Below are 57,671 nucleotides of genomic sequence, written 5' to 3' on the forward strand. Positions count from 1 at the left end.
TGCCGGTTTCAATAAAGCCCTTATCATTTTTTATTATTTCAATATCCAGCCAATCGGTAAAAGGCTTTGCACCAATAAAAATATACAAGGCTGCCGCATCTTCCGTATATACTTCACCGTTAGCAATATTTTTAATGGTTAACTGCTCTAATCTTTTATTTCCTTTAGCTTCAATCACTTCACGGCATACGCAGATTGCTATATTATTTACACCGTTTATCTGGTCAATTAAATAAGAAGACATGGTATAAGACAAGCTATCTTTCCTTATTAATATATTTACCAGTTTTGCAAATTTTGAAAGATACATTGCCGCTTGTCCTGCAGAATTTCCACCTCCAACTATATAGATAGCCTTGCCTTTACAGGCGGCAGCTTCTGTAGTGGCAGCGCCATAATAAATACCTGCACCGGTAAACTTTTCAATGCCCGGTGTTGTTAGCTGCCGGTAGTCAACTCCGGTTGTAATTACAATCGCTTTGGTCATTATTTCTTTACCATCATTCAAAATAATTTTTTTATAATTATCCTGCACTTCAATCCCTTTCACTGATTGAGGCGAGAGAAAATCAGTGCCAAATCTTACTGATTGGCTAATGGCCCTGCGTGTAAGGTCGGCGCCGCTTAAGCCTGTTGGAAAGCCCAGGTAATTTTCAATGCGTGAGCTGGTACCTGCCTGGCCGCCGGGCGCCTTTCTTTCAATCAATAATGTTTTTAAGCCTTCTGATGAGCCATACACGGAAGCCGCTAAGCCTGCAGGTCCCGCGCCGATTACCACCACGTCATATATCTCATTTTTCACTTCAGGATTTAATCCGATACGCTTTGCCACATCAATAATATGCGGGCTTAACAACATGGTTCCATCTTCAAAAAATATTACGGGCAAATCTTTTGCTTCCACATTATTTAACTGCAGCAATTGCTCCCCATCTTCACTATTTGCGTCTAGCCACTGATATGGAATTAAGTTACCCGATAAGAATTCTTTTATCTCATGGCTCTTTGGTGAAAACTGGTAGCCTGCTAATTTGATTCCTTTAAAATCAGGATGAAAATTGTTTTGCCAGTCTTCTAATAAATCATTGATAACGGGATATAATTTTTCTTCAGGCGGATCCCAGGGTTTGGTTAAATAATAATCAAGCTTAACTTCATTAATGGCTTTTATTGCGGCGTCTGTATCAGAATAAGCAGTGAGCAACACTTTTTTTGCATCATCATAAAACTGCATTGCCTGCGATAAAAAATCAACGCCTTCCATTTCGGGCATGCGCTGGTCTGATATGAACATGGCCACCGATTCTCCTTTATTTTTTAATTCAAGCAAACTATCCAATGCTTCTTTTGCTGAAGAAGTGCTGAGTACACGATAGTCCTGTCGGTATTTATTTTTTAAATCTCTTGTGATGGCACGAAGCACCTGCACATCATCGTCTATTACAAATATGATTGACTGATCCATAATATTTTATTTTAGCCTTTATTAAACGGGAAGGCAAATTTCAAATTCAGTAGCGCCCGGTGCTGATTTTACTTTTACTTCGCCGTTGTGTTGTACCATAATCCTGCTCACCACATCCAGCCCCAGGCCTGAGCCTTTACCCATTTCTTTTGTTGTAAAAAACGGCGTAAAGATATTTTGTTTTATATCTTCCGGGATGCCCGTACCATCGTCTTTAATATATATTTTCACAAATCTCCCGTCATGGGTTGATGTTATTTCAAGATTGCCTTTGCCGTTTACTTCCATCGCATCGATGGCATTATCAATAACGTTTGTCCAAACCTGGTTAAGCTCACCGGGAAACGCTTTTATTTTTGGAATAGAATCATCATAATGTTCTATTACATTAATATTTGCTTTTCTCAGCTTATAATTCAGCATGGTTAACGTGTTGCGGATGCCGCTATGAATATCTACCAGTTGCCGGTCTGCATTTTTGTCCATAAAAGTAAAATTCTTAACAGCGCCCACAAGATCAGAAATGCGTTCAGAAGAAGTCCTGATATCTTCTGCCATTTTATTGGTAACTAAATAATTGCTTACCCATTCAAGCAGTGCCGGCAATGCTTCGGGTGTAGCGCAGGCCTTAAATACATCCAGCTCACCGGTTGTAAAACCCCGTTCTACCAGGCCTTCCGGGTCGGTGTTCTTAAGGTCGTTATCATAAAGCCAGTCAGTAAGTTCATCTTCAAGTTTAGCTTTTTGCATCATGGTAAGTGAAACCGGTTCAGTGCCAGTTTTATGAGTAATAAGCGTACTGATCTTTTCAATTTTTTCCGGCGGAATATTAAGCGCCGCAATTGCTTTGAATAAACCCGGCAACTGGCTTACCTGCTTCTGCAATAACGCCGCGGCACGGGTTATGGCAGCAGCAGGGTTATTGAGTTCATGCGCAAGGCCGGCCGAAAGCTTTCCCAATGCAAACATTTTCTCATTCTGTTGTTGTATGGATGTGAATTCGCGTACGCGGCTTAGCATCATATGCACCATAGCTTCTATTAATTCATAATGGCCTGCAAAGCCTGCTTTAAGTTTTTCTTTTGAACATTTAAATACCCATGATTTCTTAAGCGCTTCGCAAAATGCAGGCGTAACGGTGGCCCTTGAATAAGGGAGATAGCCCGTAACCTGCCCTGTATCCAGTGTGCGTAATTCTTTTTCTTTGCCTGATTGTACAGTACAAAGCCTCATTTTACCATCGAGTATAATAAAACAATTTATGACTGGTTCGCCAACATTAAATAACCGCTCGCCTTGCTCTATGTTTATTGTTTCACCCTGGTTGATCAGCCATTGCAATTGCTCACCGGGAACATGCTGAAATTCCGTTACAACTTTCAGATGTTCGATAGTAAGTTCTTTCATAAATGAAATTAATTTCTTTAGCAAGTTATGTATTGCAGGGAATAAAAAACACTTTTAGTTCATGTCTCCGCACAAGTTGGTTGAGATTACTGAGCCGCCAAAGTTGTGCATGTATAACAAAACTCCTAATTCTTGTTCATAATTCTCAACCACCAAAAGATAGTTTAGCATCATCTAACGGGTAGGGGTATTCGTCAATTTCTCGGGTTAATCGGGATGGCGATAAAAATACTCGAAAGTGTGGTTTTGGATTCCGAAGGAAATCGTGTGCAATTACAGTACAAGAAATATTTGTTCCAGCTGACTCTCCCGCAGGTGACTTTGCGAGCATAAAGCCGTCTTAACTTTTATTGTGTACCTGCATTAACTGGTTGCATCCTTTTGAAATTTGTAACGCCTATGACTGTGTAATAAATGTTTAATGTTTTAAGAAAGGGCAGACATTATATTAAAGGCTTGCATTTTCCACAATCAATTATATGCTTTGATCAACTTTTTTAAGGTAGCAAAAATATAAATACTATTATTGGGAACCCGGAACGCTTTACGCCTGCCAGTCGGTAGTCATGAAACATGATTTTTTTGCATTCCGAAAACAAACAATGATATCAATTAGACACTCCCCAATGATAAAAATATCGAAAGTGCTGAAGCGACAATCCGCTGCCTCCTCTATTTTATTAAGTAACAATTTATCTTAATTGAAATCTATTTTATCTTCGGAGCCGCGCTTCAAAGTTTTTAACTATGTTATAAAAAGTTAAAGCTTCCGCATCTGAAAACCCTTTCCCGATAGTTGCCAGGGCACATTCCCTTCCGCCCACCGTAGGCGCGGCAGACACGCTCCCAATAAGGATAGGCAATCCTGTAAATCCAATAGCAGGAGAAGCCCCTTTTGACATTGTCATTATACCGTTTTCAAAGCGCTTAACATCGCCGGCAGTAGCAGAAAGCATAAACAGGCCCTTTGTACTAGCAGGAGTTATGCCAAATTGGTAATATCCATACCAGTTAGTTGCGTCTGAGCTGTGGTAAATTGCAAATTCATTATAAGGACTAACATTATCCGAACATCCCATGTCATAACCATCTGTCGTGTTCTGCGTTGCGGAAAAATAGGAAATGGAGTTATCATTATAAGCAAGCAGGGAATCACTGAAATGTGTGTCCGCAAAATCGCTAGTTGTAGGGAATAATACTCCAGAACTTGAAAATGTCGGCGTTCCCGTAAATGTTAGTCTATAAGCCGCATCCGAATTTACCGGATTTTTTAAATTCCATTTACTAGTATTTCCTGAGCCGCCCACCATCGGATAAATAGCTGTAAATTTTGCCCATAAAGAAGAGTCCTTTAATTGCTTTACAAAATCGCTTACCGCAGACATTTGTGATGTATCACCTATGGCGGAACTATCAAAGAATTTTTGAGCATCAGCATCATAGGCAATCACGGGTGGAGTAACAGGTTGGTCATGATGCTTTTTGCAAGATGCAAAAAATGTAAATACGGATAATACTGTTAATAATTGGAAAGCATTCTTCATTTGGGTGTTTTTAGAGTTAAGCATTAAGTTTACACATTAAATCGGGTAAACGTATTATTCTACAAACTTATTGTATTTTCATTGCTGTGAGTGCATGAATATCAAACCCTAAGCGATATTTTTTATTTAGTTGTTTATGTGAAAGTCGCCTACAGAACGGAAAAAAGGATCTTTTGCAACCCTGATTGCCACAAAATGTACGTCTCGATATCCGGGATTCCGTATAGGTCTATCTCTTTAATAAATAGGGTTCAGTAGTCCGCTTGCAAACGAGGAACTAATCGGCAGAGAAGCGCACTGGAGCCGGTGGGTTACAACAACAAGACGTTGCGTTAACTTAATTACTATTGATAGTTCTTCATAATTTTTACAAGCATATTTGCAATAATACTAAAGCCTTTATCAGACGGGTGCAAACCATCAAAAGTCATATTAACGGAATCTAACGGGTAGGGGTATTCGTCCGACACGGGATTAAATGGAATACCAATAAAATCAGGGTAAACATAATTTTTATAAGCGCCTGTCTGCGGGTCTTTTAATCGCTTGTAATTTACAAGATTTGTATAGTTCATACCGCTTTTATAGTATAGATCTACCAAATCAATATGTTCATACTTTGCAATGGCAATAACCGCATCTGCAAATTGCGAGAGCAGTTGCCCGTTCTTTGCTTTATAAGAGCCCCATGCATTATTTTTCATATCATTGATGTACACAAAATCCAGTCGCTGCATTGGTGTAATAAGAATGATCTTCGCATCTTTATTAAGACTACGTATTTTGTTGATGATGATGCGAAATGAACCATACACCGTATTGTTACCAGTGTTATTGTTATAATCGTCAATCGTTCCTAACTGCCGCCCTGCCCACCAGTCGTTCGTTCCAAGGAATACTGAATATACATCAGTTTTAGTGAGCCCCAGATTGTCTATCTCTTTTGCAATGCCACCGGATGTCCATCCGTTATGTCCCTGGTTGGTGTAATGGATATAGGGTAATTTTTCCGTAACCCTTGTCATGTAGCCTTTGGTAATGCGGTTGCCAGTTTCGTCCTGGTGTTCATTTAAATAAGTTATGGAATCCCCTATGGCCGTCCATGTAATTTCTTTTTTTGTAAAAGAAGTTGTTATAGCAGCAACTAAAATTATTAATAGCAATCGCTTCATGTAACTGATTTTATGTAATAGTAAAATTAATGGTTGAAACAACAAACGCAATATAAAAAAGCTGCGTGATCATTCGTTGCGGAAAACGGTAACGGGTATCTATAGTTATGCGAAGATCAGGATAATAGCGATGCCCACGATTCCTCCAATTGTTCCGGCCACTGCATCCAAAAGCTCATAATGTCCCTTCCCTGTAAATAAAGAGAACAGTTCAAAGCCGTAGCTTATTGCTACCACAAGGATGAAAGTGGTTACAACGCTTAAAACAAAATGCCCGGGCATCACATATCCACTAAAGATTTGCAAGGTTATTCCCATTAAGATGCCTACTGCAAAATGTTTCCATTTATCCCGTTCGATTTTAATCAATCCATTAAAGTTTAAGCTTGAAAAGATATAAAGTAAATATCAGGATAAATATAAAGCATACAAACAATGTAACTACAGCCGGGCAGGCTTATTATTTCTTCTTATTAATAAAATGGTAAACACAACCACCCACAGCATGTAAGCACCCATGTTAACCCGTTCCCAGACCCCTACATGCGGCGTGGGCAGACCGGCTTCAAGTCCAAAGCTTTCTTTTGTTGTCAATATGCCGAACACGATAAAGACCAAAACAATCCCAACTGAAAAGACCCGGAAAGCTTTTCCGAATGATGCCGCCCCAAAGCCAATCATCAGCAGCATCAAAACAAGATGAACAAAGGCCCATACAATATGGAGTGTGTCAGTAAGCGTTCCGCCTCCGGCAGCAAGCACCTCCCGTTTGTGCATAGGTGGCCAGAACAATCCAAAAACCGCATCGAAGATAATTACGGCTGCAACAATCCTAAGCTTCCGGTTGCCGTTTGCAGATAACCAGGTGCCAAACCCGAAAGCAATAAAGAGAAGAATATAAATTAAGCAGAGCTCAGACCAGAATGCACGGGTAGGTGCATGTATAGCCGAAAGTTCACTCACTGTTTGCGAAGCGATGTTATAGCCGGGATACTGCATTGGCACTATGATGTTTATAGCTACATACCATAGCATAGAAACAATGCCGCAGATGAGTAAAACTTTTCGTGTCATTTATTCATTTGTGCATACAAAGAAAAAAACACTCTTTGCGCCAAACAATGATAGCTATCATCAATTAACATGATAATCGGAATAACGAGACTCAAATTTGAAAACCCATTGCACGTTTAATTGTACAGCGACCTCGATAAGCCCCTTCAAAAGCTAGTTCCTTGAGAAAAAATAATTTTGTAGCTTAGTCATACTGATTTTACATTTGGCTTTGTTATAGCACATTAAATCATCGCGATGGCAACAGTAAAATTTACATCTGCTTTAGAAAGATTTTTTCCCGGCATTAAAGAGATACATACTAACGGCAATTCGTTGCGGGAAATCCTGGCCGAAGTAGAAGCAGGATATCCCAGGGTGTGTAGTTATTTGCTTGATGAACAGGGCAGCGTGCGCGGGCATGTAAATATATTTATCGATGGCAGCATCATCAACGACCGCGATGGCCTTAGCGATCCCCTTTCAAAGGACAGTGAGATTTATATTATACAAGCCCTGTCCGGAGGTTAATCCAAAAAGATATAAATTATGATACCGACTCTGCTACTCGGCACCCGGAAGGGCTTTATCTCTTATCGTTATAACAATAATCGTTGGGAGGTTGAAAATCTTTCGTTTGAAGGAGTACCTGTTTCGATCGCTTACGAAGACAGCCGTTCAGGCACCTGGTGGGCAGCCTTAGATCATGGTCACTGGGGCGTGAAGCTGCATCGCTCTAAGGACAGGGGAAAAACATGGGAGGAACTAACGGCTCCGGCGTACCCGCAAGGTGAAGAAGTAAAAGATGGGATGAAAGCGGTAACCCGCTACATTTGGGCCGTTGCAAATGGGGGTAAATCCTTTCCGTCAAGGATGTGGTTGGGCACCGATCCCGGTGGTTTATTTGTGAGCGATGATGGAGGAGATCATTTTAACCTGGTTAAATCTTTATGGGACCACCCGAGCCGCAAGCCATATTGGATGGGCGGCGGCCGCGACCTGCCGGGTATTCATTCTGTAGTTGTTGATCCGCGTGATGATAACCACGTTTACGTAGGCATTAGTTGTGCCGGGGTTTTTGAAACCAATGACTCGGGCAGTACGTGGGAGGTGCGTAACAAAGGGCTCTGGGCGGATTTCCTGCCGGACCCTCAAACAGATATCGGCCACGATCCTCATATTCTTGTTGCAGCGCCAACAGACCCGGATATACTCTGGCAACAAAATCATTGTGGCATCTTTCGTTCAACGGATGGCGCACGCAACTGGCAAGATATCAGCCAGCCCGGTGGCCCTGCCAGGTTTGGGTTCGCACTGGCTATAGCTGACGATGATGCAAGCCAGGCATGGGTTTGTCCCGCAAACAGCGATACAACACGTACCGCTATTAAAGGAGCTCTTTGTGTTTGTCGTACCGACGACGGGGGAAAGAATTGGAAAACGCTCACTAAAGGATTGCCGCAGGAGAATTGTTTTGACATTGTGTATCGCCATGCCCTGGCCGGTTCAGGCGATGCACTTGCTTTCGGAACTACTACAGGTAATTTGTTTTTTTCACCGGATAGAGGCGAGCACTGGCAAACGCTTAATAATTATTTGCCTATGGTGTATTCGGTTCAGTTTGCACATTGACCCAACTTCGTTTTACGAAACACTTTTTCACTGTATTTATTTTTCGAATACACGAATTATAAAGTCTTACGCCGGGTTAAACAAAATATATCCCCGGATATAAATCATTCGTGAGTGCCTTCCTTCACTAAAGCCCGAAGAAAAAAAAGTTAATTATGGGTTATTTAAAAAATTGCCGGATGATAATTTGGTGTACGTGTATGCGTTTCTAATTGTGGCTAGCGCGCCTGGTAAACGTGATCAGGAACTAAATGTAATGTGGAAGTTCCTGTGCAGGCCTTTTACAGCGGTTTAAAAAACAAACCCCGCAAAAAGCGGGGTTCATAGAATTGTACTTAAATTTATTAGTGACGACGGCCAATAACAATTTGGACGGAAGCCATGGGCCGGCCGTATCCGTAGGGATAGGCTATTACTTCCCTGTCGTGGTCATAATCCCGGTAATGCCTGTGGAATCTCCGGTCACCGTCGCCATCCCATCCATCCCTGTCACGATCCCAACGCTCTCTCCGCTCATGGTCCCATTCGTCCCGGTCGTGGCGATCATCACCACGGCGATCCTGCCATTGATGATTGTATCCATCGCCATCGCCGCGGTTGCCGTATGATGAATTTCTGTCGTTGTTATATTGATTGTCATATTGCCGGTGCCTTCCGCCGTCCTGCGCAAACGCAGCCGTGGTAAGAAAACCTGCAAAGAACAATAGCGTAAGAATCTTTTTCATAATAGGTTTTTTTATTTGTGAATAATGTATATAAGACGCTACATCTGTACCGAAGCTTAATAATAAAACGTTAATACAGATTTGCTACAGAATTGCTCGAGCAGACTTAAGCAATTGCGGGTATGTGACGCCGTTAGTAAGTAAGTTTCATAGAAGGCGTTTATAACCCAGGCCCGATATATTTCTTTCATTTTATTAATAATGCAGTTGATTGTTATACGGGTGGTATTAATCTTTGCAAATATTTTTAATTTAGCCGACAGATGACCAACAGGATGACCAGATAACCAAAAGGATAGACAGTAGCCGATATTGACGTAAATACACAAATTGGCGGTAATTATATTGGATACTCTCGGAATATAATCTTATATTCATCATCTACTAAAAAAAATGACACGCCTTTCGTTAACACTAATTTTTTCACTGTCGGTCCTAATTTCATTTTCGCAAAGTAAGGCCGATAAAGACAGCGTGCAGGTTAATATGCCTGGAATAAAAGTTACCCTACTTGGTACAGGTACTCCCCAACCGATCATGGAACGTTTTGGGGCCAGTATACTTGTGCAGGCTGGAAGTGAAACCTTACTTTTTGATGCCGGTCGCGGTTGTTTACAAAGGCTACGTCAAATAAATATATCTTATGACAAAATAAACGCGTTGTTTCTGACGCACCTTCATTCAGATCATATTGTCGGTATCCCGGACTTGTGGCTTACAGGATGGCTTGTTTCAAAGCGGGCAATACCGCTCAGTGTATTTGGGCCCACGGGCACTGGTGAAATGCTGAAAGACCTGCGAAAGGCATTTGCTTTTGACATCAGGATGCGAATAGAAGATGATAAAAGGGTAGAGGAAGGAAGTGAGTTTTTGGTGAAGGAGATACAACAAGGAGTTATTTATGAAAAGAATGGCGTGAAAGTAACTGCATTTGAGGTTGACCATGGTGTTATAAAACCTGCTTTCGGTTATCGAATAGACTACAAGGGACATTCTGTTGTATTGTCTGGCGATACAAAATATTCGGAAAACGTAATCAGGTTTGCAAAAGGAGCAGATTTGTTAATACATGAAGTAGCTGTTGCACCTGATACATTAAGTAAATCAGACCCTCAATATAATATACTAATGCATCATACAACGCCGGAACAGGCTGCACAGGTTTTTAATGCCGTGCAACCAAAACTTGCCGCGTATTCGCATATTGTAAAAATTCATGGTCTCACCGAAGAAGACATAATGAAAAAAACAAAAGCAACTTACCAGGGACCGTTAATTATGGGAGAAGATTTAATGAGCTTTTCAATTGGTGATACAATTTCTGTACATAAATGGCTGAAAAAATAATTACCGGATTCCACCATAAACGAAAATGAATATTACACTTTCATTTTGGACTTTACTATCAGGTCGAAAATTAGTCCGGCAGAAAACCGGATAAGACGCGTGTTAGGTATAAGTTTTTTATGCCGTTGTCTCTCCCGGGGAAAGGGCCTGAACCTGAATGCAAGAATTATTGCCCCACAACTGGCAACCTATCGCCAACGGCTATACGCAAAATTAAATTTATAGACTGGTGCTTTTGAATGTACCTGGACGCTGGGATTCAGATTAATGATTTGAATAAAAATCTTTGCTATCAATATTTCTCAAACCAGTCAAACTTTTCTTTGATGATGTGACTTTTTTCTTTCTTTACATAATTCAAAAACACTGATGCAACATTGGAATGTTTTTTTCCCTTCAGCCAAATCAGGTTCCAAACTGATTTAATCGGGAACCCTTTAACAGGTATTATTTGTAATTGCCCGTTCTGTAATTCGTTTCTAATTCCAATCAGTGGCATAATAGAACATCCAAGCCCTGCAATCACAGCCTGCTTTACAGCTTCATTAGAAGTAAGCTCCATTTTTTTTATAACCGGTAAATTATTTCTCTTAATAAATTTTTCCATTGTTTGACGCGTGCCGGAGCCCTGCTCCCTGTAGATCAAAGGTATTTTTTCAAAAATGCTTTTATCATACAGTTTAGATTTAAACTTTTGTTTATTATCGCTTACCACATACAATTTATTTTGCATTAGCTCGGTTTTTTCAATTTTCAAATTTTCGGGCAATACTGATACTAACGAAAAATCCACTTCATTTTTTTCAAGGCTCTCAAGTACTTTTAATTTGTTGGTCACATCCAGTAGCAATTCAACTCCGTCGTTCTGTTGCAGAAAATCGGCCAGGAAATAAGGCATCACATATTTACCGGTTGACACCACAGAAATTTTTAAGCGGCCTGCCAATTTTCCTTTATGAGCCAAGGTCTTGTAGTTAATAGCGTGTACCTGGTTGACAATCTGCTCTGCTGCAATGGCAATTTCTTTACCGAAATCGGTAATAAATATTTTTCTGCCAACTACTTCGGTCAATGGAATATCAAACTGATCCTGCAAATTTTTAAGCTGTATAGAAACTGCCGGTTGTGTTAAATGCAATTCTTCCGAAGCTTTGGTTATACTTAGGGTTTCTGTAATTTTTAAAAATATACGCAGTTGGTTGATCGTATAATTCATAAATTTTATTTATGCATATCATTACAAATATAAATGAAAACTTATAATTGTTTTATTGGATTTTTGCGCCATAAAAAACAAGAACATATGACAAAAATTACAGTAGCAAAGGGGGATGGAATAGGCCCCGAAATTATGGATGCAACCCTAAAGATTATTTTGGCAGCAGGAGCCCAAATAGAAATTGAAGAAATTGAAGTTGGAGAAAAAGTATACTTAGCTGGCAACACTTCGGGCATTGCCAAAGAATCGTGGGATATCATCCGGAAAAATAAAATATTTCTAAAAGCTCCTATTACAACACCCCAGGGAGGTGGTTACAAGAGTTTAAATGTTACAACCCGCAAATTTCTTGGCTTATATTCCAATGTAAGGCCCTGTAAGAGCCTTCATCCTTTTGTAAAAACCAAGCATCCCGTGATGGATATTGTTATCATACGGGAAAACGAGGAAGATCTTTATGGAGGGATTGAACATCAGCAAACGGACGAAGTGGTTCAGTGTCTTAAATTAATAAGCAGGCCCGGATGCGAAAAAATTGTTCGGTATGCATTTGAATATGCAAAGCAGTACAACAGGAAAAAAGTTACCTGTTTTACAAAAGATAATATTATGAAGCAAACCGACGGATTGTTTCACCAGGTGTTCGATGAGATTGCAAAAGAATATCCACAAATAGAGAACGAACATTGGATCATTGATATTGGTGCGGCGAAAATGGCGGACACACCCGAAGCATTTGATGTGATCGTAATGCCAAATTTATATGGAGATGTTTTATCGGACGTGGCGGCACAAATTACCGGGTCAGTAGGGCTTGCGGGCTCAGCCAATATTGGTGAAGAATGTGCCATGTTCGAAGCGATACATGGTTCAGCACCAAAAAGAGCCGGACAAAATTCGGCAAACCCATCCGGGTTATTGCAGGGAGCAGTAATGATGCTCAGTCATATTGGACAAACAGACGTTGCTGAAAAAGTGCAGAATGCCTGGTTGAAAACGATTGAAGATGGGGTACATACCTACGATATTTTCAAGGAAGGGGTCAGCAAACAAAAAGTTGGAACAATGGAATTTGCACAAGCCGTAATCGACAATTTGGGGAATAGGCCCGAAGTGTTGAAGGCAGTTTCGTATGCAAAAGGTACAGCCTTGAGCCTTCCAAAATATAAACGCAAAGCTGCTGCAAAAAAAGAATTGATGGGTGTCGATGTGTTTGTAGACTGGAGAGGTACAAGTCCGGATGAGTTGGCTTACTTGCTAAAGAAAATGGAACTGGAGGAACTTAAACTTACTATGATCACCAACCGGGGAATTAAAGTGTATCCCGAAGGTTTTCCTGAAACCTTCTGCACCGATCACTGGAGATGCCGCTTTACATCAAACGATGGGAATATTGTTTCTAAAAAGAACATCGTCCAGTTATTATCAAATGCTATAACTGAAAATATTGATGCCATTAAAACTGAAAATCTTTATGCCTTCGATGGGAAACTGGCTTTCTCATTAGGACAAGGACAATAAAAAAAGATAGAAAATGAATATACAACTTATACAAGGAAATTTCAATTCAAAAGACGCATTAGAAATCATTTCACAAATGATGCATGTAAAAATAAAATACCATGAAAGCAAAATCAGTAACAACAGTAATGAAGAGGATATAAAATTTCGGGAAGCGAAAATTAAAAGGTTGCAAAAAGATTTATTTGATATCAGGGATTTTATTCAGAACAGCGGTGAAAAAATTAATATTCAAAGTGAAATACACCTATCAAAATAAATATGGATACCAAGCATAATCTTAAATTAATTGACGGGAAATTCACTCCGTCCGAAGCCCGCAAGGTGATTTTGGATCTCATCGGAACCAAGATAAATTTCCATACCATGGAGGCGTTCAGCATTAAGGAAAGATTTAACGGAGATGTTTCTTACTCTGAACAAAGAATCGCGGAATTGAAAGAAGCGAGAAGGCATTTAGAAGATATCATCAAGAATGCTTCAGAAAAAGGACTGAATTTAAAAGTAGTAAGCTTCATCGGAATAACCTGTATTAAGGAAAATTAAGGTTTGGCGGATAAAGCCTAAAATTCGGGTGGTATGAAATCCGGCGGAAAAAGCATACTTTCTTTCCAACAGAGAACGGGTTCCTGGTATCGTCGAATATCCTTTTACGCTAGGTGCGTTTGTACGGTGCTAATTATTAAAGCAGTGGGTTAGAATCATAAGGAAACGAAACCTGGCAGGTGATTGTGACTGAATCCGTTGAAATGAGATGATTGCGGCAAAGTAAGATATTGACGCAATCATAAAAATAAAACCTGACACTTATTAACGAAAGTAGGATTCCGCGTGCTTGCAACTACAATAATGTTTGGCTGTAGGTGGGCAATGCTCATCAAAGATTTCATTCGTTTAAAACTGGCGGACGAAATAAGGTTATCCGTTTTGCCTGTTATTTTGGGCGAGGGCTGTTCTTTGACCAGGTAGCGATTGAACAAGGCCTGCATCTGAAAGATGTGACAGCTTACAAACGCGGAATGGTGGAACTGTGGTATGAAATAAGAATAGAATAAGCATGATCCACCAGGTCGAAAGAAGAAGTGCTGCGAAAGGCATTAAGAAGGTGTTCTTTAATATTGTCGAATATCCGTTTGCGTTAACTGCGTTTGTATAAGAGTTAATTTTTAAGGCAGGCTTTAAACAATTTTATCCTAATACATCAGCACCAGAAAAAATAAGTTCCTTATAATTCTTATCATCCTCATTGTCTCATAAAGCCCTCTTCTTAAAAAACTCCCCAATCAATTCATAAGAATGAATCTTAGCATTATTATCATATACATAAGATGCTACCATTATTTCATCAACCTGGGTATCCTCTAAAAAAGATTGTAAGCCTTTCTTTACCGTTGCAGCGCTGCCAATAAAAGTATACTTCATCATTTGCAATACAGCGGCCTTTTCATATTCGTCCCATTCATTTAAAAAGTTTTTTACCGGTGGCTGCAAAGGCTTTCTTTTATTGGTTACAATACCCGAAGCCAATTGATAGAAAGAGCTCGCAAGATAATCGGCTTCTTCATCCGTATCCGCGGCAATTACATTTACACATGCCAGTGAGTATGGCTGTTGTAGCTGATCCGATGGCGTAAAACCCTTGAGGTATAATTTCAATGCATCATGCAAATGTGACGGTGCAAAATGGCTGGCAAAAGCGAATGGCAAACCGAGTGCTGCGGCTAACTGTGCACTGTACGTGCTGGAACCTAACAGCCAGATGGGAACCTGTGTTCCTTCGCCTGGTATGGCGCGGACTTTAGCATCGTTAGTATGCGGAGCAAGATAATTTTTTAATTCTATAACATCCCGGGGGAAGTCATCAACCGAACCACTTAAATTTCTGCGTAAGGCATAGGAAGTTATTTGATCGGTGCCGGGTGCTCTTCCTAGTCCCAAATCGATTCTGCCGGGGTATAACGATGCCAATGTGCCGAATTGCTCCGCTATAATTAACGGCGCATGGTTAGGCAGCATTACGCCACCGGAGCCAACTCTTATCTCCGAAGTGTTTCCGGCGATATAACCGATTAAAACTGATGTAGCCGAACTGGCAATGTTGGGCATATTATGATGTTCGGCAAACCAGTAACGGTTGTAACCTAACTGCTCTGCACGCTTTGCCACCTGCAGGCTTTTAATAAAAGAATCTTTTGGAGAATCACCTTCGACTATCGTTGCAAGATCAAGAACACTCACCGGTATTTCGCTTAATTGTTTTTTCATATTTATTTATGCGGTTGTAAGTTTTTAAAACTTTCCAAAAGTTAGTTTTATGAATTTGATGAGAATGCGGATTAACTTTTGGAAAGTTTGACACTACTCTGCAAAAATGCATCCCAAAATATTGGACTGACATGCTTGCAGATTCCGTTGTGATAACTGTAGTAAATTCTTCTTTTTAATGTTATATTGCAATAGCAGATTGCTGCACATCTTTATAACTCTAAAAAATCAATTTTATGGCACTTTGGATAATCCTTGGCGTAATTGTACTGATCGTTTTCTGGATCATTGGTATGTATAACGGGTTAATTAAAGCTAAAATAAAAGTAGATAATAGCTGGAGTGATATAAGGGTCTTCCTTAAAAAAAGATTTGATCTGATACCCAATTTAGTGAATACAGTAAAAGGATATGCTGCTCATGAGAGTTCCACTTTTGAAAAAGTTACCGCAGCCCGCAATGCAGCAGTAGCGGTACCTCCCGGCGATGTGCAGGGAGCGGCACAGGCCAACCAGGTATTGGGCGGTGCATTGAGAGGTTTACTTGCAGTAGCAGAGAATTATCCTGAATTAAAGGCGAATCAAAATTTCCTGGAGCTGCAAACGGCCCTGCAATCTATTGAAGGAGATTTGGGGAATGCACGCCGCTATTACAATGCCACCGTTAGAGATTACAATACTTCAATTCAGCAGTTCCCCGGGGTAATTATTGCAAACATGGCTGGCTTTAAAGCACGTGAGTTTTACGAACTGGAAAGCCAGGAAGAAGCAAAGAATGTTGAAGTAAAGTTTTAATCATTTGATGATGAAAAAACTTTTTGTAATAATCCTGGCATTTGTATGTGTTGGTAAAATTAAGGCGCAGGAGTACTTTACTATTAAACAATACGATGTTCATCTCAAAGTAAATAAAGATGCTTCGCTGGATATTGCAGAAAAAATAAATGTTCATTTCACGGAACCACGTCATGGCATTATCCGTAAAATTCCTTATAAATATGAAGTGCAGCCGTTGCCGGCAAATGCTCAAAAAGCAGACCGGCAGCTGGAATCCGGTGGCTATACTAGAACGTTTATTGAAAATATAAATGTACCGGGGTGGAATTTTGATATAAGTACTGATGGTGATTACAAATCAATAAAAATTGGTTCGGCTGATAAATTTGTGGAAGGCGATCAGCAGTTCATTATTACTTACCGGATATTAAATGCTATTAATTTTTTTAAAGATCATTCAGAATTATATTTTAATGTAATAGGCAATCAATGGGAAACTACTATCTCGTCTGTAAATTTTACCATTGAATTATACCAGCCTGTTCCCGATACTTCGGATTATTTTGTTGCAACGGGTTCTTATGGGTCTAAAGAAAATAAAACTGTAACAAAATGGGAAGGGAATAATATATTTTCAGGACGTACAACCGAACCATTAAACTCTAATGAAGGAGTGACTATTGGCATTGGTTTTCCAAAAGATTTTTTAATAAAACCTGACTATCGCTTTCGTGGTATTTATTGGCTGCTGTTACCTTTCCTTGTTTTTGGAGGAATGTTTTATATATGGAAGAGATGGGGTCAGGATGAGGAAATAACGGTGCAAACAGAATTCTATCCGCCTGAAAATATAAGTCCCAGTGTATCCGGCTACGTTATAGATGAAAAGCTTGATAGAAGAGATCTGACGGCGCTTGTTCCGTATTGGGGAGCGGGAGGCTATTTAAAAATAAATGAATTGGAGGAATCGTCTTTATTCGGTTTATTGAAACACAAAGAATATGAATTTATAAAAGTGAAAGAGCTGCCTGCTAATGTGCTTACGTTTGAGAAAACTTTGTTTGACGGGATATTTGCAAGCGGTGATACAGTAAAGCTCAGCGACCTCAAAGATGTTTTGTATATAACAATGAATAAAGCGAAAAGACAGCTGGAAGATGAAGTTGATAAAGACGATTTTTATGTAAAGTATTCCAGGGGATTGAAAGCTTTCTTTTCTTTGATGGGTATTGTAGTTTTTATTTTTAGCATTATCAAACTTGTTTCCGACTGGCAGGAAAAATTATGGCTGGGTGTTGGTTTAATTGCAAGTGGCATCATCATATTTGTGTTTGGTTTATTTATGTCAAAGAAAACAAAAAAGGGAACAGATCTGTATAAAAAATTATTGGGATTTAGAGAGTTTATAAAATCTGTTGAGAAAGATCGCTTGCAGGAATTTTTAAAACAGGATCCAAATTATTTTGATAAAGTTTTGCCCTATGCAATCGTTTTTGACATGGCAGATAAATGGAAAGATAAACTGGCGGGCTTAGACATACCACCGCCTACATGGTATTCCGGGGCATATGCAGGCCATAATTTTAATATGCTCATGTTTATGAACAGCCTGGACCGCTCCATGAATGCAATGACCAATACTTTTTATAGTGCACCGCGAAGCAGCGGCAGTAGTGGCGGGAGCTTTGGCGGGGGAGGCGGATTCTCAGGCGGTGGCTTTGGTGGTGGTGGTGGCAGCAGCTGGTAGATATTGTTCACGTCATTTTTTAATCATTAAATTATATAAGTTACGCTCTTTTTAAATTTGCATTTTATTTTGTACGATGACCAAAATTCCCATATTCCTCTTTTCCTTATTTCTTTTCAACGTTGCCGCTGCGCAGGATAATTATGAGATACAGGTTTACGGCTCGCCTACGCAAACTAAAGGCAGCACTATGTTTGAGTTGCACAGCAACTACACGTTTGACGGGCAAAAAAATGTGATTGATGGTGTTCGCCCGAGCAACCATGCATTGCATGAAACAGTAGAGATCACACACGGTATAACCGACAACTTTGAAATAGGTTTTTATTTTTTCACCAACTATACAAGTAAGTATGGATACCAATATGTGGGGTCTCATATTCGCCCACGGATAAGCGTACCCGAAAAATGGCATTGGCCTTTTGGCGCAAGCCTGTCTACAGAAATCGGGTTTCAAAGCAGTGAATATTCAGAAGATACGTGGAGTATTGAGGTAAGACCTATCCTGGACAAGCAGTATAATAAGTTCTATATTTCCTTTAACCCCACTTTCGGTATAGGGCTGAGCGGTGGTACCGATCACACGCCTTCTTTTGAGCCTAATTTAAAAACATCTTATACCATTAATAAATTTGCATTAGGCCTTGAATATTATGGTAACATCGGGCAATTGGATTTTATACCACGCGTTAGCCAGGAAAACCATGCCTTGTTTGCGGTAGCGGATCTTGACCTTGATCCAAGATGGGAACTGAATTTCGGTCCCGGCTGGGGATTAACCAAAGCCACCGATGCATTTGTTTTCAAAATTATATTGGGGAGGAGGATAACCTGGAAGAAAGCCAAAAAATAAGGGGAAAAATTCAATCTGAATCAGGAAATGATTGTTGCTTAATTACCTGCTTATTAGTTACAATATTTCCGTAAATTCGGCGTAGCTTTTAAACCACTTTAATAATACCTCTTTTCAATTTAATTTTCCATAATGTTTGAATGGAAACATAAGAAATTGCTGTTGATTGTTTCTCTTGTAATAATAATTGCAGCATCGGCATTTATTATAAGTGCACGTAACACATCCATCGATTTTAGTACGCAGGTAAAACCTATCTTAAACCAGAATTGCATTACCTGCCATGGCGGTGTAAGGCGGCAGGGAAATTTTAGTTTACTCTTTCGCTCCGAAGCTTTAAAAAAAACCAAGTCGGGTAAATATGCAATTGTGCCCGGTCATGCAGACCGCAGTGAGATGATTCGCCGCATTAAATTGACTGATCCTGAAGACCGGATGCCGTATAAACATAAGCCATTAAGCAAAGATGACATTGACATATTAACTAAATGGATCAACCAGGGAGCAAAGTGGGGAGATCATTGGGCTTATGTGCCCGTAAAAAATGAAGAAGTTCCGGTGCCAAAATCATCTTTCTTTGGTTTAATTCCGGGAAAAAAAATTGACTGGGTAAAAAATGATATCGATTATTTTATCTACGATAAATTAAAAAAAGAAAATCTGCAGCCCTCGCCTGAAGCGGATAAAGCCACATTATTGCGAAGAGTTAGTTTGGATATAACGGGATTACCTCCAACAGAAAGCTTAGCGAATCAATTTTTAATTGATAACAGCAACGATGCTTATGAAAAATTAGTTGACTCATTGCTCGCCTCACAACACTACGGTGAACGATTTACGTCTATGTGGCTCGACCTTGCCCGTTATGCGGATACAAAAGGTTATGAACGTGACGACAGCCGGTCCATCTGGCGATACCGCGATTATCTCATTAATGCATTTAATGAAGACAAACCCTATGATCAGTTTTTAATTGAACAATTAGCAGGTGATCTCTTACCCGGTGCAACTGATGAGCAGTTGATAGCAACTGCCTTCAACCGCAATACAATGACGAATGATGAAGGCGGAACCGACAATGAAGAATTTAGGACTGCGGCAGTTATCGACAGGGTGAATACAACCTGGCAGGCATTAATGGGTACTACGTTTGCCTGTGTGCAATGTCACAGCCATCCCTATGATCCATTTAAACATGAAGAGTATTATAAGTTTCTTGCTTTTTATAATGACACAAGGGATGAAGACACGCAGGCAGATTATCCCTTGCTGCGCACCTACAAAAAAGAAGACAGTGCCAAACTGATCCATCTTGTAGATTGGTTTAATAAGAATGGTTATAAACAAAGAGCTGAAGAAATCTATACATTTTTAAAAACCTGGCAGCCGGCAATAAATTCACTTACGGCAGATTCATTTGTAAACAGTGAATTGAGTGATACCAAATGGCTCATCTTTCGTAACCACGCCATAGCCCGTTTAAAGAAAGTTGACCTGGAACAAAAGAGTGAATTAATATACCGGTTCAATGCCTTTACTAGCGATGGAGTGTACACGATTCATTTAGACCGGCCCGATGGCCCCGTTTTAAAGACTATTGCAGTTCAAAAAACAAAAGCCTGGACAATTACCAGTGTGAATTTTCCTGTGGCTTCAGGTGTGCATGATCTATATCTCACTTACATTAATCCTGGTTTAAAAAAACCAGATGCCAGCGGAATGATATTCGATTGGTTTTATTTTACACAACCGTTGCCGGGAAATGATAAAGAAGGATATGTCGAAGTAAAAAAAACATTTTGGGAATTATTAAATGCTAGTGTTGAAACAACACCTGTGATGATGGACAACCCAATGGATATGCACCGCACCACCCATGTTTTTGTAAAAGGAAACTGGTTGGTAAAAGGAGATGTAGTGGAACCCGGTGTACCGGAGTCGCTGAATCCGTTTCCCAACAAGGCTCCACGAAACCGATTGGGCATGGCATTGTGGTTAACCAGTAAACAAAACCCGTTAACTGCAAGAACAATGGTGAACAGAATATGGGAACAACTCTTTGGAAAAGGACTGGTAGAAACTTTGGAAGATATGGGAACACAGGGAGCTGTCCCTACACACAGGGAGCTGCTTGATTATCTTTCGTGGCATTTTATGAATGACTATAAGTGGAGTGTAAAAAAATTAATAAAAGAAATAGTATTGTCTGCCACATATCGCCAGGATGCAAGAGTGACAAAAGAATTGGCGGAAAAGGATCCTTTCAATAATTATTATGCCAGAGGCTCACGGGTAAGGCTATCCGCAGAAGAGATCCATGACCAGGCGCTTGCTGTAAGCGGATTATTAAGTGAAAAAATGTTTGGCCCAAGTGTAATGCCATGGCAGCCAGCCGGCATCTGGCTTTCACCCTGGAGCGGGCAATACTGGGTAAACAGCAAAGACGGAGATCAATACAGGCGGGCCGTTTATACTTATTGGAAACGCACAGCGCCATATCCGGCTATGATAAGTTTTGACGGCGCCTCCCGTGAAGCGTGTATGGCCAGGCGTATTGTTACCAATACCCCTTTACAGGCACTCGTTACCTTAAATGATTCATTTTATTTGGATGCATCAAGACATTTTGCCTATCGCATGATTGAAAAGGCGGGAATAAAAGATGTTGCAAAAACGATCCAGTGCGGTTATCAAATGGCATTGGAAAAACCCATTACACCACCTAAACTGGCAGCACTTGAAAAACTATACAAGAAAGCTTATAATGAGTTTGCAAAAAATGAAGAAAAAACCTGTGAACTTATCGGTGAAAAGAATGAACATGATAATCCTGAAACGGCGTCTTTGGTAATTGTTGCAAATGCAATCTTAAATTTGGATGAGCTGATAACAAAGAATTAAATTGATTGATAAAAATGAATAACACGAATTTGATGCACGAATTACACGAATTAAAAAAAATAACTACAACGTGATCGCTTACACGCTTTTAAAAGTTTTTGCATTAATTCGTGTAATTCGTATTCTTTAAAATTCGTGCAATAGATAAAAAATTATGACACAAAAAGAATTACATCTTCAGCGGTTAGTGAATGAGGCAAATAAAAAAGCCTTACAGTTTTACAGCCGGCGTCATTTTATAAAAGAAAGTGCCATGGGTTTTGGTGCACTGGCATTAGCGTCTATGCTGCACAGTTGTGGCCTTGGTTCATCTTCAACCAGCAACAATATTGTTTTTGATCCTGCACATCCCTTAGAGCCGAAATTGCCGATGTTTCCGGGCAAGGCAAAAAGTGTAATTTATTTACACATGGCGGGCGCTCCGTCTCAACTGGAATTATTTGATTACAAACCAGACCTTATGAAGCTGGATGGACAGGATTGTCCTAAGTCCCTATTGGAAGGAAAGAGATTTGCTTTCATCCGCGGCGTTCCGAAGATGTTGGGTCCACAAGCTGCGTTTGCGCAACATGGTGAGAGCCGTGCATGGGTAAGCGAAAACATGCCGCACTTAGCAACCATTGTAGATGAAATTACTTTTTTAAAAGCATGTACTACCGATCAGTTTAATCATGCACCGGCACAATTATTAGTGCATACAGGCGGACCGCGTTTAGGGCGGCCAAGTCTTGGTTCCTGGGCTACCTATGGATTGGGAACTGAAAATCAGAACCTGCCGGGCTTCGTTGTTTTAACTTCCGGCGGTAAATTTCCGGATGCAGGAAAAAGCGTGTGGGGCAGCGGCTTTCTGCCTTCTGTTTACCAGGGCGTGCAATGCAGAAGCGAAGGAGATCCGGTATTGTTTATTAAAGATCCTAACGGAATGGATAGAGATTTACGCAAAGCTTCTATTGATGCAATTAATGACGTGAATCAACAGGAATACAAAGAATTTAAAGACCAGGAAATCTTATCAAGAATTGCGCAATACGAGATGGCTTATAAAATGCAGATCTCCGTTCCTGACGTAATGAACATAAATGATGAACCTGATTATATTCATGAAATGTATGGTACCAAACCTAATGTTGCGTCATTTGCTAATAATGTTTTGTTAGCAAGAAAATTGGTGGAGAAAGGAGTCAGGTTTGTCCAGTTATTCGATTGGGGTTGGGATAGTCATGGTACAGATGCAAGTTTAGCCATAGACGTTGGCTTTATTAATAAATGCCGTCAGGTAGATAAATCCATTACTGCCCTTATATTAGATTTAAAACAAAGAGGTCTGCTTGATGAAACGTTAGTGGTTTGGGGCGGGGAATTTGGAAGAACCCCCATGATGGAAAACAGGGAAGGAAAACCTAATCCTTTTAAAGGAAGAGATCATCATGTAAGTGCATTTACCATTTGGATGGCAGGCGGTGGAATAAAAAAAGGATACACGTATGGTGAAACCGATGAAATTGGTTACTATCCTGTAAGTGGCGCCGTTACACCGTTTGACGTACAGGCTACCATATTGAACCAGCTTGGATTTGACCATGAAAAATTTACCTATAATTTCCAGGGAAGGCCTTATAGATTAACGGATGTATCAGGCAAAGTGATTGATGAAATTATAGCATAATATTTTTAACCTCAATTTATACATGAAACAAAACAGGAGAAAATTTATCGAAACAACTGCATCAGCAACTGCCGCAATAATGTTTGCGTCTATGGCAACATTTGCAGATTCAAAAACGTCAAAAGAAAATATGAATAAAAATTTTGAGTTAAAACTTTTAGCCACTAACTGGGGCTTTGAAGGTAGCCTGGATAGCTATTGTGATAAAGTGAAAAAAGCAGGATATGATGGGATAGAAATCTGGTGGCCCATGGAGAAAAAAGGCCAGGATGAATTATTTACTGCATTAAAAAAATATAGTCTTGAAGTTGGATTTCTTTGTGGTGCACAACAAAGTAATTATAATGAGCATCTTCAATTCTTCAAACAGATGACAGATGCGGCTGCAACAAATAATATTCAAAAGCCATTATACATCAACTGTCACTCCGGTAGAGATTATTTTAGTTATGAAGAGAACATCGTTTTTATTGATCATACGATGCAACTTTCAAAAAAAACAGGTATTCCCATTTATCATGAAACGCATCGTTCCCGTATGTTATTTGCAGCGCCGGTAGCAAAGCAATACATGCAAAAAATTCCTGAGTTAAGGATCACATTTGATGTATCGCATTGGTGCAATGTAAGTGAAACTTTGTTGCAGGATCAGCCCGAGACTTTAGCGCTTGCGACTGAAAGAGCAGATCATATTCACGCGAGGATTGGACACCCTGAAGGGCCACAGGTAAATGATCCACGGGCTCCTGAATGGGAAACAGCACTAAATGCCCATCTTGCATGGTGGGATGAAATAGTAAGCCGCAAAAAGAAAGCAGGAGAGCGTTTAACCATTCTTACAGAATTTGGCCCTGCAGATTATATGCCTACTATGCCGTATACGCGGCAACCGTTAGCCGATCAATGGGGGATAAATGTTTATATGATGAATTTACTTCGTAAAAGATATGCATCGTAAGGTACGAGGTAACAATTGTGTGATGTACTCACTACTCACTACTCATAACTGACAACTCACCACTGATATGTTCTTAACCATAACCGAGTTTATTGGCCGTTTTCATGTACTGCTGGTACATCTGCCCATTGGATTTTTATTGATCGGTTTATTATTGCAATGGATTTCATCTACAGAAAAATATAATGTTTCCAAAGAAGTAATTACCGTGATAATATTCTGTGGAATGATTGCTGCTATTTTTTCGTGTATTACCGGTTACCTGTTATCATTAAGCGGGGATTATGATGAAGGGCTTGTAGGCTGGCACATGTGGATGGGCATTAGTGTTGCGTCCATTTCATTCCTGTTGTATGTAAGAATAAAATTCGGGCAAATTGATATTTGGTATAAAGTTTTATCTGTTGCTTTACTGGTAGCAATTACTATTACCGGCCATCTCGGAGGTTCATTAACTCATGGTTCAGATTATCTTACTGCTCCGCTGTCTGATTCAACGGATTCTGTTGTTATTCCAAGAAAAATAATACCCAACATCGAAGAAGCAAATGTTTATGGAGATGTGATTCAACCGATGTTGCAGACAAGATGCTACAGTTGTCACGGAGCAAAAAAACAAAAGAATAATTTACGTCTCGATGATCCTCAATGGATATTAAAAGGAGGAAAACATGGGGCCATCCTCAATTCCAATCCTGAAGAAAGTAAATTGCTGAAACGGATATTGCTGCCTCGTGAGGATGATGACCACATGCCACCAAAACAAAAACCTCAACTGAATGAAAAAGAAATTGCGTTAATACATTGGTGGATTGATGAAGGAGCAGATTTCAATAAAAAAGTCAAAGATTTAAAACAACTTGAATTGATAAAACCTTATTTGCTCGAATTGCAAAGCGATCATGCTGAAGAAAAAAAAGCCATCCCTATCATTCCAACCGAACCGGTTGAAAAGGCTGATGAGAAAAATTTGCAGCCTTTAATAGATAAAGGAGCAATCATAATTCCTGTCTCGAAAAACTCTAATTACCTTATGGCCAACTTTGTTTCTGCAATAAATATCACAGACGAAGACATAAAGTTATTGCGGTCTATAAGAAAACAATTGGCGTGGTTAAAGTTAAATGACACCGGAATCAGCGACAGCGCCTTATCAGTCATTGGTCAATGCACCAATCTTACGTTGCTGCAATTGAATAATACAAAGATTACTGATAAAGGTTTGGGGCTGATTAAAAGTTTAAATAAACTGCAATCGCTCAGCCTTGTGGGAACAAAAGTAACAGCAAAAGGAGTTATTCAATTACAATCAATAAAAGGGTTACAATCAATTTATTTGTATCAAACAGGAGTAAATAAAAATGACTGGCCGGCACTAAAGAAAGCTTTTCCTAAAACGGAGATAGATAGTGGAGGATATGTAGTTCCATTGTTGGCTACTGATACAACAATTGTGAAGGCGCCAAAAGCAGCTAAATAACACTTAAGGTTAAACGTACCTTTATATTGTACAGGTTTTCAATAATTTTTTATGCAACCATTGTTTCAGGTAAGCTTCGAAGGTGAACATACCATTCATCTGCTTTTTCAACAAATCTTTCCGTAGTATTTTCAACAGTTTGAACTTTGAGGCCGTTACTAATTTTGCTCAAGACTTTATATCGTTCAATTTTGGCTATTTTATTAAGTGGGATGGATAGCTCGTGATTTTGAATATTAAGCTTATGAGATTTAAAAATTAAACACCTATTAGTTAAATATAGTTTTCCGCCAACTCCTTCAGCCCCTTTGAAATGATTTGCCGGTGTTTGAAAGATTATTTGCTCATCTTCATCAAGATCAATTTTTGTTGAATTATTTCCAAACGCGGATGACTTGAACTTTTCCATTAAGAAGACGAACACAAGTCCTCCAATTGTTCCTGAAAGAATTCCTACTACAATAATTCCCATAATTTCAGTAGTTGTGTGAATGTTAGTAGACACAAGATGTTCTGAAATCAATACAATAGCCGTAAATATTCCAAAAAAAAGTCCTGATTTAATTTTACTACTCATGATAAATATTGATAAGGATCCAAAAAAATAATGATCAAATTTATATAACCTGATCCGGATTACGGATACGAAGTTGCTACCATTAACGTTTTAGTTATATAGTAATTCCCAAATTCAAAAAATAATACAAAAGTGCATTTGCCTGTCCTTATTCAACTTCCATTCATAAATACTAATTTTAGTGATTCTAAAATCCGAACTGATTGAATTCCCAAAGAATATACCTCCTTATTATTTTACTGTTGCTTCTTGAGGATGGCTTTTCTCAAATTACCTCGGAACATTTTTCTAATCTCAGGAGAAAATATATTGCTGTTAAAATAAATCCCGTTCACTTCGACAGCAGCAGCATCATTCCCAACACCGTTTCTGTTGCAGGTATTTCCAACGATTCTTTTCATATTGATTATGTAAATGCGCTTATAACATTTACTACTGTTCATGTACCCGACAGCGTTTATATTACTTACCGGGTTTTCCCTTTCAGGTTAAATAATGTTGTCCGCCATTTTAATTATGATAGTATCAGGTTCAATTTTGAAAAAGAAAAGCCTTTCGTTTTTAAAAATAACCAGGCTCAAACGAATAAGGTTATAGATTTTGGAAACATAAACTATAATGGGAGTATTGGCCGCGGAATTTCATTTGGTAACAGCCAGGATGCCGTGGTAAATTCTACTTTAAATCTCCAGTTGAATGGATATATTGGAGACAGCCTTGAACTAACGGCTGCCATAAGCGATAATAATATCCCTATTCAGCCGGAGGGAAATACACAGAATCTTCACGATTTTGACAGGATATTTATGCAAATAAAAAAGCATGGATGGCAGGCTAACTTTGGGGACATTGATATCAGGCAAAGCCAGAATTACTTTCTGAAGTTTTATACACGATTGCAGGGCGCATCATTTATAACAGATAATAAAATAGGTAAAAATTCAACCAACTCGTTATTAGTAAGCGGCGCTATTGCTAAAGGAAAATTTAACCGTAATGTAATTACGCCACTTGAAGGGAACCAGGGGCCCTACCGTCTTTCGGGAGCTAACGGCGAATTATTTTTTACAGTGCTTGCAGGAACTGAGCGGGTTTTTATAGACGGGCAATTACTTACAAGAGGAGAGGACCAGGACTACATTATTGATTATAATACTGCCGAGATAACGTTTACGGCTAAACGGTTAATTACAAAAGACAGCAGGATACAGGTAGAGTTTGAATATTCTGACAGGAATTACCTTAATTCCCTTTTGTATGCAAATGATGAAATGAGTTTAGGGAAAAAGTTAAAACTGACTGTTGGTGCTTATTCCAACACAGATGCAAAAAATTCTTCGATCAATCAATCGCTCGATGCTAATCAGAAACAATTTCTTTCGCAAATAGGAAACAACACGGACAGCGCTTTGTATCCTGATGCGGTTCGGGATACTTTTTCCGTTGATAAAATATTATATAAAAAAATTGATACGGTATATAACGGAATTCATGATTCTATTTATGTTTATTCGGTGAGTAAAACTGATACATTATACAATCTTTCTTTTACGAGTGTAGGTTTTGGAAAAGGGAATTATGTACAGGCAACCGGTAATGCAAATGGCCAGGTGTTTGTGTGGGTGCAGCCGGTAAATGGTGTTCCACAGGGTACGTGGGAGCCGGTAGTTTTACTGGTTACCCCGAAGAAACAGCAATTGATAACAGTGGGCGCACAATATTTTATTAATGATAAATCCTATATAAAAACCGAAGTGGCATTGAGCCATTACGATCCAAATACTTTTTCATTATTAGATAAAAATCAGGAAAATGGCGTTGCCGGTAAGTTTGAATATACAACGCAGCAAAACGTTTTGCGTAATCTTCAGAAAGATCTCACTTTGCAAAGCAGTGTTATTTACGAATACGTGCAGGACAGGTTTAAGCCAATTGAGAGACTGCGAAGTGTAGAGTTTAACCGTGACTGGAGTCTGCCTTTTAATGCGCCTGCTGCAACAGAAAATTTAATAACGGGTTCTTTTCAGTTACATGACGGTAAAAATAATTACGTGCATTATGAATTAACAAATTATAACCGGAGCGATAATTATAATGGTATCCGTAATTCAATTGATCATGTTATGCTGCTGAAAGGATGGAAAGTAGCCGATAAATTTTATATAACCTATATCAATAGCAGCACCCGAAAAGGGTCTTACTTACGGCCATCTATAGACGTTTCCAGGAAATTTGCTGCATTAAAAGATATAACCGTTGGCGGAAGTTTTTCTGCGGAGAATGATCAGCAACGCAATAAGCAATCTGATACACTAATGGCGGAAAGCTTTGCATTTAACCTGTGGCAGGCGTATTTGAAATCATCAGAAAAAAAACCAAACCGGTGGGGTATAACTTATTTTACAAGAATCAATAAAATTCCTTTACAAAAAGATTTAATTACAGGTGATAAGAGCCAGAACGTTAGTCTGATTACTGAATTTTTAAAAAATGAAAATCACCAGTTTAAATTAAATGTAAGCTATAGAAAATTAAATGTATTTAACCAGGGGGCCATCAATGAAAAAAGTGATCAAAGCCTTTTAGGCAGGGCAGAATATGCCGTGCATGAATGGAATGGGTTGCTTACGGGAAATGTGTTATATGAAGTGGGATCAGGCCAGGAGCAAAAGACAGAATACACTTATATAAAGGTTCCTGCGCCGCAGGGATATTATACCTGGAACGATTATAACGGTGACGGTATCCCGCAGTTAAATGAATTTGAGATTGCCATTTACCCGGATCAAAAAACATGGATAAGAATTTTAACTCCCACGAACCAATATGTAAAAGCAAATTACCTGCAGTTTAATTATAACGTCGGCATTAATCCATCAGCACTTGCCAAAAATATTGTAACTAATAAGCTGGTAAAATTTATTAACAGGTTCAGTACTAATTCTTCTTTACAGGTAAATAAGAAAGAACTTGCGGGCAATAAATCAGTTGAGTTTAACCCGTTTGGTAAGAACCTGGTTGATACCACGTTAATATCGCTAACTTCTTTTTTATCCAACACATTATATTTTAACCGTAAAAGCATTAAGTGGGGAATTGATATTACGCACCGCCTCAACACGAGTAAGGCGTTATTAAATTATGGATTTGAAAGTAATAAATTAAGAGACCTTACTTTGAAAGGCAGGTGGAATCTCAATCGTTCTATTGCTACTTCTTTTACCAATAAGTACGGATTAAATCAATTAAATAATTCTTCATTTGCCAACAGGAATTATCGCATAGACGAAGTTTCTGCAGAGCCGTCGGTAAGTTATATTTACAAAAGCAATTTGCGTGTAAGCCTTATTTATACTTATGATTCAAAGCAGAATAAAATTGCTTTTATGGAGACCGCAATCAATAATTCAATAGCGGCTGAAATAAGATATAATGTACTTTCCAATGGAACTTTAAACGGACGTTTTTCCTATAACAATATAAATTTTAATGGTGGTAACGGGGGAAGTGCTAATAGTACAGCAGGTTATATATTATTAGATGGATTGTTGCCGGGCAAAAATTATTTATGGAATCTTGAGCTTACAAAAAGGCTGGCAGGCAACATAGAAGTTAACTTACAATATGAAGGAAGAAAACCTGGAAGCAGCCGTACGATTCACACAGGAACTGCATCGGTAAGGGCTATATTTTAATCCCATAGACACGAAAGCTAATTTCCAAAACCGGCAATAACATTTATGGTAAGGGCGATCATTACTGTATTATATCCAAAAGACAGAAGACCGTGCCACATGGCCAACCTTCTCAAAGCCTTTGAAGTGATTTGCACATCGGAAACCTGGAAGGTCATTCCCAGTACAAAAGAGAAGTAGGCAAAATCCCGGTAGTCCGGCTTTTCATCTTCAGGAAATTCCAGGCCGCCGGCATGCGTTGTAGGATTTTTTTCGTCATCACCATAAAATATATGTGCATACCTCAGCGTAAAAATGGTGTGAATTAAAAACCAGGAAAGTATCATTCCGGCAACCGCTATAATAAGATGAAAACTTTCTTCACTCTTAAACTTTTGTTTTGTAACTAATAATAATAACACAGCAAGGAAACTGGCAAGAGTTGCAATTAAAATAGTAATGAAAATCACTGAACGGCTGGAATCCTGCACCCTGGCTTGTTGCCTTATTTCCTGCGGTTTCGTAATCATAAAAGTAATCCACGTCATTGCAATGAGGCATACACTAAAAGTATCCCAGCCAATCATGAGGTGAGATAGAATGTCAACATGTTCAATTTGTATTATAAAATAAACAATGGTGGCAATAGCAATGCAAATTAAGATTTTGGCAAATGCATGAATTTTTTCAAATGCTTTGCCAAAAGAAGATTGTTTGTTGGAAGCCATACTCGGGGTAATTCCGGTGTAATTTAATGTTAATAAAGAATCAAAGGAAAAGAAAATCCTCCTGAGAAATTAATTCACCCAGAAGGATTTTACGTTTATATGATTAAGTTTGAATACTTATCCGCGTTTATGGAGTTTGGGATCACTGAACTGGTAGAAAATTCCCAATTGGAAAACATTGCTCTGGATAGTTGGACCGTTTTTATTGTCATTAATGTTTGTTAATCCAAAAACATACCTGGCATCCAAACCAAAACCCGACGACGTTAGATAACCAACTCCCAAAGGAATAGAGACAGCTGTTGATTGAAAGCCTTTATTATTTACTGTCACGTCTCCTACTTTTGTTTTTGCACTCAGTAAAAAACCTATCTGCGGACCACCTTCAAGCCTGAAACCGTTGTCAAACATATATTGTAATAAGATGGGCACATTCAGGTAATTTAAGTTAATGTGCGCAGTGCCCTCCTGATCTATTTTCGAGTTGGCTCCCTCAAGTGAATATAGCAACTCCGGCTGTATAGCCCATTTTTTTGAAGAAGTATGAATATGTGCGAGCACACCTAAATTTAATCCCACTTTAGCATCGGTTGTGGTATTATTATTATAGTGAAGATTGGCAATGTTTACACCTCCTTTAATGCCCAGGTGCGCATGTTGTGCATGTACGGTAGTTAATAAGCAGAGGGATAGAACTAAAACTGAAAATTTTTTCATAATTTTTTTTGGTTAAATGTTTTTTAATTGAATGTATGAATACCCCTTACAAAAGTCGTACCTGATTAAAAAAATTGCCAAATGATTAACTTTGTAAAAATTTTATTCGCATCGTGCTATAACCTGATTATAGTATTGAGATGAAAAGCAGCAATATCAACAAATGGCAGTATTACACAACCGCGTTTCACAAAAAGAATTAAAAAAGCGCTTATTCGAAGAGGCAGAGCCAAGGAAAACTATTTCCTTTTACCAATATGCGTTTATTGAAGATCCTAAATTGTTTCGTGATGTTCTTTATAAAAACCTGGATGAATTAAAAGTTTTCGGGCGCATTTATGTTGCTCATGAAGGAATCAATGCACAGGTGAGTGTTCCTGCTTCTAATTATGATGCCTTTAAACTATACTTATATTCAATTTCCTTTTTAAATGGTGTTCGCTTAAATGTGGCTGTGGAGGATGATGGAAAAAGCTTTTGGGTTTTAAAAATTAAGGTCAGGAGTAAAATAGTGGCAGATGGAATTAATGATGCAGCATTTGATATGAGTAAAAAAGGAAAGTATGTAGATGCCGCGTCATTCAACAAACTTACTTCAGATCCTGAAACTATTGTAGTGGATATGCGCAATCATTATGAGTATGAAGTTGGGCATTTTGAAAATGCGATTGAAATTCCTTCAGATACTTTTCGTGAGCAATTACCCATGGCCGTTAGTATGCTGCAGGAAAAGAAAGATAAAAACATCATCATGTATTGCACCGGCGGAATACGATGTGAAAAAGCAAGCGCCTGGATGTTGCATAATGGTTTCAAAAATGTGTTTCACCTCGAAGGCGGTATTATTCAATATGCCAATAAAATAAAGGAAGAAAAGCTGTCCAATAAATTTAAAGGCAAAAATTTTGTATTTGATGGCAGGCTGGGAGAGATGATTGGTGATGAAGTGATAAGTGTGTGCCACCAATGCGGGAAAGCCTGTGATACCCACACCAATTGCGCCAACGAAGGTTGTCATCTTCTCTTCATACAATGCAGGTCATGTGCAGAAAAATTTAACGGTTGTTGTTCTGCCGAATGTAAGGCGACTTATGAATTACCAGAGGAAGAAAGAAAACAAATTCGCAAAGGCGTAAAGAATGGTATAATGATTTTTAATAAATCGAGGCAGCGAATGAAAAAACTGCATGTATAAAATCAGGAATTACAGAGGCACCTCTGTAAGAATTTTGCGTTTTCAATTGCGGCAGTTCCCCAGGTGTTATTGAAATAAATCCACGCTTCTTTTATTTTTAGTGTACTTAGTTCCCTTGCCAGTTCTTCTAAAAAGTTTCCGGCATAGGAAGATTTATACAGAACAGGAACGCCGTGTAGCCTGTAATATAAACTTGTATTTGTTTGTATAATGTTATCCGGAAGATTCGGATAGCTACTACCGCTAAAAATAATTTTATTCTTTTTTAATTCCGCGAAAACAATTTTATTCCACCAGCTTGCATGCCGGAACTCTATCACATTTTTAAAAGCAGGGTTTAGGTTGTTAATGATCTTATGCAATAATTCTTCTGAATAAACAAGCTGCCGCGGTAATTGAAAAAGTATGCAGCCTAATTTATGCTGCAAGCCATTTTGTGCGCTTGTATAAAAATCGTCCAGCATTCGTTCACATTCATTAAATTTTTTGTAATGGGTAATTGCTTTGGGAACTTTTGCTGAAAACTTAAAATCCGGCGGGCTTGTGCTATACCATTTTGATAATGACTTTTCAGTAGGAAATTTATAAAATGTTACATTTAGTTCAAGCGTATTAAAATGCTCGCAATAGAATTGGAACCATTTCGATTGTGCAAGTCCGTTAGGATAAAAAACGTCTTTCCACTCTTTGTAATGAAATCCTGAACAACCAATATATATTTTCCGATTAGCCAATGTAAATTTTATTTTTTCTTATTGTTTTCACAAGCGATCGTTTCAATCGTTTATTGTTTCAGATACACTCTAAATTTCGTGCCTGATTGCAAACCCGGTTGTCAATAATTGTGAACTAGTATTTGTTGCATCAGAAAATTGATCAGTCTTTAATAATTCGTTATCTTGAGGTATAATTTTAAAACAGATTTATGTCGCAGAAAAAGATCATAGTAGTATTTGGAGCAACCGGCGCCCAGGGCGGCGGATTGGCCCATGCTATCCTCAACGACAGTAACAGCGAATTTGCCGTTCGTGCTGTAACGAGAGATACCAATTCAGAAAAGGCGAAAGCGCTTGCTGCAAAGGGAGCCGAGGTAGTTGCGGCCGATGTAGATGACATGGAAAGTATGAAACGGGCGCTGCAAGGGGCTTATGGGGCTTATTTTGTAACATTTTTTTGGGCACATTTTTCACCGGAAAAAGAGTTGGCCGAAGCAAAGAATATGGCCGCAGCCGCAAAAGACGCCGGATTGAAACATGTCATCTGGTCTACGCTTGAAGATGTAAGAAAGTATGTTCCGCTTGATGACAATAGTATGCCGACACTTCATGGGAAATATAAAGTTCCGCATTTTGACGGCAAGGGTGAATCGGATCAATATTTTATTGATGCGGGTGTACCCGTTACATTTATGTTGGCGTCTTATTACTGGGATAACCTTATTTATTTTGGTATGGGCCCGAAAAGAGGTGCGGATGGTAAACTGGCTATAACTTTCCCCATGGGAAATAAAAAGATGGCTGGTATTGCTGCCGGCGATATTGGAAAATGTGCTTATGGTATATTCAGGAAAGGCGCGGAGTTGATTGGCAAAAGAGTAGGTATCGCAGGTGAGCAGCTTACATGCGCAGCCATGGCAGAAGCATTATCAAAAGCTTTGGGCGAAGAAGTTACCTATAATGAAATTACTCCCGAACAATATCGTGGTTTTGGTTTTCCGGGGGCCGATGACCTGGGAAATATGTTCCAGTTTTATCGTGATTTTGATGAAGTGTGCAATAGCATTCGAGATGTAAAATTCTCTAAAGAGTTAAACCCGGAGCTGCAATCGTTTGAGATGTGGCTGGCAGAAAATGCAAAACGAATACCGATTGATTAAAATTTTTCGACGCACCCTGCTATTACACTATTTTCGAAGTAAATATTTAATCGCATTATTTCAAAGCGCTCAGCGCCGCTACAATCCGCTGTTCTGTTTCTTCATCACTCAACTCTTCGGGTTTAAATTTTTCTCCAATTAATTTCTCATACAATTCAATATAACGGTCACGAATAGTTGCTATCCATTCGTCACTCATTTCTGGTACTTGCTGGCCTTCTTTGCCCATAAAATTATTTTCAATAAGCCATTCTCTCACAAATTCCTTGCTTAACTGTTTTTGTTTTTCCCCTTTTGCTTGTCGTTCTTCAAAACCATCGGCATAAAAATACCTTGAGCTATCGGGTGTATGAATCTCATCAATCAAAATAATTTTATCATCCAGTTTCCCGAATTCATATTTTGTATCAACTAATATCAATCCTCTTTTGGCTGCAAGTTCTTTTCCTCTGGCAAAAAGCCTCAAGGCATATTGTTCCAGAACTTCATAATCCTCTTTTGAAACAAGTCCCCTTTTAATAATCTCTTCTTTGCTTATATCCTCATCATGGCCTTCGCTTGCTTTTGTAGAAGGAGTTATGACAGGCCGGGGAAAATAATCATTTTCGTGTAGCCCCTCCGGTAGTTGAACGCCGCACAAAACTCTTTTCCCGGATGAATAAGTACGCCACGCATGACCGGTGAGATTTCCACGCACAACCATCTCTACTTTAAATGGCTCGCATTTTAATCCTATAGAAACATTAGGCGCAGGAACATCTAATAGCCAGTTGGGACATATATCTGCCGTGTGTTGCAGCATGTATGCAGCAATTTGGTTTAATACTTGTCCTTTAAATGGAATGGGCCTGGTTAGTATAACGTCAAATGCCGAGATACGGTTCGAGGCAATCATCACCAGGAATTGATCATTTATTGTATATACGTCTCTTACTTTTCCTTTATAAAAAGCAGTTTGATTTGGAAAAACTTTTGTTTGCATTTGCTAAAATAAGAATAGAAAATTTTACTCTTTTATTTTTATTATTGAATTTTTCAACATCTTGCAATTATTGATAAAAAACAATATATTGTATTATATATTAAAGACTTACTTTGCTTTAAATTCAACAACTAAAACTATCGCTATGATAAAGAGCAGCAGGTTTTATCTTTTATTGATTATTACCAATATATTTTCGGTTATTGCTTTTGGCCAACATACAATTATAAATGGTTCAGTAAAAAACAGTGTTACCGGGGAAACAGTTCCAGCCGTTTCAATAACTGTTAAAGGGTCGGGAGCCGGCACCTACACGAACGACAAAGGAAATTTTACACTGGAAGTAAATACGCCTCTTCCGCTTACCATTGTTGTTTCTTCTATCGGTTTTAAATTACAGGAAGTAGTTGTTACAACAGCCTCAGAGCTTGTGAATGTAAGCCTTACTCCGGAAAGCGCTTTGGGCCAGGAAGTAGTAGTAGCAGCTACCCGTACACCATCAAGAATATTGGAATCACCTGTAACAATTGAAAGGATCAGTGCAGCTAACATACGCAATACTGCTTCTGTTTCCTATTATGATATGATTTCAAAATTAAAAGGAGTTGACGTAGTAACCTCGTCACTTACTTTTTCAACACCGAGCACCCGGGGCTTTAACGGGAGTGGCAGCGTAAGGGTAAACCAGATTGTGGATGGAATGGATAACCAGGCACCGGGCCTAAATTTTTCGGTTGGAAGTGTTGTTGGCTTAACCGAACTAGATGTGGAAAGTGTGGAATTATTACAGGGAGCATCGTCGGCATTGTATGGCCCAGGCGGCATGAACGGGGCAATAGTTATCAATAGTAAGGACCCGTTTAAATACCAGGGGCTTTCTTTCCAGGTTAAAACCGGGATAATGAATGTGGGCAACAGCGCAAGAAGTGCATCGCCTTATTATAACTGGGATTTAAGGTGGGCCAATAAAGTAAGTGAAAAATTTGCTTTTAAAGTAGGCGCTCAATTAGTGCAGGCTAAAGATTGGGTGGCTAATGATTATCGTGATTACGACCGGCTGGCAACTACCGGCGGAGTAAAAACCGGGACACGGGAAACAGATCCCAACTACGATGGTATCAATGTGTATGGTGATGAAACAACTGTGGATATCCGGTCGAATGTTTTAAACCCGATAGCACAACAGGTGCCGTTTTATGCCCCTTACGTAAAAGCTTTGCCTGCCTCAATTCCTGTTTCCAGAACCGGATATCTGGAAAAAGATATAGTAAATCCAAACACAGTAGATTTTAAATTATCCGGAGAGCTAAGTTATAAGCTAACGCAAAATACTTCTTTAAATGCTGAAGCATATTGGGGAACGGGAAACACCGTTTATACGGGCAGTGATCGTTATTCATTATTAAATTTAAAAATTGGTCAATATAAAGTTGAACTGTTAAACGCTAACTGGTTTTTAAGGGCCTACACAACGCAGGAAAACGCCGGCGATTCGTACAATGCTACGGTAACAACAAGGTTGGTGAACGAAGCATGGAAACCCAGCGGTGGAAGTAACGGGTGGTATGTGCAATATTCTTTGGCATTCTTGAACGCAAAACTTTCCGGCTTGTCAGACATAGCTGCGCATAATGCCGCCCGGGCAGTTGCAGACCAGGGAAGGCCTGCTCCCGGTTCGCCGGAATTCAAACAACTTTTTGACCAGGTGAGAAGTGTTCCTATTTCCAAAGGTGGGGGTTTATTTGTGGATAAAACAAATTTGTATAATATCGAAGGCCAATATAATTTAACGCCTTACACTTCTGACTTCGCGGATGTATTAATTGGTGCTAATTTTAAAAGATATGTATTGAATTCTGAAGGCACATTATTTGCCGATTCATCAGGTAAAATTCCTATTAATGAATATGGTGCCTATCTGCAGGCAACCAAGCACTTCTTCAACGACAAACTAAGAGTAATTGCTTCCGGCCGCTACGACAGAAATGATAATTTCAAAGGAAGGTTTACACCACGTATTTCTTTCGTAATTAAAGTAGCTGAAGATAATAACATCAGGCTTTCTTACCAGGAAGCATATCGTTTTGCTTCCACGCAGATGCAGTATATAAATCTAAGAGTTGCAGGCGGCGAGGCATTAATCGGCGGTGTTCCAAGTTTTAAAAAATTTTATCATTTTAATACAAACCCTGTATATTCAATTGATGCCAATTTATTTGCAGGTAATCCACAAGTAATAAATGTTCCTGATTTGAAAGCTGAGAATGTTAACTCTTTTGAAGTTGGATACAAAGGCTTATTGCTTCAGAAAAAATTATTAATAGATCTCTACGGCTATTATGGAGTTTATAACAATTTTCTTTCCCGTACTCTTATAGCACAATCTGTACACGGTAATAAAAGTGTATTTACAGGCTCACCCGAACAAATAAAAGCAAATCTTAACAACTCTGACTCGGCAACTACTTTTTCAGTTCCTTATAATGTGCGGGGAAAAGTAAATACATATGGTTTTGGAGTAAGCCTTACCTATGCGCTGCCTCATAATTTTGCAATCAGTGGTACCGTAAGTTCGGATAACCTTGATAAAGTCCCGGCAGGTTTCGCAGCAGACTTCGATGCTCCCAAATATAGAGCGGGAGCTACTTTCAGCAGTACCGGCTTTGGCTTTCAAAACAGGCTGGGTTTCAGCGTAACCTATCGTTGGCAGGATAAAATAAATTTTGAAGGCGACTTTGCAAATGGCCTGCTTCCTGCATATCAAACGGTGGATGGCCAGATTAGTTTTAAATTTCCTGAACAAAAAGTATTGTTGAAACTTGGCGCCACTAATTTATTAAATCAATACTATCGTGATGGGTTTGGTAACGCTACCATTGGCGGTATTTATTATGTAAGTATTGGTTATAATATATTTTAAAGCTTATCAATATCATTTTTAAAGAAGTTATATGAAAAAAAATATTTTTCAAAATAGCCAGATTATAAAAGTATCATTGCTTACCACATTGGTTGCCTTTGTTATTTCGTGTAATAAAGATCTGCCCCAGGCAACTCCTATAATTTATCCGCCTGCTAATAACAGTTCCACCTCTATAGGTACGGCAATAAGTACTGATACAAGTTATAGTTTTTTTAAAGCAGCAGTTACCAAAGCAGGTTTAATGGCGGCATTAAGCGATAGTACCAGCTTGTTTACGGTTTTTTTACCCAATAATAATGCGTTCCGTGTATCAGGTATTCCTTCTATCGGAGTTGTGAACTCTCTTCCCCTGGCAAAGCTCGTTCCCTTAATACAATATCACATTATCCCGGGCCAGCAGTACGCTTCTGCCAGTGTTCCAACATCTTTTCCTAATATTCAATTGCCGTCTTACTTAACGATTGGAACTTTGCCAGGTACCCCGCTAGCGTTAAAAATGTCGGTATTTCTATCTGCAAGAACCAATGGTTTTTGGGATAACAATATTCCGGTTGTTGTCCCCGATTTGAAATTCAATAATGGCATTGTGCACCTCGTCGCAGCATTGGTAAGCCCGCCGGCCCAGGTTTTAAAGGCTGCCATATATAACAACCCGAACCTTACTTATTTTAAAGCGGCTATTGTCAGGGCAGACAGTGGCCAATCAGGTTTACATAAATTAGATTCCTTATTAGGTTATGCTGTCACTAATATGACAGTGCTTGCACCAAGTGACGCCGCCTTTCAAACCCTCATATTCGGACTTGCTTTCCAGTCATATTTGGACCAGGTGAGTAAGATTCATCCACCGACGGGGTCGGACACGGCTAACGCCGTGGCCACCGCCAACGGAGCCGTTGCAGCAGGGCCGGCATTTTTAAGTACCAATAATGTTACCACGGCCGAGGTTGCTGGAATTATGGCCTATCATTTTTTAGCAACAGATCAGGGTGCTGGTTTTCAGCCCAACATAAGAGCATTTTCAGTAAACTTTTCGTCTACGCCTTCTTTTTATACAACCCTTGTTAATACTGTTGTTTCAGTTCATCCCGGCGTTATGGCAAAGGCCACTTTTGCCGGGCCTTTTGTAACGAACCTGCAATTTACCGGATTGGGAACTTTTCCACCGGGAGGCGCGCCATATACCGGGGCTGCTGCCACGGCAACCTCCTTGGATAACCATTGTGTAAATGGCGTGTTTTATATAATTGATAAAGTGTTGCTTCCCCAATAGCTTTCCTTTTCGATAATAGATTTACTGAAGAGCTTTCGTTTAAGTTAATAATACCGCGCTTAAAAGAAAGCTCGAGATGTTTGCGCCAGTCTTGTTGTGGGTTATAAACAATAAGAATTATGCTGTGAAAAGTTTAGTGCGGCTTCTGTCTAAAACTAAATCGCCATTACGGTCGTTTCCAGTACAATATTATTAGCTTTTAAGAGTTATAATGAAGCCCTTATTCCCAATAATAAGGCTAGATTCCACAATTATCCATTTTTATGAAAAATTCCATTCAGCGCAGAATTTTAGATCTGCAAAACGGCATACTGTATATTATGTCATTTTGTTTCCTGCTATTAGTATTTTTCATCGTCGTTTTATTTCAAAATAAAAATGCTGATAATGACAACACCGTTATTGCAATAAGCGGTGGAATAGTAGCATTCTTCCTCATTTATGCATTACTACACAAATTGAATAAGAACATAAAATCGGCTGAGATTGCTAAAAACAAACTGGCAGCTAATGAATTAAAATACAGGAACCTCATTGAAAATGCCGGAATTACAATGTACACCACCACTTTTAATGGTCTGGTAACCTTTGCCAGCAGCAAGGCTTCTGATTTAACCGGATATAATATCGATGAAATTATTGGGATGCATTTTACACAATTTATTGCAGAAGAATGGGTAGACGTAGTAAAAGCAAAATATAAGAACCAGGTAAAGAATGACATAAGTGAAACCGTGTTTGAATTTTGCATACGAACCAAACAGGGCGATTTAAAATGGGTAGAGCAATCTGCCGTTTTATTAAAAGAAAATAATGTTCCTTCCGGATTTCAATGCATCACGAAAGATATTTCGGAGCGGAAGAAAATGGAAGAGGTGGTAAGAAAATATGAGGAAGAACTAGTCTACAACCAGGAACTTTTGCAATCAGTACTTGATAACGCTACTTCATTAATTTATATAAAAAATCTTGAAGGAAAATACCTTTTGGTAAATAAGCAATTCAAAGAATCACTGAACGTAAGCGATGAAACGGTGCTGGGAAAAACAGACTTTGATTTCACGGACCCGGTAAAAGCTCAATCGTTTAAAGAAACGGATGAACAGGTTATTAAAACCTGCAAACCCGTTCAACTGGAAGACATAATTGAATTACCAGGCGGAAACAGGCACATCCTGATAACAAAATTCCCCCTCATAAATACCCAAAATGAAATCTATGGAATAAGCGGAATTGCTACCGATATTTCTGAAAGAGTTATATACCAGCAGGAACTAATAAAGGCAAGAAGAATTGCTGAAGATGCAAAAAGGCTCCAGGAACAATTTCTTGCCAACATGAGCCATGAGATAAGAACGCCGATGAATGGAATACAGGGTATGACTGATCTTTTGCTGGAAACTGAATTAAATGATGAGCAAAAAGATTTCGCTAAAACTATAAAACGTTCTTCAGATAATCTTTTAGTGATAATTAATGATATTCTCGATTTTTCAAAAATTAAAGCCGGTAAATTAACCATTGAAAAAATTGATTTTGAATTCAACGAGGTGTTGGAAAATGTCAAAGCTATTTTCAGGCACAGGGTAAAAGAAAAGGGATTAGCCCTTACGATAAATCCTGATACGGCAATACCTTCCAGGTTAAACGGCGATCCATACCGGCTGAATCAAATTCTTGTAAATCTTATCGGCAATGCTATAAAATTTACAAATACCGGGGGCATCGAGATTAGTGTTACCGCAAAAACAAAAACACCTGCAGTGGTGGTGCTTGAATTTGCAATTACTGACACTGGCATTGGAATAGAGACGAACAAAATAAACGAGATTTTCGAAAGCTTCACCCAGGCGAGTGTCGAAACCGCACGTAAATATGGAGGTTCAGGACTGGGACTTGCCATTACAAAGCAATTATTAGAACTGCAGAAGGGCCATATCTCTGTTGAAAGTACTATTAATAGTGGTACCACCTTCCGCTTTACCATTCCTTATGGTTACAGTCAAACAAGTGCCCCATCATTTTTCAGGGGCGAAGATTCGCAAAACTTTAGTTCAATTCTAAAGGGCAAAAAATTTCTTGTTGCTGAAGACAACGAAGTGAATCAAAAAGTAATAAAACATGTATTGCATAAAGCCGGCGCTGAAGTAGACGTAGCCAACAATGGTTTGGAAGCAATTGCATTTCTCAATAAAAGCAATGATTATAACCTCATTATTATGGACCTGCAAATGCCTGAAATGGATGGATATGCAGCTACAAAATATATTAGAAACGTAATGAACCTTACTACTCCTATTATTGCGATGACGGCCTCTGCACTAAAAGGGGAAAAATCAAAATGTATTGAAATAGGAATGAATGATTATTTGTCCAAACCATTTGACTTTCATTTTTTATACAAGCGGATACTGATACTACTCGATAATAAGATTGCAGGATTCACGTCAAAGGTTGTTGAGGAACCTCTTACCAATGAATTATTCGATTTAAGTATTATTGAAGAAATGGACGATGATGAATACTTGATAGAAATACTTTCCATATTCCTTGACAGCACTCCGCAAGAATTAAATGAATTGCAAATAGCGTGCTCTTCCGGTGATTTTCAAAATGCTTATAAAATTGCCCATAAATTAAAAGGTAGCACCGGTCTCTTTAAGGCGAATAATTTATTGCAGGTGTTGATTGAAATTGAGAAAAATGCCAAAGAAGAAAAAACTGAGCTCCTTGAAAAGCTGGGAGAGAAAGCAACTGGTGAATTTAAAAAAATAGAAACCTCATTAAATAAATACCTGGCAAATATTAAAGTAAAGCCGGGAGTTAGATAATTAATAATACTAAAAACTATGAACATACTTGTTGCCGAAGATGAGATAATTATGCTGAAAACAATTGAGCTGCGCTTAAAGAAAGACGGGCATAATGTAATAACCTGCCAGGATGGACGAGAAGCTATGAGAAAGTTCGAGGAATTTTTACCGGACTTAATTATTACCGATATGATGATGCCCTTTTTATCAGGGCTCGAAATTATAAGCGAGGTAAAGAAAAGAGGAGGGAAAAAAATTCCGATAATCGTTCTATCTGCAATGGGACAGGAAAATGTTGTATTGGAAGCATTTCAATTGGGAGCTGATGATTACATGACAAAACCTTTTAGCCCCAATGAATTGTCCGTAAGAGTTAAGCGATATACTCCCAATGAAGCAAGCGTCTGATCGTTTAAAAAAAATAGAATGCCGGGCTTACAATTCTCCGTGTTATTAAAAATAGATTCTTACACTCTTATGAGAGTAATGCTAATTTTTATAATTATACTCGGCTTATTATTTATATGCACACTCGTATTTTTTATTTATAAGAAAAGAATTAACGCAAAAATAAAATCCTGGGAAGATCAGGTATCCCTGGTCGTTAGTACCGCCGTTTTTAATTTGGATGAAGAATTTAACGAAATCATTTCTAAAAATGCGAACAAATTAAAAAATCATCGCTTCAGGCAATACCTTATTAATGAAATAATACTGGCAAGGAAAAGCCTCTCCGGGTCAGCTTCGGAGAATATTAAAATGCTTTATGAAAACTTAGGGCTGAACAATGATTCTTTTAAAAAGCTGCATAATAAAAAGTGGCATATTAAAGCAAAAGGTGTGCAGGAACTGGCTATAATGGAACAAACAAAATATGTAAAACAAATTTTCCGCCTTACCAATAATAAGAGTGAACTGGTAAGGAACGAGTCACAATGTGCACTGGTAAGCTTTTACGGTTTTTCGGGACTGCGTTTCCTGGGTGTTACAACTTACACTTTAAGTGAGTGGCAACAAATACAGTTGCTCAATAAACTGCATGATGTAAAACCGAGAAATTTCGACATTATAAAGAAGTGGTTGCAATCGCCAAACGAATCGGTGGTGAATTTTTCCTTACGGTTGGCAACTTTTTACAACCGCTTCGATGTATACCCGGATGTTATGGATTGCCTGTCAAATACAAGTTTGCAGGTGAAATTAAATACACTTAATTACCTTAAGAGAATTCCACGGGAGGATACAGCCGGAAAACTGGTTGATGATTATTCGTATGAAAATAAAAGCTATAAGCTCGCAATTATAAACGCACTGAATGATATAGGAAATGAAGAGCAAATTGCTTTCCTGTTAAAGCAATTGCACCACAGTGATAATGATATAAAGTTGGCTGCGGCTAAATCATTATCTCACCTTCACCCGTTAGGCATTGAATTTTTAAAAACGCATTTATTTGCTCACGAGGATCCGTGGAAAACAATCTTTCTTCAAATTGAGAATGAGCATATGATATGACCTGGCAAAGAATTATCCTCGATTTATTTAGCTATGGTATTTTAGTATATTCCATTGTTTTATTAACGTGCTATATTTTAATAGGAATATATTCAACAGCAGAAATAAGAAAATACCTCCGTGATAATAGTTCAGCCGACTTTAAAGTTTTAGCTGCATCAACCCATCTTCCGGGTATCAGTATTTTAGCGCCAGCCTACAATGAAGCCGCTAATATTGTTGAAAATGTAAGATCAATGTTGTCTATACATTACAACACGCTCGAACTGATAATTATTAATGATGGAAGCAAAGATGATTCCCTTCAAAAATTAATTGCCGCTTATGATTTATATAAAGTAAATATTTTCATCAATGAACAAATTCCTGCAAAAAAAGTAAAAGGAATTTATAAAAGCCGCAATGCTGTTTATAATAAATTAATTGTAGTTGATAAAGAAAATGGGGGAAAATCTGACGCCTTAAACGTTGGCATTAATGTGGCTAAGTATGGCTATTTTGTATGCGTAGACGTAGATTGCATACTGGAACAGGATGCATTGTTGAAAATGATGAAGCCGTTTTTAGAGGAAACAAAAGTCAGGGTAATTGCTTCCGGTGGCGTTATCCGAATAGCCAACGATTGCACAATAGAAAATGGCAAACTGGTGGAAGTTAATTTACCGAAAAAGTTTCTCCCAAGGGTGCAGGTAATAGAATATATACGAGCATTTTTACTGGGTCGTATGGCTTGGAGCCGGCTGAACGGGCTCTTGCTTATTTCCGGAGCGTTTGGAGCGTTTGATAAAGAAATAGTAATGCGATGCGGCGGGTATAACGTTAAGACAGTAGGGGAAGATATGGAGCTCATTGCAAGAATGCGGCGTTATATGGAAGAACATAAATTACCCTATAAGGTAACATTTATTCCTGATCCTCTTTGCTGGACAGAAGCGCCTGATACCTATAAAATACTGGGAAGGCAAAGAAACCGATGGACAAGAGGAACAATTGAAACACTTCGTATTCATAAGATCATGTTTTTTAATCCGCGTTATCGTCTACTCGGTTGCGTTAGTTATCCCTATTGGTTTTTTTTCGAATTCCTGGCGCCCATTATTGAATTTATTGGAATCGTAGGATTTTTAATTTTTTCTTTTTGCGGTATAATTGATTGGCAGTCTTTCCTTATCCTGCTCGGTTGTATCCTGTTATTTGGATTTTTATATTCGCTCTTCGCCATTTTTATGGAAGTGGTTACCTATAACCAGTATAAAAAGAAAAACGATGTTTTTAAATTGGTACTTACCGCTTTATTGGAGCCGTTTTTATTTCATCCTTTTGTTGTGTGGTCCGCCATAAAAGGTAATATCGACTATATAAGAAAGAAAAATGCATGGGGCGAAATGACGAGGCTGGGGCTCGGGTCTGGTAATAAAGCCGATGCCAAAACCAATGTGATAAATCATCTTGAAATGGAAACTGCACCACGGGATCAATCAAAGTTTGTATAAGGCATTCAGGAAGCGTAGGTATACAGTGTTATTCTTTTGTTTTCAATGCATGCCATAAAAGATCATGAATTCATCCGCGACACCCAACGGTTTGGTGTGCCTAGCTATTTTCAAAACTAATAGAGTTTGGAGTAGTTAATGATATTGCATTTGTTTTAAACATCCTGGTTATTACTATTACCGTTTTTATTTTCTTGTATCTTTTAAATAAGAAGTTTGCCGGTTTTCATTATAACTTTTTCGCTGGTGCCGTTAGGTGCCGATCTTTGGGGGTTATTCGAACCATCATTGGATTAAGAATACTTCTTTTAAAGTTCATGACGTACCAGTTTTTAAACTATGCTTTGGTAAATTCGTGTACGGCGGGCAGTTATGTCTCTTGAAAAATACTAAAACCTGTGACTTATTCCGAGTGAAATATCAATTTGATTTCCTTTTACCGATGGTAAATATTCCTGGTTAATAAGCCCAGCACTTACTGATAATATATTCCACTTTAAAAATGTATGCGAGAAGGCTGCAGAAATTTTCTTTGAGGAAAGCTTGTTTTGTTTGGTGCTAAACTGGATATTCTGAGTGTTGTCATCCGGTGAAATTCCTGTGCCAATTGTAAGCCCTATAAAATCGTCCGCGCCTTCTAAATAATATCTTCCTGTTAAATTATAGGATTGCGAAAGGCTGCCGCCTGACGGTGTGATATACGTTCTTAAGTTGAATAAAAAGTTCTTGTAGTATTTACCAATAGCAGCAGTATAAATATAGGTAGGGCCTGTAAAATAGAGATATCTCATCCCTGCTTCGACTTCAAAACTATTTGGCAAGTTTGCATATAAAGAAAACCCTGCTCTGAACTGTGGAAACACGCCCACATTGCCGGAGTATCCCACATTTACATAACTATAAAAAGTTTTGCTGATGCGGGGATAAGCGTCTACCTCTGCCTGTACACCGTTAGTATTAAACCGGTTTGCATAATTCAATCTCGCAATAACAGAACCTAATTTCGTGTAGCAGCTATACGAAAGACTTGCCAAATTCCATGGCTGGTCATACTGCTTATCAAATGTGGTATAGTCATAATCAACACTTATTTTATTTATTGCGACAGCATCTTTAAGCCTTGTGGCTAATGCACGCGCCGCAGTATTATGTTTATTTTCTTTCAAGAGTTGCGTAGTGATAAGGCTGGCATCGTAGTATTTTTTTAAGGCATTTAAATTTTTAGCCTTCCTCAATAAAAGTTCCTGCGAAGACGGATAAACCGTGAGTGCTTTATCACAAATATCCAGCGACTCTTCATAATGATCGTTCCAATATTCAAGATCGGCAAATGCAATACTTGCATCTTCATTGTCCGGGTTGGAGTTAAGTATTTTGGTAAAATGATAACGTGCACTGTCGTATTCATTGTTCCATGCATACACTCTTCCTAAAAAAATATCTATATCAGCATAAGAAGGGGATATTTTAAGCGCCTCGTAAGAAAGTTGTTTGGCTTTATCGTAATTCTTATCGTCAAACGCAGCTTGCCTTGCCTCTTTAAACAATTCATCAGACGTAAGGCCGGTTTGTGCGCTTAAAAAATAGGAGGTCGCTAAAAGAAAGGAAAGAATTAAAAATTGTTTATTCATAAAATGAAGGTGCATATAATATAACGCTCAAACACCTGCCGGTATTATATTTCATCCCGCGATTTAAATATATTTACATATTAAACTGCGGGATGTAATTTTACCATGAAATAAAGTGTACAAAGACAAAATATAATTGTTTAAAAAAATCATATTATTGAGGCACATACTTTGTTAGGGATAATTGAACATACTCATTAATAAAAATTAACCAGTTTAAAACTATAATTATGAAAAAAGTATTGATAGCATTGGATTATGATCCGCCGGCTCAAAAAATTGCAGAGACAGGATATGCTTTGGCGAAAGATCTCCAGGCCGAAGTGGTTTTATTACACGTGGTGGCGGAAGCGTTTTATTATACTTCGTCTAACTACTCACCGATTATGGGCTATGAAGGATTTAATAACCTGGATATAGTTGCTATGGCAAATGTTGGTGAATTAAGGAATGCAGCGGGGGATTATCTTAATAAAACAAAACAGCATTTAAATGACTCATCCATTCAAACAATTGTTAAAGAAGGAGATTTTGCAGGCGGTATCTTAGAAGCAGCCAAAGAAGTTAACGCAGATGTAATTGTGATGGGGAGCCACGGGCGGCACGGGCTGGACAAAGTATTGCTAGGGAGTGTGGCGGAACAGGTTTTGCATAAAAGCGAAATTCCGATGTTCATTATCCCAACTAAAAAAATGGACAAATAGTTAGCGCTTGATCTTCTATAAAAATTAAAAATTTATTACAGCAAATAATTACACATTAAACCTGAAGTGCATCACATCACCATCCTGCACTATATATTCTTTTCCTTCTATTCTTAATTTCCCATTTTCGCGGCAAGCTGCTTCGGAGCCATAATGGATAAAATCGTTGTAAGAAATTACTTCTGCTTTTATAAATCCTTTTTCAAAATCGGTATGAATAACGGCAGCGGCCTGTGGCGCTTTCCATCCCTGGTGTATAGTCCAGGCACGCACCTCCTGCACACCCGCGGTAAAATAGGTTGAGAGATTTAATAATTTATAGGCCGAATGAATTAACCGGTCCAATGCAGGTTCTTCCATTTTATATTCATCCATAAACATTTGCTTGTCTTCAGGATTTTCAAATTCGGCTATCTGTGCCTCAATGGCATTGGTCATAACAATCACCTGAGCATTTTCTGCTTTAGCCGCCTCCACCAATTTATGGGAATATGCATTACCGGTATGCATAGACGCTTCGTCTACGTTGGCAACATATAGTACAGGCTTGTCTGTTAGTAAGAAACTGTCGGCTATTACTGCCCTTTCTTCTTTTGATAAATTAAGCGCAAGAATATTTTTCCCTTTTTCCAAATGGGCCTTGCATTTCAGCAATACTTCATATTCCTGCTTCACTTTTGCATCGCCGGTTTTAAGCATTTTTTCTGTCCGGGATAATTTACGGTCAACGCTATCCAGATCCTTTAATTGTAATTCTGTCTCAATAATTTCCTTATCGCTTATGGGATTAACAGGGCCTTCATCTCTTAAAATATTTTCATCGTCAAAACATCTTATTACATGAATAATTGCGTCTACCTCCCGAATGTTCGCCAAAAATTTATTACCTAATCCTTCCCCTTTGCTTGCACCCTTTACCAGGCCCGCAATATCAACAATTTCAATTTGTGTAGGTACTATCTTGTCTGGCTTTACAAGCCCGGCAAGTTTCTCAAGGCGTGCATCGGGCACATTAACAAGGCCTGTATTTGGCTCAATGGTGCAAAAGCGATAATTGCTTGCCTGCGCTTTGGCACTATTGCTAACTGCATTAAATAACGTTGATTTTCCTACATTGGGTAATCCCACAATTCCTGCACGTAAAGGCATATTGGTACTATATTTTTAACTGATAACTCTTATAAGTAACAGTTTTGATCAACAAATTTTTTATTAAAGTGCGCAAAGATAACAGTAAAATTTTTTTATACTGCTTTCCATTAAGCATTGTTTACAGCAGGCAAAAAAAATGACCAACTTCCGTTGGCCATTCATTAAAAATATATACCTACCAGCTAGACATCGTCGCTGCTTGTAGTTTTTGTATAGGTAACCTTATCAGTATGTGAGCCCCCTTTTGACCCGCCGCCTCTTATAAGTGCAATTATTATGAGTAAGAGAACCACGCCGCCAACTACCCATACCCACGGCTGAATAGTTGTTGCATTTTGAGTTGTAGTGGTGGTTGTTTGCGAACTGGCTGAAGAGCCGCTGCTATCCTGTCCATATGTAATTTGTTGGAGAAAGCTTAATACTATTAATGACAATAGAAAAAGACTGTTCCGAAGGTTTAAGATTTTTTTCATGATTAATTGTTTTAGTTAAAAAACCACTAAAACAATTAATATGCCATCTGTAGGTGAAATAATGAAACCCCCGTATGCAGGGGGTTTCATTAAATAAAATTTAAAATCTATATTATGTTATAATACTTTATTTTTTTAATTCGGGAGTTTATTGCCCCACACCCTGCATTCCATTTTGCAGTCCTTCCTGGTCTGCTTTCAGGTTTTTGCGTTTAAATAGCGAAACATCGAATTTACCAAACCGCCAGTTGAAACTTAAGCGAACCATTTGCGGATCCCTTCTTCGTTCATTATCCTGCACAGAATAAACGGTCTTTGAAAAATTAGAGATGGCATGCGTACTGTAAACTCTTGTTCTGAAAATATCGTTCATGCTCAGAGTTAAGGATGCGGCCTTATCTTTTAAAAAGTCTTTTTTCAAAGCAATATCAAATCCATAAACGGGATCAGTATATCCATTGGCAGTAGCTAAATTGCCGCCGCCAAAAAACATTCCGCCACCACCACCACCACGGTTAGGCGGTGTAATTGTTTTGCTGGTATAGTCTCCAGTAAATTGAATGGAATAATTTTTAGGTAATTTAAATTGATTATTAATTTTTCCAAACCAGCTTACTTTTTGGTTATTAAGATCACTCTCCAGGTTATTGCCGTTTATTTGTGAATTATAAACGTTTACGTTAGAAGTTAAGCTCCACCAGTCTGCAATTTTATTAGTTGAAGTTATTTCCAATCCGTAAGCGCTTGAACTGCTGGCATTGGCATAAGAAGAAATAAAGATGGAATCGAGCTTACCGGGATTAGGATTCCGGTCGCGGTACTGGTAACGTGTTATTAAATTATTAGTGTGCCGGTAATAAAGCGTTGCAATAATATTGTTGCCGTTTTTTAGATTCAAGTCATAGTTCAATTCAAATAAATTAGTAAATTCCGGAATAAGGCCCGGGTTACCACGGCTTATATTCAACGAATCACTGAAATCGTAATAAGGAATAAGCTGGAAAAAATTGGGCCTGTTTATTTTTCTTGAATAGTTTAATTGTATATCCTGCTTGTCATTAATTTTTTGCGTTAAAAATACACTGGGGAAAAAACTGAAAGGGTAGGCGTTTTTAAACACCTGGTTCGAATCAATAAGTTTTCCTGAATACTTCGAGCTTTCAATACGTCCCCCAACCTGGTAAGTAAACCCATTTATTTTTTGCGAGAAAGTAGTGTAAGCCGCATATACCTGGTCGGTAAACTGGTACTTGCTGTTAAGCCCCGGTATAGATTCATATTTATTAAGAGCGGTATTATAAAAATAGTTGTTATTATAACTGCTGTAATTTCTCACTGCAGCCCGCAAACCGGCTTCCAGCTTCATATTGTCAGTAATCGGATCGGTGTAATCTGTTTGCGCTGTAAAAAATTTCGTGTTGCCGCCACCGGTAGTCTGCTGCTGGTAAAGCGGCGTTTTAGGGTTTCCGTTACCATCAAAATATTGCGTGGAGAAAACACTGTTATTGGTATTAGTATGGTAATTATAATTTACGTCTGCCGTTATATCTTTATTGGGTTTGGCAAAATTATGTTTATAGCTGAATACGCCGCCGTAATTATGGAACGTGAAGTTGCCATTAGTATTACTTATCCCTGTTTCATGGGTCACGTAAGCAGGAAAAGTGCTGTCCCTGGTAATGTTGAGCAAACCTTCGCTGCTAAAACTTCCCCCAACAATTACACCTGATAAAGTGAATGTATTTCTTATATCCGGAAAATAATCGAACCCTGCGCGGCCAAAGGCAAAGTGCCCGTTATTTTCGGGCTTCCCGTTTTGAAATAGATTGGCAGTAACATTGGGCAGGTGATCGACCCTTGAAACACTTTGTGTTCCCAACGATTTACGCTGGTTATACATAGCGTTTGCGAAAAAATTTATTTTACCCTGCTTAATATTAATATCACCTCCTCCTCCGTAACGTAATCTCGAATCCAGGTTGGCTCTCACATTGCCATTATATCCTGCCTTCCTGTTTTTCTTTAAAACAATATTTAATATGCCCGAGCCGCCGCCTGATGCATCAAACTTTGCCGAAGGGTTTGTAATAATTTCAACACTTTCAATTTCATCAGCAGGTATCTGGTCCAGCGTTAAAGTGGTGGGCCTTCCATCAATAAATATCTGCGGCGTTGAATTACGCAGCGTTACATTGCCATCAATATCTACATTTACCGAAGGAATATTTTTCATTACATCGATAGCGCTACCACCAACACTCGTGAGGCTTTTATCAACGTTAAAAACTTTACGGTCAATGTTCATTTGCACCAGGCTTTTATCAGCAGCCACAACAACGGCCTGCAGTTGCTGATCGTCGTGCGGCATTTTAATATTGCCCAGGTCTTTATCAACCGCATTCAGCATCTGGCTCATATCGCCGCCGCCCATTTTTAAATTAAAAGCAACTTTTTCATTATAAGTTTTATAACCAACGGCCGTTATCAACAGTTGATAAGGAGTAATAACCGGCAATTTATCAATACTGAAGTCTCCTTTTTTATCCGTTAGCATAATGGCTACTACAAAATCTCTTCTTTTTTTAAGAGCCGTATCCATTTTATTTTGAGACAGTTGAATGGAAGCGCTTTCAATCGGCTTGCCTGTAACAGCATCAACCACTTTTCCATAGAAATGCCCAAGGTTCATGCTTTGTCCGCGGTTAGCACCGCCGGCATACTGTCCAAAGGCTATGGGCGAAATTACAAGTGCAAGCAGGGTTACGTAAAAATATCTCATGTTAGAATAGATTGATTTGATTTTGAGTCTTAGACGTCTTTAGTTTTAGAAATCTGCGCAAATGTGAAAATAAAATTTCGAAAGAATTTTCTAAATATAGATGAGTGGTAGTTGCGGACTTTTGGCCTGGCTTTACATCAATGAGAAACGTCCATATTTTGTTTCGGCACTAAAAAATATTTCTTCGTGCCTATATCTTTTAATAAAATGCTTTTGTTGTAAGTTTAAATTTTAATTAATTTTGGCGCTTCATAAACGGTGGTTGTAGCTCAGTTGGTTAGAGCATCAGATTGTGATTCTGAGGGTCGTGGGTTCGAGCCCCATCATCCACCCAAAAATTTCCCGCAGCAATGCGGGATTTTTTTTAAACGACAGCACATTGATAACTGTGTAGAAAATTTTATCTCTTCTATTTAACTCTTTTATTTCGTGGGTTCGTTTTAGTTTTTTGAGACGTTTCTTCTCTCTAATCCTGACAAATAATTACTGCATTATTTTCATCTTTATATTTTTCAAAAAAGTAAATTGCTTTTATTTTTAAAATGAACAGCTGAATTGTAAGCGTTATTTTCAAATTAATTTTAATAACTATGACGGGATTTCTCACTGACCAGGTAGCCATGCTTTTCAGTACCCCCATAACCTTATCATTGGTTTTAATTGAGATATTCATAAGTGTACGGTACGATAAGCAATACTATAATGTAAAAGATACCAAGGCTAATCTGGTACTTGGATTGGGATATGTAATAACAGATACTTTAAGTCGTACCGCCGGCTTATTTTTATTAGCCATTTTTTATTATTATGGATTTCATTTTTCATTAAGCAGCCATCATATTGTTTTGTACTGGATTTCATTGGTATTGCTGGAAGATTTTGTTTATTGGTTTATGCACATGATGGATCACCGTGTACGTTTTTTGTGGGCAGGACATATTCATCACCATTCATCAAAAGAATTTAACTTTTCTGTAGGCCTGCGCTCTGCTGTATTCGAGCCCATTGAAAAATTTTTCTTCTTCATCCCATTGGCTTTAATAGGCTTCCGTCCTTTGGATATTATTCTAATATATGTGCTTGCACAAGGATGGGGAACATTTGTACATACCAGGATGATTAAAAAGTTGGGGCCGCTGGAGTATTTTTTTACTACACCTTCCCATCACCGGGTACATCATGGGACCAATATAAAATACCTCGATAAAAATTATGGGATGTTCCTTATTATCTGGGATAAAATTTTTGGAACTTTCTGTGCTGAAGACCCTGTTGAACCCGTGCAATTCGGAACAGTAAAAAATGTTGAATACAGGAATTATATGGATATTATATTCAATGAATATGGCGCCATTATAAAAGACACTAAACAGGATATTTCCTTTAAAGAGAAGATGCAATATATCTTTGGGCCTCCAGGTTACAGCCATGATGGAAGCCGCAAAACAACCCGTGAAATGCAAAAGGGTAACAAGAATTAATTAAGTATTTTCTAATATCTTCAATGAGTTATTGAAACCAAACGCAATAATTTCTAAAATTAACCGTCCATACATTATACAAAACCTTTGTTAATAAAACATACTATTTTTAATCGCAGAATCTATTTTCTGTTATTTTTACGTATGAATCCTTTAATGAATTTTATTATGAGTAAAAAATTTCTACCCGTCCTGCTGGTATTGATATGTGGCGGTTTGTTTGTAACCTATGGAGTAATGGGCAGGGGCGACCGGCTGAGTGATAATCCAAAAACCAAGTATGAAAAGATACTCAAGAATGTAGGGATTGTGCTGGAAGAAGGCCATTACAGCCCCAAGACTATTGATGACGCATTTTCCAAGGAAGTGTTGAATAAATATGAAGATGGATTAGACCCTGATAAATTTATATTTTATCAGAAAGATATAGACGACTTCAAAAAATATGAAAATAAGATTGATGATGAAATTCACGGTGCTCCGCTCGAATCATTTTATGCAATAAGCAAAACCTACCTGGCAAGGCTAAACGAAGTTTCTAAAAATTACAAAGAGATCTTAAGCAAGCCATTCGATTTTTCCAAAGATGAATCGTTACAACTGGATGGCGAAAAGAGGACTTTCCCTAAAACCGAGGCCGAAAGATATGATTACTCCAGGAAGCGCTTAAAGTACTTAGTGCTCGGCCGTTTCGTTGATTTACAGGATGAAAGGGCAAAGCTGAACAAGGACTCTTTGCACAAAGCTGATTCAACGCTTGAAAGAGAAGCCCGTGAAATAGTTAGCCGGCAAATGGATCGCTATTTTCTTACTTTAAAAAACCACAATACGCCCGATGATATGTTCAGCGATTTTGTAAATGCGATCACGGGTAGTATGGATCCGCATACAACTTATTTTGAGCCTGTTGATAAAAGAAGCTTTGATGAACTTTTAAGCGGTACTTTTTTTGGAATCGGTGCTCAATTAAAAGAAGATGACGGCAAAATAAAAATAGGCAGTCTTATTACAGGGGGCCCGGCCTGGAAATCCGGCGACATTCAACCGGAGGATGAAATAATTAAAGTTGCGCAAGGTAATGCAACGCCCGTTGACGTAACAGGCTATGCAGTTACCGACGCGGTAAAATTGATCAGGGGTGAGCAAAAGGGCTCTGAAGTAAGGCTTACACTTAAAAAAGCAGACGGCTCCATTAAAGTGGTTCCTATATTAAGAGATAAAATTTCTTTGGATGATACTTTTGCAAAAAGCGCTATTGTAAATGACGGAACTAATAAAATTGGTTATATATATCTGCCGGAGTTTTACGCAGATTTTGATGACCCATCCGCACGCCGCTCTGCAACTGATGTTGCAAAGGAAGTGCAAAAGCTTAAAGATGCAAAGGTGGATGGTATTGTAATAGATCTTCGTGGCAACGGGGGAGGTTCGTTAAATGATGTTGTGGACATGGTTGGCCTGTTTATTAAAGATGGTCCTGTTGTTCAGGTGAAAGGCCGCGATGAAAAAGCAAGCGTCCTGAACGACAGGGATAAAGATGTTTTATACTCCGGCCCGCTAGCCGTAATGGTAGATGAAATGAGCGCATCAGCCTCAGAAATTTTCGCGGCAGCCATACAGGATTATCATCGTGGTGTTATTATTGGCAGCACCTCTACCTATGGTAAAGGAACAGTTCAGCGCAGCATATCTTTAGACCCGCAGTCAGAAAATCCTTTGTTCAGCAAGCCTTCAGAAGGGCTCGGTGATCTTAAACTTACCTTCCGTAAATTTTACAGGATCAACGGCGGCGCCACTCAATTGCGTGGTGTGGTTCCCGACATCATAATACCTGACAGGCTGGAAAATGTGAAATTCCGTGAAAAAGACAATCCGGATGCATTGAGCTGGGATGAAATTCCTAAAGCAACTTACACTACCTGGAACCCGGGTTATAGCTATAATTCTATCGTAAGTGAAGCTAATACCGATCTTCAAAAGAGCCCGGTTTTTAAAGGCATAAGAGAAGACGTAGACCAGCTTGATAAATATAATGACGCGGAAACTCCTCTTAATATTCAAAAATATCGTGCACAAATAGAACAGATCAAAACACTGTCTAAAAAGCTGGATAGTCTTACTAAACTTAGCAGCGAGTTCCCGGTTCATAATATTGCTTCCGATTCATTGACCCTCGGTAACGATTCTGATAAAATTGCCAAGAACAAACAATTTTTGAAACATATTGGTGATGATATTTATATTAATCAAACGGTGAAGGTTGTAGAAAAAATGATTGGCGAAGAGCAACTGGCTCAAACAAAATAATTTAATTTATAGTAATACAAAAGACCGGCTTTCGTGCCGGTTTTTTTTGTCATAAATCGCTTTGATAATCATTATTTATTCAACATTTTTTATTAACTCATTTTTACTATAAACTCATCAAACATTATTTTTCTTTTTACCCTATCTTTGCCGCCTAAAAATTATAAGCTTGGCTACAAAGTTTACTAAAGAAACTTATCTCTACTGGTACGAATTAATGCTTTTGCTTCGCAGGTTCGAAGAAAAAGCAGGCCAGATGTATGGTATGCAGAAGATCCGTGGTTTTTGTCATTTATATATTGGCCAGGAAGCAATTGCTGCCGGCTGTATGACTGCCACAATTCCCGAAGACATTTTTATTACGGCGTATCGCGACCATGCCCTTGCGATCGCCAAAGGCGTTTCCGCGAAATCATGTATGGCGGAACTATATGCAAAGGCTACCGGTTGCAGCAAAGGAAAAGGAGGCAGTATGCACATGTTTGGTGTGAAAGAAAGATTTTTTGGAGGACATGGTATTGTGGGAGCGCAGATAGGAACCGGGGCAGGCCTGGCTTTCGCAGAAAAATATAAAGGCACTAAGAACGCTGTGCTTTGTTTCTTTGGGGATGGCGCCGCAAGGCAGGGCATACTTCATGAAACATTTAATATGGCCATGTTATGGAAACTGCCGGTAGTTTTTATTTGCGAGAATAATAATTATGCTATGGGAACTTCAGTGGCACGCACTTCGAATGTTTTGGATATTTATAAACTGGCAGATGCGTATGATATGCCGGGCGACAGGGTAGATGGTATGAATCCTGAGACAGTGCATGAAGCCGTTGAAAGAGCTGTGAAAAGAGCAAGAGACAATGGTGGCCCGACTTTATTAGAAGTAAAAACGTATCGCTATAAAGGCCACAGTATGAGTGACCCTGCCAAGTACCGCACTAAAGAAGAAATGGAAGAATATAAATTACAGGATCCATTAGAAACGTCCCTGGCCAAATTAAAAAACGATTTTGGCGTAAGTGATGAAGAAATTGAGACTATTAATGAAAGGGTAAAAGCCGAAGTGGAAGAATCAGTGAAGTTTGCTGATGAAAGCCCTTTCCCTGATGATGATGAGATGTATAAAGATATATATGTTGAAGAAGATTATCCTTTCATCATGGACTAAAAAAATAATTGACTAATAAACCAATCAACCAATAAACCAGTTAACAAATCAACAAAAAAAATAATGGCTGCTAAAGCAATACAACACACAGAAATTGATCCCGTACAAAGAGCCCGTGGATTTTGGTTAAACTATAGTAAGCCTTTAATTTATATAGGTTCTGCAGTTATTGTTATCCTCGCCGGATGGCTTATTTATAAATACATGTTTAAACTTCCCAAAGAAGAAAAAGCAAACGATGCAGTATTTATAACACAAAAATATTTCTCAGATTTTGCCAATGCCCAGGGTTCAGATTCAGCGAAAGCATTGCAGGCTGCAAAAATTCTTAATGGCGATGGAAGGAATGACGGGGCTTTAAGAATCATTAATAAATATTCCGGTACTGCTGCTGCAAACCTTTGTGAATATTATGCGGGCGCTTGTTACCTCCATCTTCACCAATATGATAAGGCAATAAAATTTCTTAAAGATTTTGATGCGGA

Annotated in this window: 46 protein-coding genes and 1 tRNA gene (2 of these 47 cut by a window edge); 28 read left to right on the plus strand and 19 right to left on the minus strand. The window is 38.6% G+C overall.

Features of this window, described 5'->3' with window-relative positions; translation table 11 throughout:
• The 6 genes from FW778_RS18970 to FW778_RS18995 form a co-directional block, all read right to left on the minus strand.
• Nucleotides 1–1,465: the 5' portion of an FAD-dependent oxidoreductase gene (locus FW778_RS18970; protein ID WP_150416438.1), read on the minus strand. It extends 194 nt beyond the left edge of the window; the window shows 1,465 of its 1,659 coding nt (coding positions 1–1,465); the start codon lies at nt 1,463–1,465; its stop codon lies beyond the left edge, outside the window.
• A 21-nt stretch (nt 1,466–1,486) separates the two neighbouring features.
• Nucleotides 1,487–2,872: an ATP-binding protein gene (locus tag FW778_RS18975; RefSeq protein ID WP_150416439.1), complete on the minus strand. Its 1,386-nt coding sequence runs from the start codon at nt 2,870–2,872 to the stop codon at nt 1,487–1,489.
• Between the two features lie 713 nt (nt 2,873–3,585).
• Nucleotides 3,586–4,416, minus strand: coding sequence for a hypothetical protein (locus FW778_RS18980; RefSeq protein WP_150416440.1), 831 nt, complete (start codon nt 4,414–4,416; stop codon nt 3,586–3,588).
• Nucleotides 4,417–4,760: 344 nt separating this feature from the next.
• Nucleotides 4,761–5,588 carry an SGNH/GDSL hydrolase family protein gene (locus FW778_RS18985; RefSeq protein ID WP_150416441.1) on the minus strand — a complete coding sequence of 276 codons (828 nt, stop codon included), beginning with the start codon at nt 5,586–5,588 and terminating at the stop codon, nt 4,761–4,763.
• 105 nt (nt 5,589–5,693) lie between these two features.
• Nucleotides 5,694–5,957, minus strand: a complete 264-nt coding sequence (locus tag FW778_RS18990) for a hypothetical protein (protein ID WP_150416442.1) — start codon at nt 5,955–5,957, stop codon at nt 5,694–5,696.
• A 72-nt stretch (nt 5,958–6,029) separates the two neighbouring features.
• Nucleotides 6,030–6,662 (minus strand): DUF998 domain-containing protein, encoded by a 633-nt coding sequence (locus FW778_RS18995; RefSeq protein WP_150416443.1) that lies wholly within the window; start codon nt 6,660–6,662, stop codon nt 6,030–6,032.
• A 237-nt stretch (nt 6,663–6,899) separates the two neighbouring features.
• On the opposite strand from FW778_RS18995, the gene FW778_RS19000 reads away from it, so the two are divergent.
• Together FW778_RS19000 and FW778_RS19005 are read left to right on the plus strand one after the other, a co-directional pair.
• A complete protein-coding gene (locus FW778_RS19000; protein WP_150416444.1) occupies nt 6,900–7,172 on the plus strand; it encodes a MoaD/ThiS family protein in 273 nt (90 codons plus the stop codon).
• Between the two features lie 18 nt (nt 7,173–7,190).
• Nucleotides 7,191–8,273, plus strand: a complete 1,083-nt coding sequence (locus FW778_RS19005; protein WP_150416445.1) for a WD40/YVTN/BNR-like repeat-containing protein — start codon at nt 7,191–7,193, stop codon at nt 8,271–8,273.
• Between the two features lie 344 nt (nt 8,274–8,617).
• Here FW778_RS19005 and FW778_RS19010 read toward each other — a convergent pair whose 3' ends face one another.
• Entirely contained in the window at nt 8,618–8,998 is a 381-nt protein-coding gene (locus FW778_RS19010; protein WP_150416446.1) for a hypothetical protein, read from the minus strand.
• 393 nt (nt 8,999–9,391) lie between these two features.
• On the opposite strand from FW778_RS19010, the gene FW778_RS19015 reads away from it, so the two are divergent.
• Nucleotides 9,392–10,345: an MBL fold metallo-hydrolase gene (locus FW778_RS19015; protein ID WP_202552353.1), complete on the plus strand. Its 954-nt coding sequence runs from the start codon at nt 9,392–9,394 to the stop codon at nt 10,343–10,345.
• A gap of 292 nt (nt 10,346–10,637) precedes the next feature.
• Here FW778_RS19015 and FW778_RS19020 read toward each other — a convergent pair whose 3' ends face one another.
• A complete protein-coding gene (locus FW778_RS19020; RefSeq protein ID WP_150416447.1) occupies nt 10,638–11,561 on the minus strand; it encodes a LysR family transcriptional regulator in 924 nt (307 codons plus the stop codon).
• A gap of 87 nt (nt 11,562–11,648) precedes the next feature.
• Here FW778_RS19020 and FW778_RS19025 point away from each other — a divergent pair, with 87 nt between their 5' ends.
• Genes FW778_RS19025 through FW778_RS19035 form a run of 3 tightly spaced genes read left to right on the plus strand, consistent with a single transcriptional unit; the run spans nt 11,649 to nt 13,631 of the window.
• Nucleotides 11,649–13,085: an NADP-dependent isocitrate dehydrogenase gene (locus FW778_RS19025; protein WP_150416448.1), complete on the plus strand. Its 1,437-nt coding sequence runs from the start codon at nt 11,649–11,651 to the stop codon at nt 13,083–13,085.
• A 13-nt stretch (nt 13,086–13,098) separates the two neighbouring features.
• Complete coding sequence (locus FW778_RS19030) at nt 13,099–13,344, plus strand: hypothetical protein (protein WP_150416449.1); 246 nt, start codon at nt 13,099–13,101, stop codon at nt 13,342–13,344.
• A gap of 2 nt (nt 13,345–13,346) precedes the next feature.
• The gene (locus FW778_RS19035; RefSeq protein ID WP_150416450.1) at nt 13,347–13,631 is read left to right on the plus strand and encodes a hypothetical protein; all 285 of its coding nucleotides are present in this window, start codon (nt 13,347–13,349) and stop codon (nt 13,629–13,631) included.
• A 372-nt stretch (nt 13,632–14,003) separates the two neighbouring features.
• On the opposite strand, the gene FW778_RS23290 is transcribed toward FW778_RS19035, so the two are convergent.
• Nucleotides 14,004–14,183: a hypothetical protein gene (locus FW778_RS23290; RefSeq protein WP_202552354.1), complete on the minus strand. Its 180-nt coding sequence runs from the start codon at nt 14,181–14,183 to the stop codon at nt 14,004–14,006.
• Nucleotides 14,184–14,336: 153 nt separating this feature from the next.
• The gene (locus tag FW778_RS19045; protein WP_150416451.1) at nt 14,337–15,350 is read right to left on the minus strand and encodes an LLM class flavin-dependent oxidoreductase; all 1,014 of its coding nucleotides are present in this window, start codon (nt 15,348–15,350) and stop codon (nt 14,337–14,339) included.
• A 236-nt stretch (nt 15,351–15,586) separates the two neighbouring features.
• On the opposite strand from FW778_RS19045, the gene FW778_RS19050 reads away from it, so the two are divergent.
• From FW778_RS19050 to FW778_RS19080, 7 genes are all read left to right on the plus strand, one after another.
• The gene (locus FW778_RS19050; protein WP_150416452.1) at nt 15,587–16,144 is read left to right on the plus strand and encodes a LemA family protein; all 558 of its coding nucleotides are present in this window, start codon (nt 15,587–15,589) and stop codon (nt 16,142–16,144) included.
• 7 nt (nt 16,145–16,151) lie between these two features.
• Complete coding sequence (locus FW778_RS19055) at nt 16,152–17,873, plus strand: DUF2207 domain-containing protein (RefSeq protein ID WP_150416453.1); 1,722 nt, start codon at nt 16,152–16,154, stop codon at nt 17,871–17,873.
• A 76-nt stretch (nt 17,874–17,949) separates the two neighbouring features.
• Nucleotides 17,950–18,726: a porin family protein gene (locus FW778_RS19060; RefSeq protein ID WP_150416454.1), complete on the plus strand. Its 777-nt coding sequence runs from the start codon at nt 17,950–17,952 to the stop codon at nt 18,724–18,726.
• 132 nt (nt 18,727–18,858) lie between these two features.
• The gene (locus tag FW778_RS19065) at nt 18,859–21,627 is read left to right on the plus strand and encodes a DUF1553 domain-containing protein (protein ID WP_150416455.1); all 2,769 of its coding nucleotides are present in this window, start codon (nt 18,859–18,861) and stop codon (nt 21,625–21,627) included.
• Nucleotides 21,628–21,781: 154 nt separating this feature from the next.
• The gene (locus tag FW778_RS19070) at nt 21,782–23,293 is read left to right on the plus strand and encodes a DUF1501 domain-containing protein (RefSeq protein ID WP_150416456.1); all 1,512 of its coding nucleotides are present in this window, start codon (nt 21,782–21,784) and stop codon (nt 23,291–23,293) included.
• A gap of 22 nt (nt 23,294–23,315) precedes the next feature.
• Nucleotides 23,316–24,251 (plus strand): sugar phosphate isomerase/epimerase family protein, encoded by a 936-nt coding sequence (locus FW778_RS19075; protein ID WP_150416457.1) that lies wholly within the window; start codon nt 23,316–23,318, stop codon nt 24,249–24,251.
• 67 nt (nt 24,252–24,318) lie between these two features.
• A complete protein-coding gene (locus FW778_RS19080) occupies nt 24,319–25,731 on the plus strand; it encodes a c-type cytochrome domain-containing protein (protein WP_202552355.1) in 1,413 nt (470 codons plus the stop codon).
• Between the two features lie 49 nt (nt 25,732–25,780).
• On the opposite strand, the gene FW778_RS19085 is transcribed toward FW778_RS19080, so the two are convergent.
• Nucleotides 25,781–26,308 carry a GRAM domain-containing protein gene (locus FW778_RS19085; protein ID WP_150416458.1) on the minus strand — a complete coding sequence of 176 codons (528 nt, stop codon included), beginning with the start codon at nt 26,306–26,308 and terminating at the stop codon, nt 25,781–25,783.
• A 203-nt stretch (nt 26,309–26,511) separates the two neighbouring features.
• On the opposite strand from FW778_RS19085, the gene FW778_RS19090 reads away from it, so the two are divergent.
• Entirely contained in the window at nt 26,512–30,003 is a 3,492-nt protein-coding gene (locus tag FW778_RS19090; RefSeq protein WP_235906453.1) for a hypothetical protein, read from the plus strand.
• A gap of 17 nt (nt 30,004–30,020) precedes the next feature.
• On the opposite strand, the gene FW778_RS19095 is transcribed toward FW778_RS19090, so the two are convergent.
• Both FW778_RS19095 and FW778_RS19100 read right to left on the minus strand, forming a co-directional pair.
• Complete coding sequence (locus tag FW778_RS19095; RefSeq protein ID WP_150416459.1) at nt 30,021–30,710, minus strand: DUF1345 domain-containing protein; 690 nt, start codon at nt 30,708–30,710, stop codon at nt 30,021–30,023.
• Between the two features lie 117 nt (nt 30,711–30,827).
• Nucleotides 30,828–31,427, minus strand: coding sequence for a porin family protein (locus FW778_RS19100; RefSeq protein ID WP_150416460.1), 600 nt, complete (start codon nt 31,425–31,427; stop codon nt 30,828–30,830).
• 163 nt (nt 31,428–31,590) lie between these two features.
• On the opposite strand from FW778_RS19100, the gene trhO reads away from it, so the two are divergent.
• The gene (gene trhO, locus FW778_RS19105; RefSeq protein ID WP_150416461.1) at nt 31,591–32,622 is read left to right on the plus strand and encodes an oxygen-dependent tRNA uridine(34) hydroxylase TrhO; all 1,032 of its coding nucleotides are present in this window, start codon (nt 31,591–31,593) and stop codon (nt 32,620–32,622) included.
• A 2-nt stretch (nt 32,623–32,624) separates the two neighbouring features.
• Here trhO and FW778_RS19110 read toward each other — a convergent pair whose 3' ends face one another.
• Nucleotides 32,625–33,356: a DUF72 domain-containing protein gene (locus FW778_RS19110; protein ID WP_150416462.1), complete on the minus strand. Its 732-nt coding sequence runs from the start codon at nt 33,354–33,356 to the stop codon at nt 32,625–32,627.
• 191 nt (nt 33,357–33,547) lie between these two features.
• Here FW778_RS19110 and FW778_RS19115 point away from each other — a divergent pair, with 191 nt between their 5' ends.
• Complete coding sequence (locus tag FW778_RS19115; protein WP_150416463.1) at nt 33,548–34,498, plus strand: NmrA/HSCARG family protein; 951 nt, start codon at nt 33,548–33,550, stop codon at nt 34,496–34,498.
• 55 nt (nt 34,499–34,553) lie between these two features.
• Here FW778_RS19115 and FW778_RS19120 read toward each other — a convergent pair whose 3' ends face one another.
• Entirely contained in the window at nt 34,554–35,480 is a 927-nt protein-coding gene (locus FW778_RS19120; protein WP_150416464.1) for a phosphoribosylaminoimidazolesuccinocarboxamide synthase, read from the minus strand.
• A 145-nt stretch (nt 35,481–35,625) separates the two neighbouring features.
• Here FW778_RS19120 and FW778_RS19125 point away from each other — a divergent pair, with 145 nt between their 5' ends.
• The 6 genes from FW778_RS19125 to FW778_RS19150 all read left to right on the plus strand — a co-directional run bounded on the left by FW778_RS19125 (nt 35,626) and on the right by FW778_RS19150 (nt 45,497).
• Entirely contained in the window at nt 35,626–38,400 is a 2,775-nt protein-coding gene (locus FW778_RS19125) for a TonB-dependent receptor (RefSeq protein WP_150416465.1), read from the plus strand.
• 31 nt (nt 38,401–38,431) lie between these two features.
• Nucleotides 38,432–39,676 carry a fasciclin domain-containing protein gene (locus FW778_RS19130; RefSeq protein WP_150416466.1) on the plus strand — a complete coding sequence of 415 codons (1,245 nt, stop codon included), beginning with the start codon at nt 38,432–38,434 and terminating at the stop codon, nt 39,674–39,676.
• A 263-nt stretch (nt 39,677–39,939) separates the two neighbouring features.
• A complete protein-coding gene (locus tag FW778_RS19135; RefSeq protein ID WP_150416467.1) occupies nt 39,940–42,507 on the plus strand; it encodes a PAS domain S-box protein in 2,568 nt (855 codons plus the stop codon).
• Between the two features lie 18 nt (nt 42,508–42,525).
• A complete protein-coding gene (locus FW778_RS19140) occupies nt 42,526–42,897 on the plus strand; it encodes a response regulator transcription factor (RefSeq protein ID WP_150416468.1) in 372 nt (123 codons plus the stop codon).
• Nucleotides 42,898–42,915: 18 nt separating this feature from the next.
• The gene (locus FW778_RS19145; protein WP_150416469.1) at nt 42,916–44,004 is read left to right on the plus strand and encodes a HEAT repeat domain-containing protein; all 1,089 of its coding nucleotides are present in this window, start codon (nt 42,916–42,918) and stop codon (nt 44,002–44,004) included.
• A complete protein-coding gene (locus tag FW778_RS19150) occupies nt 44,001–45,497 on the plus strand; it encodes a glycosyltransferase family 2 protein (RefSeq protein WP_150416470.1) in 1,497 nt (498 codons plus the stop codon). Before FW778_RS19145 ends, FW778_RS19150 begins: the two co-directional genes overlap by 4 nt.
• Before the next feature lie 389 nt (nt 45,498–45,886).
• On the opposite strand, the gene FW778_RS19155 is transcribed toward FW778_RS19150, so the two are convergent.
• Nucleotides 45,887–47,128, minus strand: coding sequence for a YaiO family outer membrane beta-barrel protein (locus FW778_RS19155; protein ID WP_150416471.1), 1,242 nt, complete (start codon nt 47,126–47,128; stop codon nt 45,887–45,889).
• Nucleotides 47,129–47,358: 230 nt separating this feature from the next.
• Here FW778_RS19155 and FW778_RS19160 point away from each other — a divergent pair, with 230 nt between their 5' ends.
• A complete protein-coding gene (locus FW778_RS19160) occupies nt 47,359–47,832 on the plus strand; it encodes a universal stress protein (protein WP_150416472.1) in 474 nt (157 codons plus the stop codon).
• A 48-nt stretch (nt 47,833–47,880) separates the two neighbouring features.
• On the opposite strand, the gene ychF is transcribed toward FW778_RS19160, so the two are convergent.
• The 3 genes from ychF to FW778_RS19175 form a co-directional block, all read right to left on the minus strand.
• Nucleotides 47,881–48,981: a redox-regulated ATPase YchF gene (gene ychF, locus FW778_RS19165; protein WP_150416473.1), complete on the minus strand. Its 1,101-nt coding sequence runs from the start codon at nt 48,979–48,981 to the stop codon at nt 47,881–47,883.
• A gap of 185 nt (nt 48,982–49,166) precedes the next feature.
• Nucleotides 49,167–49,457 (minus strand): hypothetical protein, encoded by a 291-nt coding sequence (locus tag FW778_RS19170; protein WP_150416474.1) that lies wholly within the window; start codon nt 49,455–49,457, stop codon nt 49,167–49,169.
• Nucleotides 49,458–49,605: 148 nt separating this feature from the next.
• Nucleotides 49,606–52,236: an outer membrane beta-barrel family protein gene (locus tag FW778_RS19175; RefSeq protein WP_235906473.1), complete on the minus strand. Its 2,631-nt coding sequence runs from the start codon at nt 52,234–52,236 to the stop codon at nt 49,606–49,608.
• Nucleotides 52,237–52,494: 258 nt separating this feature from the next.
• Between FW778_RS19175 and FW778_RS19180 the strand changes: the two genes are divergently transcribed.
• From FW778_RS19180 to FW778_RS19200, 5 genes are all read left to right on the plus strand, one after another.
• Nucleotides 52,495–52,568 (plus strand) — tRNA-His (locus tag FW778_RS19180).
• A gap of 258 nt (nt 52,569–52,826) precedes the next feature.
• Complete coding sequence (locus FW778_RS19185) at nt 52,827–53,717, plus strand: sterol desaturase family protein (RefSeq protein WP_150416475.1); 891 nt, start codon at nt 52,827–52,829, stop codon at nt 53,715–53,717.
• A 168-nt stretch (nt 53,718–53,885) separates the two neighbouring features.
• Complete coding sequence (locus tag FW778_RS19190) at nt 53,886–56,024, plus strand: carboxy terminal-processing peptidase (RefSeq protein ID WP_235906475.1); 2,139 nt, start codon at nt 53,886–53,888, stop codon at nt 56,022–56,024.
• Nucleotides 56,025–56,193: 169 nt separating this feature from the next.
• Nucleotides 56,194–57,186, plus strand: a complete 993-nt coding sequence (gene pdhA / locus FW778_RS19195; protein WP_150416476.1) for a pyruvate dehydrogenase (acetyl-transferring) E1 component subunit alpha — start codon at nt 56,194–56,196, stop codon at nt 57,184–57,186.
• Between the two features lie 63 nt (nt 57,187–57,249).
• On the plus strand, nt 57,250–57,671 hold the 5' portion of the coding sequence (locus FW778_RS19200) for a tetratricopeptide repeat protein (RefSeq protein ID WP_150416477.1). Its footprint extends 292 nt past the window's final position; only the first 422 of its 714 coding nucleotides appear in the window; it begins with the start codon at nt 57,250–57,252; its stop codon lies off the right edge, out of view.

This window comes from Ginsengibacter hankyongi (assembly GCF_008710285.1).
GTDB lineage: Bacteria > Bacteroidota > Bacteroidia > Chitinophagales > Chitinophagaceae > Ginsengibacter > Ginsengibacter hankyongi.

Coding starts and splice junctions, on each gene's coding strand:
- FW778_RS19030 (WP_150416449.1), top strand. CDS start 13,099: ATGAATATACAACTTATACAAGGAAATTTCAATTCAAAAGACGCATTA.
- ychF (WP_150416473.1), bottom strand. CDS start 48,981: ATGCCTTTACGTGCAGGAATTGTGGGATTACCCAATGTAGGAAAATCA.
- FW778_RS19020 (WP_150416447.1), bottom strand. CDS start 11,561: ATGAATTATACGATCAACCAACTGCGTATATTTTTAAAAATTACAGAA.
- FW778_RS19120 (WP_150416464.1), bottom strand. CDS start 35,480: ATGCAAACAAAAGTTTTTCCAAATCAAACTGCTTTTTATAAAGGAAAA.
- FW778_RS18985 (WP_150416441.1), bottom strand. CDS start 5,588: ATGAAGCGATTGCTATTAATAATTTTAGTTGCTGCTATAACAACTTCT.
- FW778_RS19185 (WP_150416475.1), top strand. CDS start 52,827: ATGACGGGATTTCTCACTGACCAGGTAGCCATGCTTTTCAGTACCCCC.
- FW778_RS19150 (WP_150416470.1), top strand. CDS start 44,001: ATGACCTGGCAAAGAATTATCCTCGATTTATTTAGCTATGGTATTTTA.
- FW778_RS19155 (WP_150416471.1), bottom strand. CDS start 47,128: ATGAATAAACAATTTTTAATTCTTTCCTTTCTTTTAGCGACCTCCTAT.
- FW778_RS19005 (WP_150416445.1), top strand. CDS start 7,191: ATGATACCGACTCTGCTACTCGGCACCCGGAAGGGCTTTATCTCTTAT.
- FW778_RS19190 (WP_235906475.1), top strand. CDS start 53,886: ATGAGTAAAAAATTTCTACCCGTCCTGCTGGTATTGATATGTGGCGGT.
- FW778_RS19130 (WP_150416466.1), top strand. CDS start 38,432: ATGAAAAAAAATATTTTTCAAAATAGCCAGATTATAAAAGTATCATTG.
- FW778_RS19075 (WP_150416457.1), top strand. CDS start 23,316: ATGAAACAAAACAGGAGAAAATTTATCGAAACAACTGCATCAGCAACT.
- FW778_RS19135 (WP_150416467.1), top strand. CDS start 39,940: ATGAAAAATTCCATTCAGCGCAGAATTTTAGATCTGCAAAACGGCATA.
- FW778_RS19125 (WP_150416465.1), top strand. CDS start 35,626: ATGATAAAGAGCAGCAGGTTTTATCTTTTATTGATTATTACCAATATA.
- FW778_RS19015 (WP_202552353.1), top strand. CDS start 9,392: ATGACACGCCTTTCGTTAACACTAATTTTTTCACTGTCGGTCCTAATT.
- FW778_RS18995 (WP_150416443.1), bottom strand. CDS start 6,662: ATGACACGAAAAGTTTTACTCATCTGCGGCATTGTTTCTATGCTATGG.
- FW778_RS19055 (WP_150416453.1), top strand. CDS start 16,152: ATGATGAAAAAACTTTTTGTAATAATCCTGGCATTTGTATGTGTTGGT.
- FW778_RS18980 (WP_150416440.1), bottom strand. CDS start 4,416: ATGAAGAATGCTTTCCAATTATTAACAGTATTATCCGTATTTACATTT.
- FW778_RS19070 (WP_150416456.1), top strand. CDS start 21,782: ATGACACAAAAAGAATTACATCTTCAGCGGTTAGTGAATGAGGCAAAT.
- FW778_RS19085 (WP_150416458.1), bottom strand. CDS start 26,308: ATGAGTAGTAAAATTAAATCAGGACTTTTTTTTGGAATATTTACGGCT.
- FW778_RS19000 (WP_150416444.1), top strand. CDS start 6,900: ATGGCAACAGTAAAATTTACATCTGCTTTAGAAAGATTTTTTCCCGGC.
- trhO (WP_150416461.1), top strand. CDS start 31,591: ATGGCAGTATTACACAACCGCGTTTCACAAAAAGAATTAAAAAAGCGC.
- FW778_RS19115 (WP_150416463.1), top strand. CDS start 33,548: ATGTCGCAGAAAAAGATCATAGTAGTATTTGGAGCAACCGGCGCCCAG.
- FW778_RS19010 (WP_150416446.1), bottom strand. CDS start 8,998: ATGAAAAAGATTCTTACGCTATTGTTCTTTGCAGGTTTTCTTACCACG.
- FW778_RS19170 (WP_150416474.1), bottom strand. CDS start 49,457: ATGAAAAAAATCTTAAACCTTCGGAACAGTCTTTTTCTATTGTCATTA.
- FW778_RS18975 (WP_150416439.1), bottom strand. CDS start 2,872: ATGAAAGAACTTACTATCGAACATCTGAAAGTTGTAACGGAATTTCAG.
- FW778_RS19050 (WP_150416452.1), top strand. CDS start 15,587: ATGGCACTTTGGATAATCCTTGGCGTAATTGTACTGATCGTTTTCTGG.
- FW778_RS19160 (WP_150416472.1), top strand. CDS start 47,359: ATGAAAAAAGTATTGATAGCATTGGATTATGATCCGCCGGCTCAAAAA.
- FW778_RS19175 (WP_235906473.1), bottom strand. CDS start 52,236: ATGAGATATTTTTACGTAACCCTGCTTGCACTTGTAATTTCGCCCATA.
- FW778_RS19060 (WP_150416454.1), top strand. CDS start 17,950: ATGACCAAAATTCCCATATTCCTCTTTTCCTTATTTCTTTTCAACGTT.
- FW778_RS19100 (WP_150416460.1), bottom strand. CDS start 31,427: ATGAAAAAATTTTCAGTTTTAGTTCTATCCCTCTGCTTATTAACTACC.
- FW778_RS19065 (WP_150416455.1), top strand. CDS start 18,859: ATGTTTGAATGGAAACATAAGAAATTGCTGTTGATTGTTTCTCTTGTA.
- FW778_RS23290 (WP_202552354.1), bottom strand. CDS start 14,183: ATGCCTTTCGCAGCACTTCTTCTTTCGACCTGGTGGATCATGCTTATT.
- FW778_RS19025 (WP_150416448.1), top strand. CDS start 11,649: ATGACAAAAATTACAGTAGCAAAGGGGGATGGAATAGGCCCCGAAATT.
- FW778_RS19145 (WP_150416469.1), top strand. CDS start 42,916: ATGCCGGGCTTACAATTCTCCGTGTTATTAAAAATAGATTCTTACACT.
- FW778_RS19080 (WP_202552355.1), top strand. CDS start 24,319: ATGTTCTTAACCATAACCGAGTTTATTGGCCGTTTTCATGTACTGCTG.
- FW778_RS19045 (WP_150416451.1), bottom strand. CDS start 15,350: ATGAAAAAACAATTAAGCGAAATACCGGTGAGTGTTCTTGATCTTGCA.
- FW778_RS19095 (WP_150416459.1), bottom strand. CDS start 30,710: ATGGCTTCCAACAAACAATCTTCTTTTGGCAAAGCATTTGAAAAAATT.
- FW778_RS19035 (WP_150416450.1), top strand. CDS start 13,347: ATGGATACCAAGCATAATCTTAAATTAATTGACGGGAAATTCACTCCG.
- FW778_RS19140 (WP_150416468.1), top strand. CDS start 42,526: ATGAACATACTTGTTGCCGAAGATGAGATAATTATGCTGAAAACAATT.